Raw genomic sequence first — 56,835 nt, forward strand, 5'->3', positions numbered from 1 at the left:
AAGCCGAGCCTGCATTCGGGTGAGGGCATTGAAGCCCAGCATCGGCTGCGCCCAAGCGGGCAGCAAATCGACACCGGCGTTGAACATCAAACGCACCGCGGGTTGCAAGAGCGGACGCTCGGGCAGCGCGGTATCGCGCAAGATCCGTATCACCTCGAATGTGCGTGGCCCCGCTTCGAGCTGAGGCCGCATCGACGACAAATAGTCGGCCACTTGCGCACGCGTTTCGGGCACGTCGCTCGCGCCGAGCATTTTCGCGATCAACGCCACTTCGGCGTAGTAACGATCTTGTTCGACGATCGCCAGCGACGGATTCACATAGCGTAGATGCGCCGCCAGAAAGCTCGATACCTCGGCGACATGGACCCAGGTCAGCAACGCGGGGTCGCTGGCTCGATAGGGCCGGCCATCCGGTGCGGTGCCCGTGACCGATTGATGGATACGTTTGACGCGCTCGATGAGCGCAAGCGCATCGGCGCGCGCGCCGTAGGTCGTCCCAGCGATGAACGTCGCGGTGCGCCGCAGGCGGCCGCGTATGTCGGTGCGAAATGTCGAATGATCCCAGACGCCCGCCAGCGCCAGCGGGTGCAGCGCTTGCAGCATCAATGCGCTGACGCCGCCGATCATCATCGACGTGAAATCGGCATGCACTCGCCAGCAGAGCGCTTCGGGGCCGAACAGCCCCGGGTCGCCCGGCGGGTGGGAGTAATCGAGGGTGGGGCCGCTGCCGCTCGTCATGCTCAGCACGCCTTGCGAGATCCGTTGGCGCAGGCGCATGACGAACGCGGGATCGGCGGTGTCCGGCCCGTTACCGCGCTGATTCACCGGTTCGGACATCGCTTCCTCGCGAGAATAGGGACCGGGGCGCTTATGCGCCGCCCGCGTCGTCCCACAGATTGCGCACCGGGCTTTGCGCGTCGGGCGCGGCCAGGCCGAAGTGCCGGTAGGCGGCAAGCGTTGCTACGCGTCCGCGCGGCGTACGCTGCAAGAAGCCTTGCTGGATGAGGTACGGCTCGAGGACGTCTTCGATCGTGTCGCGCTCCTCACCGATCGCGGCGGCGAGGTTGTCGACGCCGACCGGGCCGCCGTCGAACTTGTGCAAGATGGCTTCGAGCAGTTTGCGGTCCATCAGATCGAAGCCGACCGGGTCGACATCGAGCATGGCCAGCGCGGCATCGGCGACGCGTGCGGTGATGGCGCCGTCGGCTTTGACCTCCGCATAGTCGCGGACGCGCCGCAGCAGACGGTTCGCGATCCGCGGCGTCCCGCGCGAGCGCTTGGCGATTTCCAGCGCGCCTTCCGGATGGATTTGCGCGCCGAGCAGCGCAGCCGAACGACGAACGATGCGCGAAAGCTGCTCCGCGTCGTAGAACTCGAGTCGCGCGACGATACCGAACCGATCGCGCAGCGGGTTCGTCAGCATGCCGGCTCGCGTCGTCGCGCCGACAAGCGTGAACGGTTGCAGATCGAGCTTCACGCTACGCGCGGCCGGCCCTTCGCCGATCATGATGTCGATCTGATAGTCCTCGAGCGCCGGATACAGGATTTCCTCGACGACAGGCGAGAGCCGGTGGATTTCGTCGATGAAAAGGACATCGTTCGCTTCGAGATTCGTGAGCAAGGCGGCCAGGTCGCCCGCGCGCTCGAGCACCGGCCCCGACGTTTGGCGCAGATTGACGCCCATCTCGCGCGCGATGATGTGGGCGAGCGTCGTTTTCCCAAGCCCGGGCGGCCCGAACAGCAAGACGTGGTCGAGCGCTTCGGAGCGGCGTTTGGCCGCTTCGATGAAGATTTCGAGCTGGCCGCGCACCTTTTCCTGCCCGATGTATTCATCGAGCTGGCGTGGACGCAGCGCGCGCTCGAACGCTTCCTCGTGCGACGAGGCGGGGGTGGCGGCAATGATGCGCTCGCTGGCGAGCTTGTCGGTTTCGATCATGCGTGCCATTGTACCGCGCGCATCGGCCGCTCATGCTGGGCGACCGACACCGGCCGCCGACCCGCTTAGGCCTTCGAAAGCGCCTTGAGTGCGAGCTTGATGCCTTCCGACACGCCCGTACCGGCCGGCACGTTTTTGATCGCCGCCAGCGCTTCCTTCTCCGAGTAGCCGAGCGCGAGCAGCGCGTTCAGGATGTCGGAGGCGTGATCGGACGGCGAGACGCCCGCCGCGGCCGCGCCCAGGTCGGCGCCGAGCTTGCCCTTCAGCTCGAGCAGCAGCCGCTCGGCGGTTTTCTTGCCGATGCCGGGCACGCGCGTGAGGCGCGCAGCGTCTTGCAGCGTGACCGCTTGCGCCAGTTCCTGCACGCTCATGCCGGAGAGGACGGCCAGGGCCATGCGCGCGCCAATGCCGCTAATCTTGAGCAGTTCGCGGAACGTCGCGCGTTCCTGCACGGTACCGAAGCCGTAGAGCAAGTGCGCATCCTCGCGCACGATGAGCTGCGTGAGCAGCACGACCTTTTCGCCTGCGGACGGGAGGTTGTAGAAGGTGCTCATCGGCACGTCGACTTCGTAGCCGACGCCGTTGCAATCGACGAGCAGATGGGGCGGATTCTTTTCTAGCAGGATGCCGGCAATGCGACCGATCATGGCGGGGGCTTAGCGTGACGATAGTGTTTGGGCCTATGGCGAGCACGAACTTTAGCACCCCGCGTTTCATCTGACGTCGACGGTCCCAAAATATCGGGTCTTGGTGCCGGCAATCAGCTTCGTTTCCTGCGACAGAAGAAACGTACGAAGGCGGTCGAATTGCGCGGTGGAAAGCAACGTGATGCCGCCCGCGCTCATCCCCCGGCTCGGGTGGATGAATTCTCGGACCTAGTGAAGCCTTATCCGACGAGGCGCCCGCGCCGCACCCTAAGCCCCTTTTTCGCCAATGCCGGTGCGATGCCGCCGAGCGTATCGAGCGTATTGCCGCCGTGTGCATGGCAAATTGCCATGCCGAGCGCATCGGCGGCGTCGGTGCCGGGGACGCCCGACAGATTCAGCAGCCGCACGACCATTTGCTGCATCTGTTCTTTCGTTGCCCGCCCGTAGCCGACGACCGCTTGCTTGAGTTGCAGCGCCGTGTACTCGGCGACCGGAACGCCGCCGGCGACGAGCCCGCAAATCGCGGCGCCGCGCGCTTGACCGAGCAGCAGCGTCGATTGCGGGTTCACGTTGACGAAGACTTTTTCGATCGCCGACTGATCGGGCGTGTGCTGGCGGATCAGCGCCGACACGCCTTCGAAAATCGTGCCCAAACGGGAAGGCAGATCGCCGTCGCCGGTGCGGATGACGCCGCTCGTCACGTAGGTGAGCCGCTGGCCTACTTGCTCGATGACGCCAAAACCCGTGACGCGCAAGCCGGGGTCGATGCCGAGGATTCTCATGAACAAAAAACGGACTAAGTGCCCGAGATACTACAACGAACCCTAGCGCGCGCCTACGGCGGCCCGATGCGCGGTCGCCGCCTCAGAGTTTGCCGCGCGCGTCGACCGGCCAGATGTCGACGAGCGTATCCTCGTCCACGACGTGATATCGATCGTATAGATTGACGGTGGGATCGCAATGCGGCGTCGTGAATTCGATCCGAGCGGCGAGCGCGGGACGATGTTCGGTATCGACGATGAGCTTGCCGTGCTCGTCGCCGAAAAACGCGTACTGCGACGGCCCGGATACACCACGCGCGACGATGGGGGCGACGCTGTCGGTGGCGAAGCTTTTCGTACCGGCGTCGACGGTGACCCACGACGGCGCTTGCGTGCTGACGACGGCGCTCTGCACGAACAGGGCGGTTTCATAAGGCGGGGCGCACGAATCGCCGCCGAGCACTTGGGTATATTCGGCGTCCATGAAGACGTACGATCCCGGCTGCATTTCGGTGAACACGCCTGCGCTCGCATCCGACTCATGGGTGCCGGTGCCGACGCCCGTGACGATTTCGATCGGCATGCCTGCGGCTTCCAACGTGCGCACGAGCGCGCCTACCTCGTCGCGCAACCGAGCCGCCGCGTCCTCGCGCGCTTCGCGCACGGCGATATGTTGGAGGTGCCCGCCGTACGCTTGTACGCCGCGCAGTCTCAACGAGCCCGTCTGCACGATCGTCCGAGCCAGTGCGAGCGCGGCGTCCGCGTCCTTGACGCCCGTGCGGTGATAGCCGCATTGGTAATCGATGAGGACGTCGAGCGGATAGGCTAGCCGAGCGGCGAGCACGGCCAGCTCGGCGACGTTGCACGCGTCGTCCACGACGAGCATCAATTGACGCGGGCCTGCTTTCTCGGCGAGCGCAACAAGCCGGCGCAGCTTGTTCGTCGAGACGACCGGGGAGGTCACGAGTACGCCGGGAATGCCGGCGTGGACCATCGCCTCGGCTTCGCCGAGCGTGGCGCAACTCACGCCCACGGCGCCGGCGTCGATTTGCATCTGTGCGATCCGTGCCGATTTATGTGTCTTCACATGCGGGCGCAGCCCGATGCCGTGGCGTTCGGCGGTCGCTGCCATTTTGGCGATGTTGCGCTCGAGCGCGGCACGATCGAGCAAGAGCGCCGGCGTATCCAACGTATGTCGACTACCTGCCACGCCGACTAGATAGGCGTTAGGGCCAAGAGTGGGGGAGGGGCGCAAGGGCGGCTCCTAAGTGGGCGAATAGAACACGTTATCGAAATATGAAATGGGCGTGCGCGAGTGACGCCGGTCCCAATCGGGCGATCGTGAGCGATTGCTATAGCATTTCAAAAATGGAAACGTGACACGAACAACTCCTATATCGGCACGCCGACGACCTTAGCGAAAAACGATTTGGGCATGCGCTCGTGAACGCGCGCTTCGATGAGGCATTCACGCAGATCCGCGACGGCCACACCTGCTGCGACGGCTTTATCTGCGAGACCGAACAGCGCGGCATCGATATCGATACCGGGCCCGGGACGAAGGCGAGGAAGGAAGTGAGCGATCGCTTCGACGTCGAGCCCGAGTGCGAGCAGAAACGCGACCTCGTGCTCGAGCAGCGAAAGCCGCCCCAACCCGTCGATGGCGGGATGGTCGACGCGTTCGATGCTGCACCCGAAGCCGAAATGCGTCCAATAGGTTGGAAAAAGCCCGGTGAATCGCTTCAGGTTTGTCTCATAGGCGCTATAGACGATGCCGAGAATCGAGGTGCTCGGATGATGTTTCAGTAAGGACTTATCGAATACGAGCGCTTTGAGTCCGGTTGCGTATCGATGGATATTCAGCACGGTTTGCGTCGCACCGATATGGGTTCGATCGAGCAACCGGCGATCCGCTCGGATATAGCACTCTGCAAATTGTGCAACGTCTTCGCACGGAAGATCGTTGTCCAAGCGGCCTGCCAAATCCGCGCCGGAAGATAGGCCGACGATACGCGCGTACCTATCGCTGGCCGCTAGATTCCGTGAGCGAATGTCTTTCGCGCCCACGAGTGCGCCGCTACACGTCGAGACGAGTTCGATCGTGCGAACGAATTGCGTGATGAAGATACGATGTGCTTCGCTGAGCCGTTCCGGCTCGACGAGTGAGTAATGCATCGGTCTGCTCCGTTCGCGGAGGAAACGCTGAAAATGAACAGCGCACGAGTTGCAGCCCGCGCTAGGCGCAAAAATCGGACCGATTGAAGTCCGAGTAATGCATTATGCATATGTATAAAAGCATAAAAAAACCCGGCCGTAGCCGGGTTTCATATTGGCGATGCGAGTCGCCGAATGGCGGATTCGACGCGTGCTTAATGGCGGAAATGTCGCACACCCGTGACGACCATGGCGATGTTATGCTCGTCGGCCGCCGCGATGACTTCGTCGTCGCGTACCGAACCGCCCGGCTGAATCACGCAGGTAGCGCCCGCGGCGACGACGACATCGAGACCGTCGCGGAACGGGAAGAACGCATCGGATGCCACCGTCGAGCCTTGCAACGACAGCCCGGCGTTTTGCGCCTTGATGCTCGCGATGCGCGCCGAATCGACGCGGCTCATTTGGCCCGCGCCGACGCCGAGCGTCATGCCCTTACCGCAGAACACGATCGCGTTCGACTTCACGAACTTCGCCACGCGCCATGCGAACATCAGGTCGTCCATCTCTTGCGGCGTGGGGTGACGCTTCGTGACCACGCGCAGATCGCGCGGCAGTACGTTCTTCGCATCGGGCGATTGCACGAGCAGACCGCCGCCGACACGCTTGAAATCGAATGCGTTTTGGCCTGCGCCCAGCGCGATTTCGAGCACGCGCACGTTTTGCTTCGCGGCGAGCACCTGCTTGGCGGACTCGGTCAGCGACGGCGCGATCAAGACTTCGACGAACTGCTTCGTCACGGCCTGGGCCGCGGCTTCGTCCACTTCGCGGTTAAACGCGATGATGCCGCCGAAGGCCGAGGTCGGATCGGTCTGGAATGCCTTCGCATACGCGTCGGCCGGCGTGTCCGCCACCGCGACGCCGCATGGGTTCGCATGCTTGACGATGACGCACGCGGGCACGTCGAACGTTTTGACGCATTCCCATGCCGCGTCGGCATCGGCGATGTTGTTGTACGAGAGTTCTTTGCCCTGCAATTGGCGATAGCCGGCGAGCGCGCCTGCCGGCACGGCGATGTCGCGGTAGAACGCCGCGCTTTGGTGCGGGTTTTCGCCGTAGCGCAAATCCTGCACTTTCTCGAACGCGAGGTTCAGCGTCTCCGGGTACGTGTTGCGCGACGAGTGCGAGAGCGATTCGGTGAGGCTCGTCAGATAGTTCGTGATCGCGCCGTCGTATTGCGCGGTATGCGCGAACACTTTCGTTGCGAGCCGGAAATTCGTCTTGTAGCCGACCGTGTTGCCGTTCGCACGCATTTCATCGAGCACGGCGGCGTAGTCGGCCGGATCGACGACGACGGTCACGTCACGATGGTTCTTCGCGGCGGAACGCAACATCGTCGGACCGCCGATATCGATGTTCTCGATCGCGTCCTCGAGCGTGCACTCTTCCTTCGCGACCGTCGAGACGAACGGGTACAGATTCACGACGAGCAGGTCGATCGTCGGAATGTCGTGCGCTTGCAGCGCGGCCATGTGTTCCGGCAGATCGCGGCGCGCGAGGATGCCGCCGTGCACTTTCGGATGCAGCGTTTTCACGCGCCCGTCGAGCATCTCGGGAAAGCCGGTGTAGTCGGCCACTTCGGTAACCGGAAGACCCGCGTCGGCGAGCAGCTTCGCGGTGCCCCCCGTCGACAGAATCTTGACGCCGAGCGTCGACAGCGAACGAGCGAATTCGACGATGCCGGACTTGTCGGAAACGGAAATGAGCGCTTGCTTGATCATGATGAGAACGATGGCCGGAAAGGAACTTAAGGTGGCGCGTTACAGCAAGCCGTGCTGCTGTAGCTTCTTGCGCAACGTGTTGCGGTTGATGCCGAGATAATCGGCGGCCAGCGACTGGTTGCCGCCGGCCCGCTCGAGCACCACCTCGAGCATCGGTTTCTCGACGCACGACATCACCATGTCATAGACGTCGTGTGGATTGGCGCCGTCGAGGTCCTGGAAGTACATCCCCAGGCTGTCGCGGACGCATTGTTCGATATTGTGCTTGCTCATGCTGCTAAAGGTTCGTTGCGATTCGGTCGAGCCGGGTCAGGCTCAGCCGTGTTCTCGTCGACATAGACGAGGCGGTCCGACAGCGCCTGCTGCTCGTCGAAAAACGCGTTGACGGCGAGAAGTTGCTCGCGTGTGGTATCGAGCGTGTTCATCCGATGCCGGAACGCATTGGCGCCGGAAAGGCCGCGAGTGTACCAGCCGATGTGCTTGCGTGCCGTACGCACGCCCGTGAATTCGCCGTAAAAGGCGTAGTGATCCTCGAGGTGCTCGTTCATCACTTGCCTGATTTCGGCGATGCGCGGCGGCGGCAGAAGCTCCCCCGTCGCGAGGAAATGCTCGATTTCGCGAAAGAGCCAAGGACGTCCTTGGGCCGCCCGCCCGATCATGATTGCGTCGGCGCCCGTGGCGGCCAGCACCGCGCGCGCTTTCGCGGGCGAATCGATGTCGCCGTTGGCGACCACCGGGATGCGCACCGCCGCTTTGACCGCTGCGATCGTGTCGTACTCGGCTTGGCCGTGGTACAGATCGGCGCGCGTGCGGCCATGGACGGTCAGCATCGAAATACCGGCATCCTCGGCCAGCCGCGCGACGCGTATCGCATTGCGATTCTCGCGGTTCCAGCCGGTTCTGATTTTCAACGTAACGGGCACCGCGTCCGGTCCGGTCCCGACCGCGTCCACGACTGCCTCGACGATCCGCACGACGAGCGGTTCGTTTTGCAGCAGGGCGGAGCCGGCCGCGACGTTGCAGACCTTTTTGGCCGGGCAGCCCATGTTGATATCGATGATCTGCGCGCCGTTCTCGACGTTGTAGCGCGCCGCTTCGGCCATCATCGCCGGATCCGCACCCGCGATCTGGACCGCGATCGGTTCGACCTCGCCGGCGTGATTCGCGCGGCGCATCGTCTTCTCGCTCTTCCAAAGCTGCGCGTTCGACGCGACCATCTCCGAGACGGCATAGCCGGCCCCGAGCCGCTTGCAGAGCTGGCGAAACGGCCGATCCGTGACGCCCGCCATCGGGGCGACGAATAGGTTATTGCGCAGTGTGTGCGAGCCGAGCGTTGGCATCATGGAATGGGGCGACTGCCCGCGCCGATAGGGCGCGGGCGCAGGAAGGCGACCAGGGAAACGCGTATTTTACCGTTAACCGCCGCCCCACAGCATTTGGGATCGGTACGAACGCTATATTAGGTGCCCGAGCGCTCGGCGAACGGCGCTGCGCGAGCGTCAGCGCCGCTGGCCGAACATCATTTGGCGCGTGAGCGCCGTTTTGGCCGGCGGCACGCATTCGAGCGCCGTCAGCGCGAGTCCGCGCAGCACCGCCAGCGGGCCGAAATCGATCGTGAACAGCCGCGCGAGCGTATCGGTCGCACCGATCGTCATGCGACGATCGAAGCCGCGACGGCGCGCGAATTGGGCAAGCGCGTCGGGCGTGGCCCCGGCACGCGCCAGTGCGTCGGCGAGCGCATGCGCGTCGCGCAGACCCAGGTTCAATCCCTGTCCGGCGACGGGATGCAGCGTCTGCGCCGCATTGCCGATCGAGGCGATGCGGCCGTCGACGAGCGTTTGCGCCGCAACGAGCCCGAGCGGAAACGCCGCGCGGCCTTTGATCGATTCGAAGCGGCCCATTCGTTCGCCGAACGCCTTACCCAATTCGGCGAGGAGCGCGGAGTCGGGCAGGCACGCGCGGCGCGCAGCCTCGTCCGGCGTCATGCACCAGACGAGCGCGTAATCGGCGTGGCGCACGCCGCCCATCGGCAATAAAGCGATCGGGCCCTCGCCGGTGAAGCGCTCCCACGCGACGTGAGGTTGGGGTGCCGAGACCGTCACGGTGCCGACGATCGCCGTTTGACCGTAGTCGCGCGTGTCGCGCTGCACGGCAAGCCGAGCGGGCGCCGCCTCGATTAAGCCGCCGTCCGCGCGCTTCGTTTGCGTTTCGCCGTAAAGTCCGCCTTCGGCATTGATCAGCACGCGCGTGCTCAGTTTGCGCTGAAGATGCGCGCTTTCGATCGGCAGCGTGACGAACTCGGCGCTCGGTTCCACTTGCGGCGGCAGTGCGCGGCACGAGGTGAACCAGTGCGTGCCGGTTCGGCGTACGACGCCTGCCAGCGCATGGACGATCGAACCATAGCGTGCGACATACCCGAGTGCCGGCAGACCGTGTTCGTCGCGTTCGATCAGCGTGCGCCCGAAGCGGCCGCGCTGGGACACGTGTATTCGCTCGATCGCCGTGGCGTCGGCCGGCCAGGCGCCGAACGGTTCGAGCAGCATTCGGCTGCCCTCGGAAATCGCGATCGCGCGCGGGTCGCCGGCCGCCGCTTCGGGATCGCGCGCATCGACGAGCGCGACCGACAGCGCGGCGCTGGCGCTGCGCCGGGCGAGCCACGCCGCGAGCGCCAGACCGACGGGGCCCGCGCCGACGATCGTCACGTCGAATTCATGCGGGCCGTGCAAAGGACGAATCTCGCTCATAGCCTCAAGCTGCCGCCGACGGTTGCCGGCCTTCTCGCATCAGCGCTTCGATCGCATCGGCTTCGACCGGCACGTCGCGCGTGATGAGGACGCATCCGTCCTCGGTGACGATCGCGTCGTCCTCGATGCGGATGCCGATGTTCCAATATTGCTCGGGCACGTCCGGCGCGGCCCGCACGTATAGGCCCGGTTCGATCGTCAGCGCCATCGACGGGCGCAGCGTCCGCCACGGCAACGCACCCGACGCATCGGGCAGGGCGGTGCGCTCGCGGTAATCGCCGCAATCGTGTACGTCCATGCCGATCCAGTGGCCCGTGCGGTGCATGTAAAAGCGCGAATAGGCGCGCTCGGCGACGACATCCTCGACCGACCCGAACTTGGTGCGATCGACGATGCCCGTATCGAGCAACCCCTGCGCCAGCACACGGACGGCCGCGTCGTGCGGCGCCTCGAAACTCACGCCCGCGCGCGTCGCGTCGATGGCCGCCTGTTGCGCGGCCAGCACGATGTCGTACAGCTCGCGCTGCGCCGGCGAGAACCGGCCGTTCGCCGGGAACGTGCGCGTAATGTCGGATGCATAGCCGTCGAGCTCGCAAGCCGCATCGATAAGGATCAGATCGCCGTCGCGGGCAATGGCGTTGCCGGCCGGGTAGTGCAATACGCAGGCATTCGCGCCGGCGGCGACGATGGAGCCGTACGCGGGCGCTTGCGCGCCGTTGCGGCGGAACGTATAGAGCAGCTCCGCCTCGAGCTCGTACTCGCGCATGCCCGGACGGCATATCTGCATCGCGCGCCGGTGCGCCTGCGCGGAGATGCGCGCGGCTTGGCGCATGACGGCGAGCTCGTGCTCGTCTTTGACGAGCCGCATGTCGTCCAAGATCGGCTGGATGTCCACAAGCCGCGCCGGCGCGGCGACGCCGCTGCGGCTTTGCGCACGCACCGCGTCGAGCCAGCGCCGCACCTGGCCGTCGAACTCGCTCGAGCGGCCGAACGCGTAGAACAACGCCGGCGCGTCGGCGATGAGGCGCGGCATTTGCGCGTCGATCTCCTCGATCGGGAACGCCGCGTCGAATCCGAACGCCTCGCGGGCAGCTTCGGGGCCGTAGTGGAAACCTTCCCACGTCTCGCGCTCGGCGTTTTTCGTCCGGCAAAAGAGAATCGACGCGGGCTCGCCTGCCTGCGCGGTCGCATCGAGGACGATGAACGACTGCGGCTCGGCGAATCCGCTCAAATGGTAAAAATAGCTGTCGTGCCGATACGGATACTCGGTATCGCGGTTACGCAGCGCTTCGGGTGCCGTCGGCACGAGCGCGACGCCGCCCCCGGCGGCGCGCATGGCGGCGAGCAGGCGCTCGCGGCGGTCTTGATAGACGGAGACGGCGATGGGGGATTCGGTCGGCGTATTCATCGTGCGATTGTACTGCTCAATGGGGCGCATTTCGCACCGGCTCGGCTTGTCCGACCGATATCATGGCGGGGCCGATACGCCGTTTCCGGCTCCGGCGACGTTATACTCTTTCTCGCACTTCACAAAGGCCCCCCGAATCGACCCGCACGCGAAGCCGTTGCCGGCGTCGCGTGGGCGTGCCGCGCGCACGACGCGGTGGACGCGAAATCCGTTTCCGGGTGGCCTGGCGTTTTCTTGAGAGAAAGGCAGATGATGAAATTAATCGGTTCGCTCGCGAGCCCCTACGTCCGCAAGGCGCGGATCGTGCTCGCCGAAAAGAAGATCGACTATCAATTCGTGCTCGAAGATGTCTGGTCGCCAGAGACGACCATTCATACGTTCAATCCGATCGGCAAGGTACCGTGCCTTGTCATGGAGGACGGGGAGGCCGTATTCGATTCGCGTGTCATTTGCGAGTACGTCGATACGCTTTCGCCCGTCGGCAAGCTGATCCCGCAGTCGGGCCGGGAGCGCGTGGAAGTGCGCTGCTGGGAAGCGCTCGCCGACGGCATGCTCGACGCCGCCGTGCTCATTCGTTTGGAAGGCACGCAGCGCGAGGCGTCGCAACGCAACGACGATTGGCTCGCGCGTCAGCGGCGCAAGATCGAAGAGGGTCTCGTGGCGATGTCGCAGGGGCTAGCCGGCAAGCCGTGGTGCGCCAACAATCACTATTCGCTAGCCGACGTGGCCGTCGGCTGCGCGCTCGGGTATCTGGACTTCCGAATGCCCGAGCTGAACTGGCGCGAGAAATATCCGAATCTCGACAAGCATTTCGGCAAGCTTTCGCAACGCCAGTCGTTTATCGACACCCTTCCCAACGTCCAACCGACCTAACGGCGTTGCCGCTTGGGTTCTAGCCTTTCGTCCGTGCTCACGCCGTCGTAAGCGGCGCGAGCGCTTTGGGCGAAAACGAATCGCTATCCGCGAGCGGCCACCATTTTTCGTAGAGCGAGTACCGGTAGTTGCCGTTCACGAGGTCGTTCGGCTCGAGATACTTGAGCAATTCCGACATCAATTGCACTTCGTGGGACGAGACGCGTCGCACGATGTGGTGAGCGCGCAACTGCGACGGATGCGCGAGGCCGGCGGCTTGCACGATTTCTTGTAGTGCGTGCAGCGTATTGCGATGGAAGTTGAATACGCGTTCCGACTTGTCGGGCACGACGAGCGCGCGTTGGCGAACGGCATCTTGCGTCGCGACGCCCGTCGGGCAGCGTCCCGTATGGCACGTTTGCGCTTGGATGCAGCCGACGGCGAACATGAAGCCGCGGGCGGAGTTGATCCAGTCGGCGCCGATCGCGAGCGTACGCGCGATGTCGAATGCGGTGATCATCTTGCCGCTTGCGCCGATACGGATCTTATCGCGCAGGCCGACGCCTACGAGCGTGTTGTGCACGAGCAAGAGGCCCTCTTGCAGCGGCACGCCGATGTGGTCCGTAAATTCCAGCGGCGCCGCGCCCGTGCCGCCTTCCGCGCCATCGACGACGATGAAGTCGGGCACGATGCCCGTCTCGAGCATGGCCTTCGCGATCGCGAAAAACTCCCACGGATGACCGATGCATAGCTTAAAGCCGGTCGGCTTGCCGCCCGAGAGCGTGCGCAGCCGGTCGACGAATTCGAGCAGGCCGCGCGGCGTCGAAAATGCGCTGTGCGAGGCCGGTGAGATGCAGTCTTGGCCCATCGGCACGCCGCGCGCCTCGGAGATTTCGGGCGTGACCTTCGCGGCCGGCAGCACGCCGCCGTGGCCCGGCTTCGCGCCTTGCGAGAGCTTCACCTCGATCATCTTCACCTGAGGATCGCGCGCTTGGTGCGCGAATTTTTCGGCGCTGAAGGTGCCGTCGTCGTTGCGGCAGCCGAAGTAACCGGAGGCGATTTCCCAAATAATGTCGCCGCCGTGCTCGCGGTGGTATTTCGAGAGGGAGCCTTCGCCCGTGTCGTGTGCGAAGCCGCCTTTTTTCGCGCCGAGGTTCAGCGCCCGGATCGCGTTCGCCGAGAGCGAGCCGAAGCTCATCGCCGAGACGTTGAAAATCGACATCGAGTACGGCTGCGCGCGGTCGGGGCCTACGACGATGCGAAAGTCGTGCGAGGGAAGCTTGGTGGGGGCGAGCGAATGGCTAATCCATTCGTGCGCGACCGCTTTGACGTCGAGTTCGGTGCCGTACGGGCGGCTATCGGGTTCGTTCTTCGCGCGCTGATAGACGATGCTACGTTGCGCGCGCGAGAACGGCTTCTCCTCGGTATCGTCCTCGACGAAATATTGGCGAATTTCGGGGCGAACGAATTCGAAGAAAAAGCGCAGATGGCCCGCGATCGGATAGTTGCGCAAGATGCTGTGACGCTCTTGACGCAAATCGAATAGGCCTAGCGCGATCAATGCAGCCGGCACGAGCAGCCAAAGCCAGGAAATCGTGTTGTGCGCGGCGAGCGCCGCGCAGACGAGCGCGAGCAGCAAGGCGCACCAGATCGCGAAATAGCGACGGGAAAACATGGGCAAACTCCTGAACGGCGAACGCCGCTGGCGCGGAGGTTGCCGGAATCGAAAAGATGCGCCAGTTTAATCGGGAACGATCGGCTATGGCGCCGATTCGATGATGCCGCCGCCGAGACAAATGTCGCCGTCATAGAGCACGGCCGATTGCCCCGGCGTGACCGCCCACTGCGGCTCATCGAACGAGAGCGTGAAGCGTTCGCCTTCGTCGCCGGGCTCGAGCGTGCCGAATATACAAGCGGCGTCGGCTTGCCGGTATCGCGTCTTCGCCCCGAAGCGGGTACCCGGCTCGGGTGCGCCGCCCGCTACCCAACTCGTGTTCCCCGCGACCAGCGTGCGCGAGAGCAGCCAATCGTGATCGTGGCCTTGCACCACGTAGAGGGTATTGCTCGCCATGTCCTTGCTCGCGACGAACCACGGCTCGCCGCTGCCCGATTTGCTGCCGCCGATGCCGATGCCCTTGCGCTGGCCGAGCGTATAGAACGCAAGGCCTACATGCTCGCCGACGATCTTGCCGTCAGGCGTTTTCATCGGTCCGGGCTTGGTCGGCAAATAGCGATTGAGAAATTCGCGGAACGGCCGCTCGCCGATGAAGCAAATGCCGGTCGAATCCTTCTTCTTGGCATTCGGCAGGCCGATCGACGCGGCGATCTCGCGTACTTGGGTTTTCGGAATCTCGCCGAGCGGAAACAGCGTTTTCGACAATTGCGCTTGATTGAGCCGGTGCAAGAAGTACGACTGATCTTTCGTCGAATCTTTTGCTTTGAGCAATTCGAAGCGGCCGTCGATCTCGCGCACGCGTGCGTAGTGGCCCGTTGCGATCGTTTCGGCGCCGAGCGCCATCGCGTGATCGAGGAACGCCTTGAACTTGATCTCGGCGTTGCAAAGGACGTCGGGATTCGGCGTGCGACCGGCGGAGTACTCGCGCAAGAATTCGGCGAACACGCGCTCCTTGTATTCGGCCGCGAAATTCACCGCTTCGACGTCGATGCCGATCAGATCCGCAACCGATACGACGTCGATCCAATCCTGCCGGGTCGAGCAGTATTCGCTATCGTCGTCGTCCTCCCAGTTCTTCATGAACAGGCCGACGACGTCATATCCCGATTGTTTGAGGAGCCACGCCGTCACCGACGAATCGACGCCGCCCGACATCCCCACCACGACTCTTTGCTTACTCATTGAACGAATGACCGACTGCGCTTACTTGCTATTGGGAGGCGCGACCGAGTGCGTATGCACGAAGTCGAGCGGAAAACGCCGGCCCGCGAGGTAATCCTCGACGGAGCGCATGACGAGCGGCGTGCGATGGCGTGCTTGCGAAGCGTGCAACTCCTCGGGCGTCAGCCACAGCGTGCGCACGATGCCGGCATCGAGCGCTTGGGGGGAAGCCGGCGCCGCGTGCCGCCCGCAGAACGTGAAACGCAGATAAGTGGCGCCGCTGCCGTCCGGCCGATCGATATGCGTCATGTAGACGCCGACGAGCGCCTGCGGCTCGAATACGAGCGCCGTTTCCTCGAGCGTTTCTCGCACGACGGCTTCGGTAAGCGACTCGCCCGATTCCAGATGCCCGGCCGGTTGGTTGATGCGCAAACCTTCGGACGTATGCTCCTCGACTAGCAGAAAGCGGCCCTCGTGCTCCACGACGGCGGCGACGGTGACGCGCGGCGTCCAGCGTTGTTGTTTCATGGCCGCCATTTTACCGGTTGGCGAGACCGGCTGCCCGCCGCATGGCCGCGTTCCACGTTTCCTTCCCGAGTAGAGCATTCACTTCGCTTATGGCACTCATTTTTATCGATTCGGGCGACTTCGGTTAAAGTGGCACTCGGCGCGGCGTTCGTCTCACTTAGACGTTCGGCCTGCGTTCCAAACCGTAGCACTGTTTGAATGGGCCCTTGCAGCCGGCCGCCGCCTGCCGCTTTGACGAGCGAGCGCAGCGTGCCCCCGCGGCCCAGCGTTTTCTTGCAGCCGTGTAATCGTATTCAAACGATGGAGTCGGCCCGGAAACGTCGGCCCCATCCTCGCGTCAATCACGAGCAGGTGAGGAGGATACAACGTGCACATTGGAGTGCCAGCCGAGACTCGCGCGCACGAAGCGCGCGTAGCCGCGACGCCCGAGACGGTGAAGAAGTACGTCCAAGCGGGTCATCGCGTCACCATCGAGCGCGGCGCGGGAGCGGCCGCCAGTTTCACCGACGACGCCTTTGCGTCCGTCGGCGCCGAGCTAGTCGAAGCCGACGCCGCATTTAGCGCCGATCTCGTCCTTAAGGTGCAATCGCCGAGCGAGTCCGAGCTTGCGTTCATGAAGCGCGGCACGGTGCTCGTGGGCATGCTCGAACCGTTCAATGCCGAGAACGCGGCACGCCTGGCCGGCGCCGGGATCACCGCGTTTGCGCTCGAGGCCGCACCGCGCACGACGCGGGCACAGAGCCTCGATGTGCTTTCCTCGCAAGCGAATATCGCCGGCTACAAGGCCGTGTTGCTCGCGGCCGACCTCTATCCGCGCTTCATGCCGATGCTGATGACGGCTGCGGGCACCGTGAAAGCCGCGCGGGTGCTGATTCTCGGCGCCGGCGTCGCGGGCTTGCAGGCGATCGCAACAGCCAAGCGCCTCGGGGCGGTGATCGAGGCGTCCGACGTGCGCCCGGCGGTGAAGGAGCAAATCGAGTCGCTCGGCGCCAAGTTCATCGACGTGCCTTACGAAACGCAGGAAGAACGCGACGCGGCCGAGGGCGTGGGCGGGTACGCGCGGCCGATGCCGCCGTCTTGGCTGGCCCGGCAGGCGGCGCAGGTGCACGAGCGCGCCAAGGTGGCCGACATCGTCATCACGACGGCGTTGATCCCGGGTCGCGACGCGCCGACGCTGCTCTCCAGCGAAACGGTGCAGGCGATGCGCCCAGGTTCGGTCATCGTCGATTTGGCCGCGGGGCGTGGGCCCGAATTGGCGGGTCTGCCCGGCGTGCGCGGGGGCAACTGTCCGTTGACCGAACCGGATAAGGTCGTGACCAAGCATGGCGTCATGATCGTCGGTCATACGAATCTGCCGGCGATGGTCGCGGCCGATGCGTCCTCGCTCTACTCGCGCAACGTGTTCGACTTCCTAAAGCTCATCGTCACCAAGGAAGGGCTGCTCAATATCGACCTGAACGACGACATCGTCGCGGCGACGTTGCTCGCCCGCGACGGCGCCGTCGCGCGCAAAGCGGCATAACGGACAAGGAACGATGCGATGGAAATCATCAATCACACCGTCATCAACCTGATCATCTTCGTGCTCGCCGTCTATGTCGGCTATCACGTGGTCTGGAACGTGACGCCCGCGCTGCATACGCCGCTGATGGCCGTGACCAACGCGATCTCGGCCATCGTCATCGTCGGGGCAATGCTCGCCACCGGGCTGACCGTCGGCGACCAGGCGAAATTCTTCGGCACGTTTGCGGTGCTGCTTGCGGCTGTGAACGTGTTCGGCGGCTTTCTCGTGACGCGGCGCATGCTCGAGATGTTCAAGAAGAAAGAACCGAAAAAAGCGGCGAAGAAGGAGGGTGCGTAAATGAGCATGAACGTCGTCACGCTGCTCTATCTGCTTGCGTCCGTTTGCTTCATTCAAGCGCTCAAGGGGCTGTCCAATCCGAAGAGCGCACGTGCGGGCAACGTCTTCGGCATGGCCGGGATGGCGATCGCGATCCTCACCACGATCGCGCTCATCGTCAAACAAGCGTCGCTGCTCGGTTCGAATCTCGCGCTCGGCTTAGGGTTGCTGTTCGCCGCGCTGGTAGTGGGCGGTGCGATCGGCGCTTTCGTCGCGGCGCGCGTCGAGATGACGAAGATGCCCGAACTCGTCGCGGCCATGCACTCGCTGATCGGTCTAGCGGCCGTGGCGATCGCATACGCCGTGGTGAGCGAGCCGGCCGCATTCGGCCTCGTGCCGCCCGATGCGCCCGACGTCGGTTTCCTGCCGTACGGCAATCGTATCGAGCTCTTCATCGGTACGTTCGTCGGCGCGATCACCTTTTCGGGCTCGGTCATTGCGTTCGGGAAGCTCTCGGGCAAGTACAAGTTCCGGTTGTTTCAAGGCGCGCCGGTGGTGTATCCGGGCCAGCACCTGATCAACCTGATGCTTGCGCTCGGCATGCTCGGCTTCGGCGTGATCTTCTTTCTCACGCAATCGTGGCTGCCGTTCATCATCATGACGCTCATCGCTTTTGCGCTAGGGGTGTTGATCATCATCCCGATCGGCGGGGCCGATATGCCTGTCGTCGTCTCGATGCTGAACTCGTATTCGGGTTGGGCGGCGGCCGGCATCGGCTTTTCGCTGAACAACGCGATGCTGATCATCGCGGGTTCGCTCGTCGGTTCGTCCGGGGCGATTCTGTCGTACATCATGTGTCACGCGATGAACCGCTCGTTCTTCAACGTGCTGCTCGGCGGTTTCGGCGCCGAGCCGGGCGCGCAGGCGGCCGGCGGCGCGGCGGAACAGCGGCCCGTGAAGTCCGGCTCGGCCGACGACGCATCGTTCATGCTCGGCAATGCCGAGTCGGTCGTGATCGTGCCCGGCTACGGTCTGGCGGTGGCGCGCGCGCAGCATGCGCTCAAGGAGCTCACGGACAAGCTCATCGAAAAGGGCGTGGACGTGCGCTATGCGATCCACCCGGTAGCGGGGCGTATGCCGGGGCATATGAACGTGCTGCTGGCGGAGGCCGAAGTGCCCTATGACCTCGTCTACGAGATGGACGACATCAACAACGAGTTCGGGCGGACGGACGTGGTGCTCGTGCTCGGTGCGAACGACGTGGTCAATCCGGCGGCGAAGAACGATCCGAAATCGCCGATCGCGGGCATGCCGATCATCGAGGCCTACAAAGCGCGCACGATCATCGTCAACAAGCGGTCGATGGCGGCCGGTTATGCCGGGCTCGACAACGAGCTGTTCTATATGGACAAGACGATGATGGTCTTCGGCGATGCGAAGAAGGTCATCGAGGATATGGTGAAGGCGGTGGATTGACGCTGGGCTGTCGGCCGTTGCGGGCGCAGCGGCCGATAGCAGGTTCCGAAAAAACGAGTTTGGCTCACGCGAGCGATGCCACCGTGCGCTACCGATCGGCCCGTGCGAAAGACCTGCGATCGGAGGGGGCTTCGACTTGGCGCAGGTAATCGGCGAGCCGCCGTCCTTCCATGTCGGGAAACGGCTCGTGCTCGGCGACTTGGGTCATGTTCGCGATATCGAAGTTGCGAAAGTCGCCGCGCAGCTCGCACCAGGCACCCACCGTCCACCGCCCACCCCAATAGACGAGGCTCAGCGGCCAGATGCGCCGCTCGGTATTCGCACCAAGCCGGTCTCGGTAGGCGAAACTGACGACATGGCGCGTGTCGACCGCCCGATGCAGCGTGTCCACTTTCTCCGAAAACGCCCGATCGATGTGGAACGACGGCGCAAAAACGGCGAGCCGATCGAGCGTCGCGCGCTTATCGGCCGGCATGGCCGAGGCCACTTTCGCCAGCGCGCTGCGGGCACCGCCCGCAAGCGCGGCGCCGCCCCAAGTCTCGATCATCCTCGCGCCGGCCGCGAGCGCCGCCAATTCCTCAGCCGTAAATGTCAGCGGCGGAAGACTCGCCGAGCGGCTCAGCCGATAACCGATACCCGCTTCGCCCTCGATCGGCACGCCCGACAGTTGAAGATCGCGCACGTCGCGATAGACGGTGCGCTGCGAGACATGGAGCCACTCGGCCAATTGCTGCGCCGTCGTCAGGCGCCGGCCGCGCAGCAACTCCGCAATCTGAAAGAGGCGATCGGCGCGTCGGGTCATGGCGGCAGTGTATCAACGCAGCGATCAGCTCAGCGCGCGCGAGTGCAGACCGATGCGGTTGCCTTCCGGGTCGATGAAATACGCAATGAACCCGATTTCCTTCGGCAACTCGATGATCGATCCGTCGATCTTGCCGCCGGCTTGTTTGACGCGGTCGATGGTGGCTTGTAGCGTCGGCTCGGCGACGAGATAAATCGTCACGCCGTCGCCCGTTGCCGAGGGCCGCATCTCGCCGGGGTTGCAAATGATCGCCCCGCCCGTTGCGTCCTCCTCGCTCGAGAAGACGGCCATCGGCACGCCCCCGAACAGTTCGCGACGCATCGGCTGGTCGAGCGCGGCCTCGTAAAAACGCACGGCACGCTCGAAATTGAGCGCGGGAATTTCGAACCAGGAAATGGCGCGGGTGGCAGTGGCAGTAGCAGTCATGCGAGTCTCCGTCGAGGTGCGATTACAGGCTGGTTAAGGCGCCGGACAGCGCGTAGGACAGAGTGTGCGTCAGTGCTGCTGACACCGTTCTGTCAGCAGTCTGTCGCCTTTTTCGCGGGCACTGCCTACCGCGCGAAACTCGATGGACCGCCTATGTTGCACGTATCGATGAAACCGGCCCGGCTCTCGACGAAGAACGGGACCTAACCTTGCGGCTCTTGTGCGCCCGGCCGCGACTTCACGCTGCCCGAGACCAGATCGAAGCGGAACAGCCGGCATTCGAGCGCGCCGTTGAAAAGGGGTGTTTTTGCCGATTCGCGCAATCGCATTTGCCCCGGCAGCGAGCGGTCGGCTGTGAGGACGAAGGCGCGCCAGCCCGTGAAGCGCTGCTTGAGCGCGTCGCCGAAGGCGCGGAAGAATTCGCCGTCGGCGGCATCGGGTTGCGCGCGGCTGAACGACTCGGCGCCCGGATCGCGATTCCCCTGGCGCGGCTCGCGCACCTCGCCGCGCGGGCCGCGGCCGCGCACGGCGATACGCTCGCCGTACGGCGGGTTGGCCACGAGGATGCCGGGTTCGCCGGTCGGCGGCACGATGGCCCGGGCATCGAGCTGCTTGAGCCAGAGCGAGGGCACGCCCGCGCGCGCCAGATTCGTACGCGCCTTGTCGAGCATGTCGCCCGAAATGTCGCTGCCGAAAATCGGCAATTCGATCTTGTTCGCGTGAGCCTTGCGCTTCGCATCGAGCGCCTCGACCTTCATCGTCTGCCAGGCCGATACGTCGTATTGCTTGAGCTTTTCGAAACCGAAGCGCCGTTCGACGCCCGGCGCCACGCCGAGCGAGATCTGCGCGGCTTCCGCGACGAAGGTGCCGCTGCCGCACATCGGATCGTAAAGCGGCGTGCCGGGCGTCCATCCCGACAAACGCAAAATGCCCGCGGCCAGATTCTCGCGCAGCGGCGCTGCGCCTTTGTCCAGCCGCCAGCCCCGCTTGAACAGCGGTTCGCCCGACGTATCGAGGTACAGCGTGCACTGGGTCGCGGTGAGGAATGCGAACACGCGCACGTCGGGCTGCGCCGTATCGATGCTCGGCCGGGCGCCGCTCACGCTGCGCAGCCGATCGCAAACGGCGTCCTTCACGCGCAGCGTAGCGAACTCGAGGCTGCGCAGCGGCGACTTAATTGCGGTCAAATCCACGCGCAACGTCTCGTTGGCGGAAAACCAGCGTTCCCACGGTTGTTCGGCAGCCAGGGCGTAAATATCTTGCTCGCCGCGATAGGCGCGCTCCGCGATCTTCAGCAGAACGCGGCTCGCGATGCGCGAGTGCAAATTCGCCGCCATGGCGGCCGGCCAGCCGCCGCGGAAATGTACGCCCCCGGGGACCTGAGCGCCCACCTCGAAGCGCGAGGCGCCGGCCGTATCCGGCTGGCGCCCGGCAATCTCGGCGAGCTCCGCGGCGAGCGCGGCTTCGAGCCCGCGTGGGCAAGGGGCGAAGAAATCAAACGGCGTGGGGGAGGACATGGACGAAAACCGAGCGTGCAAAGGCGTCATTGTACGCGGCTGACGAAGGCGAACCCGTCACGGCGTGCCGTGGCTCGCGGCGGTGTTCGCCGCGCCGGTCGAACAATCGAATGCACCCGACGCCGTCACTCGTGCGCCGGACGCGAGCGCGCGCACGACCGACGCAATCGCATCCGAGAGTTCGCCGAGCGCGCGGCGGTGCCCGGCAACGAGCGCGTCATAACCCGCACCCACCGTTTCGCGCTGAACGGTCCGGCACGTCACCAGCGCTTGGGTGCGCAGCGAGCGCACGCTCCAGACGGAATCGAGCACCGTATGCGAGCCCGGCCACGACTCGAATCGGCTGACGTTCACCGCAATGCGGTACACCGGCACGTTGTCGGGGTGCGGCGAACCGAAGACGTCGAAGGTGCCGAGCGTCGTCGCCAGGTCGGCCGATAGCGCGCGGCGTATTTCGTCGGCCGGCAGCGATGCCCAGCGTTCTTGTTCGAGTACGTCCACGCGCGTCGCGCTTTCGTTCACGACGAATTGATTGCGCGCGACCCCGGCTGGGACGTCGACCGTCGGAACCTCGATCAGAAACGCAGGGGATGTCGTTGCCGCTTGCGCGGCCGTGCGCTCGACCGGGCTTGCGCCGCTAAGCGTATAAAAGCGGTTCGACGGAGACGAGGCACAGCCGCTCGTGAGCGCCGTGCCGATCAACGCGGCGCACAGGGCGATCGAGGCGAGCGGGCAGCCGAAAGGTGCGAATCGTTGACGCTTCATGGTTGGGTCTGGTCCTTGGCTTTGCCGCGCAACAGCGATTCGGGGTGACGCTCGAGGTAGTCGGCGAGCGCATTGAGCGTTTGCAGCGTTTGCGTCAACTGCGTGAGCGCTTGATGCATGTCCGATTGCAATGGCGAGTCTTGCTGCAACGTGGACTGCGCCGCGCCGAAGGTGCGCTGGGCGGCGGCCAGCGTCTCGCGTGCTTGCGGCGCGAGCTGCGTATCGAGCTGCTTGAACAGGCCGTTCGCGCTTTGCAGCGTACCGTTCAAATTCTTGCTGATCTGATCGAACGGGATTTGATCGAGCTTTTTCGCGATATCCGCCACTTGTACTTGCAGTTCCTCGAGCGTGTTCGGCACCGTCGGCAACTCGACCGGGGTGCGCTCGACGTTGAAGGTGACCGGCGCGGCTTTCGGGAAGATATCGAGCGCGACGTAGAGCTGGCTCGTCAGCAAATTGCCCGTGCGTAACTGCCCGCGCAGCCCATGCTTGACGAGCGTGCTCAGGAGCTGCTTGCCGGCCGATTCGCCGCCGTGCTCGATCGATTCGCGGAAGCGGCTGCCGAGGCGGTCGGGATAGAGGTTCATCGTGACGGGCATCGTGAAATCGCGCGCCTTCGGGTCGTACTTGATGCCGATGCCTGTGACTTCGCCCAGTTCGATGCCGCGGAAATCGACGGTCGCGCCGACCGACAACCCGCGTAGCGACTGGTTGAAGTTCATGACGACGGTGAGCGGCGGGCCGTCGGGCGCACGCATCGCATCGCTTTCCGTGCCGGCCAGATTGAACACGGTGTTGTCGGGCGCCTCGGCGCCGACGGGCTCGCCGGGCGGCGATTGGAAGGCAATGCCACCGACGATGACGGTCGCGAGCGACTGCGTGTTCAGCTTCAGGCCGCTCGAATCGAGGCGTAGATCGACGCCGCTCGCGTGCCACCAGCGCGAATTGATACCGACGTATTGATCGTAGGGGGCGTCGATGAACACGTCGATCGATACGCCGGTGCCGTCGCGATCGAGCGAGAACCCGACCACTTGTCCGACCTGCACGCGGCGGTAATAGATGGGCGAGCCGATGTCGATCGAGCCGAGCGAGGAGCCGTGCAGCGAGAAGCGCCGTCCTTTTTGATCGCCTGTTACGGCCGGCGGCTTTTCGAGCCCCACGAAATCGGATTGCGATTCGTGCGAGCGGCCCGCGTCGACGCCGATGTACGAGCCCGACAGCAGCGTGCCGAGGCCCGTCACGCCGCTCGTGCCGATGCGCGGCCGTACGATCCAAAAGCGCGTGTCTTCGACGGCGAAATCCTCGGCTTCTTTCGTGAGTTGAACCGATACGAGGACGCGCGAGTGATCGCGCGAGAGCCGGATTGTCTTGACGGAGCCGATGTCGACGTCTTTGTATTTGACCTTCGTTTTGCCGGGCTCGAGGCCCTCGGCCGTCGAAAAGCTGATCGTGATCGTGGGGCCGCGATCGACGATCGATTTGGCGACGAGCGCGATTCCGACGAGCGCCGCGATCAGCGGCACGAGCCAAACGAGCGACGGCAGCCAGCCTGCACGCGGCGCGGCGACGGGCTCGGGCAGATCGGGCGGCAACTCGGGCCCCTGCGGGGGGCCGCCGGCCGAGCCGCCGTTCGGGGAAGGAGGCTGTCCTTGCGGGCTAGTCATGGTCTCGTCCAGAAGCGTGAGGAGTACGGGTGTCCGCGCAATCCCAGATCAGGCGCGGATCGAATTGAAGGGCCGCCAGCATCGTCAGTACGACGACGCTGGCAAACGCGAGCGCGCCCCAGCCCGCCGTGATGACGGCCAGCGATTTGAAGCGAACGAGCGCGACGGTCAATGTCACGACGAAGACGTCGAGCATCGACCATCGGCCGATACGCTCGACGATGCGGTAAAGCTTGGTGCGTTCGAGCGGACGCCACGTGGAGCGCCGCTGCGTTGTCCAGGCGAGCAGGGCCAGCACGGACAGCTTGAGCATCGGCACCAAGATGCTGGCGACGAACACGATCACGGCGAGCGGCCAATCGCCCGACACCCAAAAGTAGACGACGCCGCTCATGATCGTGTCGTCCTCGTTCCCGAACAGCGATCTCGTATGGAGCACGGGCAGCAGATTCGCCGGGATATAGAGAATTGCGGCGGCGATTAACAGCGCCCACGTGCGCGAGATGCTATCGGGATTGCGCAAATGGAGCGTCGAGCCGCAGCGTTCGCACTGTGCCGGCGACCCAAGTCGGCCGGCGCTCGTCGCGGCGGCTCGCACTTGAACGTGGCCGCAGGCGTGACAGCCGATCATGCCCGCACGGGCGGCGCTTAGATACTTCATCGGGCTTGCGTGCTCCCGTTCGAGGCGCGTGCGCCCGGTTGCCGCGGCCCTGCCGCGCGCGCTTGCCGTGCGAGGAGGGTGTCGGCGATGTCCCAAAGGGCTCGCGGATCGAACATGACGACGACGGCCAGCATCAGCGTCAGCGCGCCGAACGCGAATAGCGCGGCCTCGGGAATGACGCGCGCGAGGCTCGTCATTTTGACGATGGTGACCAAAATGCCGAGCATGAGGACTTCGATCATGCCCCAGGGCCGCACGAATTGAATCGCTCTCAGCACGAGATTGAAGCCGGCCGGCACGACGCCGACGCGAATCGGCACGAGCACGTAAAGTAGGGCGGTCAACTCGATCAACGGAAAGAGAAAGGTCGAACAAAACACGGCGATCGCGACGAGTTCCATCCCTTCGTTCCATAGCGCGATGAGCGCGCCGATCAGCGTCGTTTGCGACGTGACGCCGTTCAGATCGAGCTCGACGATGGGAAAGGCCTGCGCGATCAAAAAGGTGAACAGCGAGGCGAGCGTCAGGGCGGTGATGCGTTCGAGCTGCACGGCGCTCGGACGATGCAAGACCGCGCCGCAACGCGGACAACGCGCACTTCCCTTTCCCGAATGACGCGGTTTTTGCAACAGTGCGTCGCAGTCGTGACATGCAATAAGTTCGTTTCGATTCATAAGCGTTGCATTTCGACTTCACTGACCGCGGTACCGATCCGGTGTCCGAAACGATGGCCGGCACCCCGCAAACCCGCGCCCATCTTACCAAATGGGGTGCCATCCGCTCATGCGGCGCATCGGCTCGAAGGCGCAATCAGGGGCGGCTCCCGCGACGGTACGGGCAACTTTCGCGCCACCGCGTGCCGTTCTGCCGTCGGACTGCCGCGCCGCAAGAACCGGCGGCTTGCGGTAGCATGGCGACGATTCAATTTCGTAGCATGGCGATGAGACACCGCGATTCCATTTCATTTTCCGACGAGGCCTATACGTCCACGGCAATCGGCCTGCATTGGCTCATTGCCGCATTGATGGTTTGCGGGTTTTCGCTTGGCTGGGTGATGACGAGCATTCACGGGTTCACGCCGGCCAAGTTGCGCTACGTGTCGTGGCACAAATGGATCGGCGTGACCGTATTCGCGCTCGCGGCATTGCGCATTGTCTGGCGCGCCACCCATCGCGCACCTTCGCTGCCGGCCGGCATGTCGTCTTGGCAGCGCGGTGCGGCGCATCTCGTTCACGTGCTTCTGTACGTGCTGATGATTGCTATTCCGATCACCGGTTACCTCTTTAGTTCGGCCTCGAACGTGCCCGTTGTGTATCTCGGCATCGTGCCGTTGCCGCGCATTATCGCGCCCGACCCGGCGCTCAAAGCCCTGTTCAAAACCGCGCACCTCGTCCTGAATTGGAGCTTGGCAGCGCTGGTGCTGGCGCATGTCGGCGCGGCGCTCAAACATCAATGGATCGATCGCGACGGTTTGCTGGCCCGCATGATCCCTTGGTTGAAAGCGCGACAAAGGCGGATCGATTTTAGACAGCTGTAAGAGAAGTGAAAGACGTCAACTGCGAAGGATCAAAATGAAAGCTTCGTTTTACCGTTATATGCTCGCCGCGTTCACCGCTGCTTCGATGGCCGCCTCGGGGATCGCCTTCGCGCAGGTCGATACGGCGAAAAGCACCGTTACCGCCACCTCCAAGCAGATGAACGTGCCCGTCGAGGGCAAGTTCAAGAAGTTCGACGCGAAGGTGAGCTTCGATCCGGCCAAGCCCGCAGCAGGCAGTGCGCAGTTGACGATCGACGTCGGCAGCTACGACCTCGGCGACGACAGCTACAACGAACAAGTGCGCGGCAAGGAATGGTTCGATACGAAGACATTCCCGAAGGCCACGTTCGTTTCGTCGGCGATCGCGCCGGCCGGCGCCGGTAAATATACGGTGACCGGCACGCTGACGATCAAGGGCAAAGCGCAGAACGTTTCGTTTCCCATGACGGTCGGCCAGCAAGGTGCCGCGCAAACGTTCGACGGCACGTTGCCCATTAGCCGCCTCAAATTCGACGTCGGCACCGGCGAATGGAAGGACACGTCGACCGTCGCCGACGAAGTCACGATCAAATTTCACATCGTCGTACCGAAGAAGTCATAAGCCGGGCACGGGAAGTCCCGCGTTTAGGCTTGTATCCGCATCGTTTGACGACCGCTTCGCGAAGCGGCTTTTCAGCAAGGAGAATCCATTGAACATTCGCACTCTCATCGCCGCCGCCGTTGCGGCCGCATCGATCGGTTCGTTGACGCCGGCCATGGCCGCCACGTATCAACTCGATCCCACCCACACGTACCCGAGCTTCGCCGCCGACCACTTCGGCGGATTGTCGGTTTGGCGCGGCAAGTTCACGAAGACGACGGGTACCGTGACGCTTGACCGTGAAAACAAGACCGGCAGCCTGGAAGTGACGATCAGCCCGGCATCGATCGATACGGGCAACGACAAACTCAACGAACACCTGCAAACGCCGGCGTTCTTCGACGTCGCCAAGTATCCGGAAGCGGTCTATAAGGGCACGCAAATCAAGTTCGACGGCGATAAGCCCGTCGAAGTGATCGGCACCTTGACGCTGCACGGTGTGACCAAGCCGGTCGACCTGAAGATCGAATCGTTCAAGTGCATGATGCATCCGATGCTCAAGCGGGAAGTGTGCGGCGTCGAGGCGCGTGCCGATTTCCAACGCGACGAGTTCGGTCTCGATTTCGGCAAGCAATATGGCTTCAACATGGATACGAAGCTCGAGATCCAGGCCGAAGGTATCAAGCAGTAAGCATCGTGCCGTCTCCGCTTCCGGCCAGCGAGGTCTCGTAGGTTCGCCACCTCTCAGCGCCGGAATCGAGCGCAAAACCGCCCGCAAGCATTTCGCTTCGGGCGGTTTTTTTTATGCGCGTAGCATGCGCACATTGCATGTGCCAAAGTGGCGGGCGATACTGGGCGCCGGCCACTGTCCGGCCGTATTCGGTTGCATGCGCATCTAAACCCATAAAGGGCGCCCGCGATGAACCGGCGCCCTGGTCGAGGATTTTCTTCGCAAATCACGACAGGAGACTGGCATGAGTGAAACGTTGGCGAGCGCATCGGTGAGTTCCCGCGGGCAGGCCTGGCGCGCGGTCCTGGCGACCTCGATCGGCAATGCGCTGGAGTGGTTCGATCTGGTCGTCTACGGCTTTTTCGCAGTCGTCATTGCCAAATTGTTCTTCCCGGCCGGCAACGACACCGTCTCGCTATTGCTTACGCTCGGCACGTTCGGTGTCTCGTTTTTCATGCGTCCGCTGGGGGCGATCGTGATCGGCGCATACGCCGACCGCGCCGGGCGCAAGGCGGCGCTCACGCTTTCGATTCTGTTGATGATGATCGGCACCGCCATCATCGTCGTGTTGCCGACCTACGAGACGATCGGTATCGCGGCGCCGCTCGTTCTCGTTTTAGCGCGGTTGATGCAGGGGTTCTCGGCCGGCGGGGAGTTCGGCAGCGCGACGGCGTTTCTCGCCGAGCACGTGCCGCACCGGCGCGGCTTTTTCGCGAGCTGGCAGGTGGCGAGCCAAGGGCTCACGACCGTCTTGGCGGCCGTGTTCGGCAGCGTGCTTACGTCTAAGCTCTCGCCCGAACAATTGATGTCTTGGGGGTGGCGCGTGCCGTTCGTCTTCGGTTTGCTGCTCGGCCCGATCGCCTATTACATCCGGTCGAACGTGGACGAGACGCCCGAATTTCTCGCCGCCGAGCCGACGGCGTCGCCGCTGCGCGATACGCTCGCCGATCACAAGGCGCGGCTCTTGATTGCGATCGGCATCGTCGTGCTCGGTACCGTGTCGACCTATCTCGTGCTGTTCATGCCGACATACGGCGTCAAGCAGTTGGGGCTGCCCGCTTCCGTCTCGTTCTCGGCCGTCGTCCTGACCGGGATCATCCAAATGATCGGCTCGCCGATCGTCGGCCATCTCTCCGACAAAATCGGTCGCACGGGCATCATGCTCGCCTCGGCGACATTGATGCTCTTGCTGATCTATCCGGCCTTCGCCTGGCTCGTCGCCGTGCCCACGGCGAGTACCTTGATCGTCGTGCAAATCGCGATGGGCATCTTGATGACCGGCTATTTCGCGGCATTGCCGGGGCTGCTTTCCGAGATTTTTCCGGTCGTTACGCGCACGACGGGTATGTCGCTCGCATACAACATCGCCGTCACGATCTTCGGCGGTTTCGGACCGTTCATCATCGCGTGGCTCATTCGTGAGACGGGCCAGAAGGTCGCGCCGAGCTTTTACCTGATCTTCGCCTCGCTCGTCAGCTTCGTCGCATTGCTGGCGGCGCGTAGGGTGTTCGGCTTCCGGTGATATGGCGGGACCTGCCGCGATCGGCGCGCAGTGCCGCGCCGGTCGCCGCACGCCTTGTTTTATGCGTTTCGGCTTTCTCTAATCCGCCCTTCCTCTCGGTCGTCAAGTTACGGACACCTATCAACCTAGATAGGTGTGACTTCCGCGTGCACATGCATGGACTAAGCTCAATTCGGCGCCCAGTTGCATGGCACGCATCCCATGCGACTGGGCGCCGCTCTAGGCCGTTTGTTGCGTGTTTCAAGCCGATCGCCGCTTTCCCCGGAGGACGCGACCGGTGCTTCGATCAGAACTCAAAAAGCAAAACGAGATTGGTTCACGTTGGTGTCAGCCGTTTCATGGGCGAGCGCATGCCGCCCGCCACCGCGCGTTGTGCGGCGAGACGAAGGCTGAAGCACGCCGCACGTTACCAAGGAGATCAGGAGCGAACATGTCTACCCCTCTGTCAACGAACGAGTTTCAAGAAACCGATTTCTCTCGGCTGTCCGTCAGCCCGACGGCGCAATGGGCGAATCTCGGCGGGCAGTTTCGCGGGTTGCCGACGCCCGTCTATTATTCCGGTTCGCTGTTTGCCTTCACGCGCAACTTCGACAATCGGCTCGGCATGTGTCAGATCGACACGACCGGGACGAAAGGCAAGTGGTCGACCTGGGGCGGCACGCTGACCTACAGCCCCGCGGCGGCCTTATCCCAAAACGGATCGATTGCGGTGATTGCTCGCATGCAGACGGGGCAAATCCAAATCAGTTACATCAATCCGTTTCAAGGCATTTACACCCCGTGGGTAGCCATTTCGGGGGCGCCGACCAGCACGAATTTCACGGGCCCCGTTCAACTCGTGCAGAACACCAACGCGCGACTCGAAGCGTTCGCGCTCGATACGAACGGCAATCTCTGGCATGCATGGGAAACGTCCGTGGGGAGCAACCCGCAATGGTCGTCGTGGAGCCATCTCGGCAGCGGCTTCAACGCCTCGCAAATCGAATTTCCGGTGTTCCTGTTGCAGAACAGCGGACGCTTGCAGGCGGTACTGATCGGCAATCAGCCGAACATGTACCAGTCGACGCAATACGCGGGCGGCGGATACGATTCGTGGAGCCCCTTCACGGTGGTCGGCACGACGGTGGCGCCTTCGCCGGCGCCGCAGTTCGCCAACGGCCCCGCGGCGAATTTCGATAGCCGGCTGCAAAACGCGGCCTATGCCGGCTACAACGCGAATGCGGGACAAGGGCAAAATCCGCTGGTCTATTGCGCGCCGCCGAGCTTTCCGCAGTGGGGGCCGATCAACAACATCACGGTCGACCAGTACCCCATCTCGAATGCCGCTCCGGTCATGCTGTCCAATAACGGTACGGCCAACTTGATTTGGGCGACGCCGAGCGGGCAGGTGTATCTGGTCGCCGAGGCCCTAACGGCGAGCAATTTCTGGTCGAACAACATTCAGCCGGTGGGCGTCTCGGATGCCACGTTCACGGGGCAGATGTCCGGGATCGTCAACAACGGTAACGATGGGTTGTTCATGCTCGCGGCCGACGGCTCGCTCGCGTTCATCAACTACCAACCGCAATAACGCCGACGTTAGATGTCGTGGCCCGGGGCCGCATTTGCCCCGGGGGCTGGCTCAGGCGTTCGGCAGCGCCGTTTCGTTGGATGCATCGGCCGACGCCACCGTCGACGGGGTCGGCGCGACGGCTTGCAGGGCTTCGTCGATGATGAGGCCGAGCAGGTGCTGCTCCGCCTGAGTCAGTTGCACTCGCGCGGAGAATTGATCGACGGCGGCGCGAATCGCATTCGTCCGCTGCTGCCGCGTAGGCGTGGAAATCGTACGGGGCGGGAGCGGCGTCACCGTCCCTGCTTCTGTGCTCATGGCAGCATCCAATCATTCGGCATCGATGGGGCTGCACGAAGCAATCGGCATGCCTTGCCGGTGGATTCGGGGCGAGCGCGGCGTAGGCGCGGTGAAACGAGGGAAAACGGACCGAAACGTTTCGTTTTTGAAACGTTTTGGCGGCCTTTGGGGGCTAACGGTGTGCCGCATGATGCACCATAGCGAACGCGACACACCGGCGGTGTTTAAAGTTTCAGTCTCATCCGCACCCAGACAGTGCGGCCCGGCTCGACGATGGGGGAACTCGCCGAATAACCGAAGCCCGCATTGCCGGCGAGGTTCAAGTGCTCCGTGTACGCCTTGTCGAGCAGGTTGTCGACGCCGGCCGCCAATTGCAGCGACGCATTCACGTCGTATTGCGTGTGCAGCGACAGCACGCCGAAGCCGGCGCTAGGGCCGAAATCCTTGCCGACGACGTTACCCTCGTTCAATGCGTAGCGGTGCTGCGGTGCGACCACGCGCCAAAGGCCACCGGCCGACCATGCGCCACGTTTGTACTCGAGCCCCAAGCGCGCCTCAAGCGGTGGGATCTGCGGCAAGGGATCGCCGCTCGATGCGTTACGCCCCCACGCATAGGCGAGCGAGGTTTCGATGCGCACCGGCGCGAGCGGACGCCAGGTCAAGCCGGCTTCGCCGCCCATGATCTGCGCGTTGACGTTGGTTGCTTGCGTCGATTCGCCCATTGCGCCGGTCGCATAGTTGAACAGAATGAAATCGCTGACGTAGCCGGCGTACGCCGACGTCCACAAGTCGAGCTTTTCGCTTTTGTATTGCGCGCCGATATCGAGTTGCGTCGTTTTCTCGGGTTGGATCGCGGAAAACGCGTTGACCGAGCCGGCGGGGCCGCGGTTCGCCGAGAACATCTCCCAGTAGTCGGGATACCGCTGCGTATGGCCGATCCCCGCATACCAACTCAGCGGCAGCGAGGTCAAATCGCGCTCGTAGCGGACGAACCCGCTAGGCAGCACGCGCGAGCGATCTTCGTCGAAGGTCGGGTTCGGGCCGCTCATCATGCCGCTCGTCATCGATCGCTTATCGAGCGCGCTCGCATAGTCCACGCGGGCTCCGCCGATCACGCGAGAGGCATTGCTCGCGTACCACGTCAGTTCTCCGAACGCACCGGCGTTCCACATCGTTGCCTGTGGATCCCAAGGTGCTTCGCCATAATTCATCGCACCCATGCCCGAGCGCGAGTCGAGCAGATTCGATTGCGCGTCGACGCCGCCGATCAATTTGAATCGGTCGCCGAACCGGAACGTTGCCGCAGTACGGGCGCCGAACGTGCGGCGGCGCACTTCGGCGGCCATCGGCATTGGCATATCGCTCATGGGATCCGGCTGGCGCAACGTGTAGTTGTCCATCACGTGATCGGCTTCGTTGTAATAGACGCGCGCTTCGATCCGATCGAGGACCTCGCCGATATGCTTTTTGTCGAAGGACAGGCCGAACGTTTGACGCCGGAAATGCACGCCGTCCATGCCGCGTCCGGCATAGCGTGCATAGCCGTCGCCGGTGCCCGCGGTCAGCTCGATGCGCGTGTTGGCGTCGGGGGTGACGCCGAGCGCCGCATCGGCATTCCACTTATCCCACTGCGACGGCACCGTGCGGCCATTGCCGTCCTTGTAGTCCTGCTCGTGGGCGTGATTGGCTGTGACACGACCATAGAGTTCCGGTGTGCCGGCGGCGATATCGACGTTCTGGTCGTTACGGCCGAACGAGCCGCCGACGACGCTGCCGTCGAAACGCATGCCGGGCGTATCGAAACGCGGCGTGACGCGCTTGAACAGCACCGTTCCCGCGGACGCGCCCGGCCCGTACAGCACCGTTTGCGGACCCTTCACGACAGTGACCTCGTCGTAGCTTTCGGGCGCGATATAGGAGGTGGGGGCATCCATGCGGTTCGGGCATGCGCCGAGCGTCGGCATACCGCCCGCCAGAATGTTCAGCCGCGAGCCGAACATGCCGCGCAACACCGGATCCCCGTTTGTCCCGCCGCTACGGATCGACGTGAACCCCGGGATGGTTTTCAGGTAATCGGCGCCGTCGCTGGCGGGTAGCGGCTGGCGTGGCGTCTTCGGATCGGTCACGACGACGAGCGGTGTCGACCCAGGCGATGCGACGATTTCGATCGGCGGCAGCGTCACGGCGACGTCGGGCGAGGGGCTCGGCAAGACGGTGGTGGCGGTCGCGGTCGCGCTAGCGGCCGGCGCCGTTTGCGCATGCGCTTGAGCGATAACGGCTGTCATCGCCGTAGCAGCGAGTGCGGGTGCGGCGCGCTGAAGCAGGTTAGGCACGCGTTGCCCGCGGCGATGGCGTTGCTTCGATGTTTTTTGTTGCGTGCGCAACGAAGTGGAATTCATATTTAAGGCCCGAGAAACGCCCTCCACGCGATCGACGGATCGCACGGATAGCGGCGGAATTCGAAAAGGAAGAACGGACGCGTTAAGCGTTTTCGGGCGGAGCGCGCGCGTAGGCGTGCCGGTAGCGTTCGGCGCTTGCGATGGACTCGACGGGGGCCGGGCGCGAAGCCGAGGTGGGCTTAGGCAGTACGCCGAGCGTGACGGCGGAACCGCCGATGGCGAGGCTGTGCGCGAAGAAACCGCAATAGCCGCACGCATCGAGATGTAGCGCGTGGTGCGAGCCCGCCGGCATCGACGCATGGTGTGCGTGATGTTCGGCGCCGCAAACGCCGGCGACGGGGCTCGCGCTATCGGCTGCGACTCGACATTGCGACGCCAACGGCCCGACGATCGCTAGCCAGATCGCTAGCAGGCCGAGCCAGGCGGTTAGAGTGCGATGTCGATAGGGCATCCGTTGAGCCGAGTAAGCGCAATGTAAGTCGGCGACGAATATTACAGAAGATTGCCGTTTGCTGTTGCGCCACGATGTCGCGCCGGCAAATAAAAACGGCGCGCAGCGGATTGAACCGCATGCGCGCCGTGTGTCCGCACCGAGACTTGGCGCGGAATCGGGAAGCGAGTTGCTTAGACTTGAGCGCCCGCGTTCGGATCGCTCGGATCGTGGCGCGCCTTCTTGTCTTTGAGCAGGTCTTCACGCTTGACGCCGAGCCACATGGCAAGCGCCGCCGCGACGAACACCGACGAATAGATACCGAACAAGATACCGATCGTCAGCGCGAGCGCGAAGTAATGGAGCGTCGGGCCGCCGAAGATGAACATCGACAACACCATCATCTGCGTGCAGCCGTGCGTGATGATCGTGCGCGACATCGTGCTCGTGATCGCGTGGTTGATGACTTCCATCACCGACATCCTGCGTTCGCGGCGGAAGGTCTCGCGAATCCGGTCGAAGATCACGACCGATTCGTTGACCGAGTAGCCGAGCACGGCCAGCACCGCGGCGAGCACCGACAGCGAAAACTCCCATTGGAAGAATGCGAAGAAGCCGAGAATGATCACGACGTCGTGCAAGTTCGCGATGATGCCCGCGACCGCGTACTTCCATTCGAAGCGGAACGACAGATAAATAACGATGCCGATGACGACGCACGCCAGCGCGAGCAAGCCGTTGGTCGCCAACTCCTTACCCACCTGCGGGCCGACGAATTCGACGCGTTGCAGCTGCGCCGCGGCGTCTTGCGTCTTGAGCCCCGCCATCACTTGCTCGCTTTGCTGCGACGACGTGAGGCCGTGCTTCAGCGGCAACCGGATCATCACGTCGCGCGAGGTGCCGAACGTCTGCACCTGGGCATCGCCGTAGCCGAGCGTATCGAGCGTTTTACGCAGCGGGTCGAGTTGGACGGCTTGCGGGTATTGCACTTCGATGACGGTGCCGCCCGTGAATTCCACCGACAGATGCAGCCCGCGATGGATCAAGAAAAACACCGCGGCGAAGAACGTCAAGAACGAAATCGCGTTGAACAGCAACGCGCGTTGCATGAACGGGATGTCTTTGCGGATGCGGAAAAATTCCATGGTCTGGTCTCCGGGTTCTCGCGAACCGATTAGCGGGGGGCGCCCGGTTTGCGCGAGGCAGCGCCTTCGCTCGCGCGATTGCGCAGGACCGGCTTCGCACCGCCTTGTCCGCCCTTGCCCTTCGGTCGCGCGGCGACGGCCTTGGCCTCGCGCATCGTATCGGTGGCGTCGTCCGCGTCGTTGCCCACTTGCGGATAAGCCATCGCTTCGGCGCCGGCCGGACGCCAGACTTGGCCGATCGCGAGCGACTTGAGCTTCTTCTTGCCGCCGTACCATGCATTGACGAGGCCGCGCGAGAAGAACACCGCCGAGAACATCGAGGTCAAGATCCCGATACAGTGCACGATCGCAAAACCGCGCACGGGACCCGAGCCGAACGCGAGCAGCGCGAGACCGGCGATGAGCGTGGTCACGTTCGAGTCGAGAATCGTCGCCCAGGCGTGTGCATAGCCGTTTTGAATCGCAAGCTGCGGCGGCGCGCCGTGGCGCAGTTCTTCACGCACGCGCTCGTTGATCAGCACGTTCGAGTCGATCGCCATACCGAGCGCCAGTGCGATAGCCGCGATACCGGGCAGCGTCAGCGTGGCCTGCATCATCGACAGCACGGCGATCAACAGCAGCAGGTTCACGGACAGACCGATGACCGACACCATGCCGAACAGCAAGTAGTAGGCAACCATGAATACGGCGATCGCGGCGAAGCCGTAGATGACCGAATCGAAGCCCTTCTTGATGTTGTCGGCGCCGAGGCTCGGGCCGATCGTGCGCTCTTCGATGATGTCCATCGGCGCGGCCAGCGAGCCGGCGCGCAGCAGCAGTGCGAGATCGGACGCCGCTTGCGGCGTGGGCTGGCCCGTGATCTGGAAGCGATCGCCGAGTTCCGACTGGATCGTCGCAACCGTCAGCACCTGACCTTTACCCTTTTCGAACAGCACCATCGCCATCGGCTTGCCGATGTTGTCGCGCGACACGCTGGCCACGGCGCGGCCGGCTGCCGAGTTCAGGCGAATGTTCACGGAAGGGCGCTGGTGTTCGTCGAAACCGGCCGAGGCATCGATAATGCTGTCGCCCGTGAAGATCACCTGCTTGCGCAGCAGCACCGGCGCCTGAGCGCCTTCGGTGAACAGTTCGTCCCCGGGCGGCACGGCTTCGCCCGGTGCGGGGTGCGTGTTGACCGGGTCGGCCAGACGCGCTTCGAGCGTCGCGGTACGGCCGATGATTTCCTTCGCCTTGGCGGTGTCTTGCACGCCGGGCAACTCGACGACGATGCGATCGGCGCCTTGCTGCTGAATCACGGGCTCGGTCACGCCGAGTTCGTTCACGCGATTGTGCAGCGTTTGGATGTTCTGCTTGACCGCCGCTTCCTCGACCGCCGTCAGTTGCGCGGGCGCGAACGCGCCGACGACCTGAATGCCGCCCGTAGCCGACGTGCTCGTAGTCCATTGCAGCTCGGTCACGTTGCGCGTGAGTTGCGTGCGCGCGTTGTCGGCCGTGGCTTGGTCGGCGAAATCGATGACGACCGATTGGCCGACGCGATTGACGCCGCCTTCGCGGATCCCGTTGTCGCGCAAGAACGTGCGGGCATCGGATGCGTCGGAGTCGAGCCGCTTGTTCAGCGCGCCCGCCATGTCGATCTGCATCAGGAAGTGAACGCCGCCGCGCAAGTCGAGGCCGAGGTACATCGGCAGCGCGTGCAGGCTCGTGAGCCAGCGCGGCGACGCGCTTTGCAAATTCAGCGCCACGACGTATTGCGTGTCGTTCGGATCGGGGTTGAGCGTCTTTTGCAGCAGATCCTTGACGTGCAACTGCGTATCCGTGTCTTTCAAGCGGACGCGGATGTTGGCGTTGGTCGAAGCGCTATCGAACGTGACTTCGTCAGGCTTGATCTGATTCGCCGCAAGCGCGGATTCGACTTGCGCGAGCGTGGCGGTGTCGAGCTTGACCGTCGCCTTGCCGCTGAGCACCTGCACAGCGGGCGCTTCGCCGAAAAAGTTGGGCAATGTGTACAGAAGGCCGATGGCGAGCGCCACAGCCATCACGACATATTTCCAAAGGGGGTAGCGATTCATGGGGGAGCCGAACGGGTGGGTTGGCGTGGGGCGGGGCTTTTGTCCGCCGGATTGCCGGCGGGCGGCGCGGGGCGCCGCCTATGGCCGGGTCGGGCAGCGCTGGCCGCGTCAGAGCGATTTGATCGTGCCTTTCGGGAGGATCGTCGTGACGGCGCCCTTTTGCACGGTGATTTCCGTGCCTTCGGCGATTTCGATGCCGACATACGCTTCGCCGACCTTGGTGACCTTGCCGACCATGCCGCCGTTGGTTACGACTTCATCGCCCTTGGCCATCGCTGAGAGCATGTTGCGATGCTCCTTTTGACGCTTCATCTGCGGACGAATCATGATGAAATACAGCACCGCGAACATGAGGATGAGCGGCAAAAAGCTCATCAGATTCGACTCGGCGCCGCCGCCGGCTGCGCCTTGCGCGAATGCGTTGGAAATCAGCGACACGTTGGTTTCTCCGTAAATGACGATCTGAACGATCGAAGGCGATCGAAAAATAGCCGCGTATTTTACCACCGGCGCATGGCGCGCCGGCTGGGTGGTTTCCTCACCCGCCGGCCGTCATCGATCGCCGCCAGCGCGGGCGCGGCAAGGCCCGCCGTGCCGCGGCGCTCGCTAATCGATGCCGCGCGCGCGTTCGTCTCGAAAACGCCGACGAAATGCGTCGAACGTGCCCGTTTCGATGGCTTCCCGAATCTCGCTCATCAGTTCCAAGTAGTAATGCAGGTTATGGATCGTATTGAGTTGCGCGCCCAGAATTTCGCCTACTCGGTGCAAATGGTGCAAATAACCGCGTGTGAAATTCCGGCAGGTATAGCATCCGCAGGTTTCGTCGAGCGGGCGCAGCGAATTCTTATGCGTTGCGTTGCGGATCTTGATGTCGCCGAAGCGCGTGAAGAGCCAGCCGTTGCGCGCGTTGCGCGTGGGCATGACGCAGTCGAACATGTCGATGCCCGAGGCGACGCCGGCCACGAGATCCTCGGGCGTGCCGACGCCCATCAAGTAGTGCGGCTTATCGGCCGGCAGCTTAGGACCGACGTGTTCGAGCACGCGCATCATGTCCTCTTTGGGCTCGCCGACCGACAGCCCGCCCACGGCCAGGCCGTGAAAGCCGAGTTCGGAGAGACCCGCGAGCGATTCGTCGCGCAAATCCTCGAACATGCCGCCTTGAACGATGCCGAAGAGGGCGTTGGGATTGCCCAGGCGGTTGAATTCGGCGATCGATCGCTTGGCCCAGCGCATTGACATGCGCATCGAGTCGGCGGCTTCGTCGCGCGTCGTCGGTACGCCGTCGGTCGCGTAGGGCGTGCACTCGTCGAATTGCATGACGATGTCCGAGTTCAGCACTTTCTGGATCTGCATCGATACTTCGGGCGAAAGGAAGAGCTTGTCGCCGTTGACGGGCGAGGCGAACGTCACGCCGTCTTCCGTAATCTTGCGCAGATCGCCGAGCGAAAAGACTTGGAAGCCGCCCGAATCGGTCAGGATCGGCCGGCGCCAGCTCATGAAGCCGTGCAGCCCGCCATGGGCCGCGACCGTCTCGAGGCCCGGACGCAACCAGAGGTGGAACGTGTTGCCGAGAATGATCTGGGCTTGAATTTCCTCGAGCTCGCGCGGGGCGATCGCCTTGACCGTGCCGTAGGTGCCGACCGGCATGAAAATCGGTGTTTCGACGACGCCGTGATTGAGCGTTAGCCGGCCGCGGCGTGCGAGGCCGTCGGTTTTCAGAAGTTCGAATTTGAGACCGGGAAAGTCCGGTGCGGGGTGCGACGCGTGATCGTGAGGTTGACCTTCGGCCATCGATAAACTCCAAGTGCTACCGGCTGCTCTGCATGAGACCAGAGTAGGCGCTAAAGCGCCAACTCTGGATCGCAAGTCCGGCGCAAGGGGGGGGCACTTCCGGTTTCGGCCGGAAAGCGCAAAAAGGGTTCGCTTCGAGCGTGAGCCTAGCGCTCGGCTTTGGTAAGCAGCATAGCGTCGCCGTAGCTGAAGAAGCGATAGCGCGCTTCGATCGCATGCCGGTACGCCTCGCGGATCGGCTCCATGCCGGCAAACGCGCTCACGAGCATGAGCAGCGTCGATTTCGGCAGGTGAAAGTTCGTAACGAGCCGGTCGACGACACGGAAGCGGTAGCCGGGTGTGATGAAGATGTCCGTTTCGGCCGATGTGGCCGTAAGCGGCCGGCCCGCGGCCTCGGCGTCGCGTGCGGCGGCTTCGAGCGCCCGCATCGACGTCGTGCCCACGGCCACCACCCGCCCACCGCGCGCCCGCGTGGCCTCGATTTTATCCACGAGCGTTTGCGGCAATTGATACCACTCGCTGTGCATCTTGTGCTCGGCGATATTCTCGACGCGGACGGGCTGGAACGTGCCCGCGCCGACGTGCAGCGTCAGCGTGGCGCGCTCGATGCCGCGTGCCTCGAGCCGCGCGAGCACGGCTTCGTCGAAGTGCAGGCCGGCCGTGGGCGCGGCGACGGCGCCCGGATTCTGGGCGAAGACCGTTTGATAGCGCGTTTCGTCGGCCGCGTCGGCATCGTGCTCGATATACGGCGGCAGCGGCAGCCGGCCGTAGCGTTCGATCAGCGTAAGGCAATCGTCGGGAAAGTGGAGCGTGTAGAACGGCTCCACGCGCTCGCCCACGGTCACCTCGAACGCATCGGCCAGCGTAAGCGCCGTGCCGGGGCCGGGACTCTTGCTGGCGCGGATCTGCGCCAGTGCCGTGCGTGCGCCCGTGAGCCGCTCGATCAGGACCTCGATCTTCCCACCGCTCGCCTTTTGGCCGAAGAAGCGGGCTTTCAGTACTTTGGTATCGTTGAAGACGAGCAAATCGCCCGGTGCCAGGCACTCGGGCAATTCGGCGAAACGGCGGTCGATGAGCCGCGCGGGCGCGACCGTCGTATCGACTTCGAGCAGGCGGCTCGCGCTGCGTTCGGGCAGCGCGGTTTGCGCAATCAACTCGGGCGGTAGATTGAAATCGAAATCGGAAAGCGTGAACATGCTGCGTTGATCGGCGCGAGGGGGCGGCGCGGCGGCCCGTGAGCCGCTATGATCGCGAAGCGCGATACATCCATATGACCGGCCCCGCATGCCGTTCGTGGAAAATAAACCGTTATTGTACTTGCCAGCAGAGGAATGCCGTTGCCCCCATTGCGTCCGACCGATCCCGCCGACGATACCGCGCCGCTCGCGCCCGAGGCAAAGCGGCGCCCGGCCGCGTCCGCCGCGCGCTCGCTCGAGAGTGGCAAAGACGATGACGGCGTACGCGCGAAGGACGAGGAACGGCTTGACCCGGCGCCCGAAGGCGGCGCAACGAAGCGCAAGAAAGCGGCGGCCGAGAAGCCGAGCGCCAAGCCGCTGAAAGCCGCCGATAAGCTCGCCAAGCTCGGTCTCACGCGCGATATCGATCTCGTTTTGCATCTGCCGATGCGCTACGAAGACGAAACGACGCTCACCCCGATCGGTGAGCTGCTGCCCGGCGAGACGGCGCAGGCCGAAGGCGTCGTCGTCGACAACGAAATTGCCTACCGGCCGCGCCGGCAACTCGTGGTCAAGCTGCGCGATGCGGATGGGGCCGAGCTGTCGCTGCGGTTCCTCAATTTTTACGGCTCCCAGGTGAAGCAGATGGCGCTCGGCGTGCGCCTGCGTGTGCGCGGCGACGTCCGGGGCGGCTTCTTCGGGCTGGAAATGGTGCATCCGACCGTGCGCCCCGTCGATGACGACACACCGTTACCCCAAGCGTTGACCCCGGTTTATCCGAGCACGGCCGGTGTGTCGCAAGCCTATCTGCGCAAGGCGATCGACAACGCGCTGTCGCGCACGCCGCTACCGGAGATCCTGCCCGAGCGCGTGGCCGACGCGTATTGCCGGCCGCTCGATCTGCCGGCGCTCGCGCAGGCCGTGCGGGTGCTCCATCATCCGAGCGTGGGCGCCGACGAAACGGCATTGATCGACGGTACCCATCCGGCTTGGACGCGTATCAAATTCGACGAGTTGCTGGCCCAGCAGCTCTCGCTCAAGCGCGCGCACGAAGAGCGGCGCGCGCGGTCGGCGCCCTCGATGCCGCGCGGCGCGGGCGCGCAAACGCTCGTCGCCCGGCTGTCGGCGGCGCTGCCGTTTCAGCTTACGGGCGCGCAGGCGCGCGTCGTTGCCGAGATCGCCTCGGACTTGACGGCGCCCCATCCGATGCAGCGGCTGTTGCAGGGCGACGTGGGTAGCGGCAAGACCGTGGTGGCGGCGCTGGCGGCCGCGCAAGCGATCGATTGCGGCTACCAGGCGGCCATGATGGCGCCCACGGAAATTCTCGCCGAGCAGCATGCGCGCAAACTGCGCGGTTGGCTGGAGCCGCTCGGGGTCACGGTGGCCTGGCTTGCGGGCAGCTTGAAAGCGAAGGAAAAGCGCGCGGCCGTGGAGGCAGCGGCGAGCGGGGCGGCGCAACTCGTGATCGGCACGCACGCAATCATCCAAGATACGGTGCAATTCGCTCGGCTAGGTCTCGTCATCGTCGACGAGCAGCATCGGTTCGGCGTAGCGCAGCGGCTCGCGCTGCGCGCCAAGGCCGATCGCGCGGGCGAGGGCGGAGCGGCTTTCCAGCCGCATCAATTGATGATGTCGGCCACGCCGATTCCGCGCACGCTCGCCATGACGTACTACGCCGATCTGGACGTATCGACGATCGACGAACTGCCCCCAGGGCGCACGCCCATCGTCACGAAACTGATCTCCGATGCACGGCGCGACGAGGTGATTGCCCGCGTGCGGGAGGCGGCGCTGACGGGCCGGCAGGTGTATTGGGTTTGTCCGCTCATCGAAGAGAGCGAGACCTTGCAGTTGCAAACGGCGATCGAGACGTACGAGACGCTGGCGCAAGCGCTGCCCGAACTGCGGGTGGGGCTCGTGCATGGGCGGCTGCCGCCCGCCGAAAAGGCGGCCGTCATGGATGCCTTCTCGCGCAACGACGTCCAACTGCTTGTGGCTACCACCGTCATCGAAGTCGGCGTGGACGTGCCGAACGCGTCGTTGATGGTCATCGAACATGCGGAGCGCTTCGGCCTGGCGCAACTCCATCAGCTTCGAGGGCGCGTGGGGCGGGGCAGCGCCGCGTCGATTTGCGTCCTGCTCTACAGCAACCCGCTTTCGTTGACGGCGCGTGAACGCCTCAAGACGATGCGCGAGACGACGGACGGCTTCGAGATCGCCCGGCGCGACCTCGAGATTCGCGGGCCCGGCGAGTTCCTCGGTGCGCGTCAATCGGGCGCGGCGATGCTGCGCTTCGCCAACCTCGAGAACGACGCGTGGCTCATCGAACCGGCGCGCGAAGCTGCGGCGCAGTTGATCGCCGACTATCCCGACGTGGTCCTCCAGCATTTGGCGCGCTGGCTCGGCGGGCGCGAGCAATTCTTGAAGGCGTAAAAGGACAACGGTAAGAAGGCGGAGATCGGGCGTTAGGCGGCGATCTTTGCCGTCATGCGGCCAAGGACACGCAGCCCAGTTGGCGAATCGCCGTGGCGGGTGTATAAGATAAACCTATCGATTTCAATGTCTTGATTGGTCCCCAATGACGCTCACTGAACTGAAATACATCGTGGCGGTTGCGCGCGAGCGGCATTTTGGCCGCGCCGCCGAGGCGTGCTTCGTCAGCCAGCCCACTTTATCGGTTGCGATCAAGAAGCTCGAGGACGAACTGAACGTGCAGATCTTCGAGCGCGGCACGAGCGAAGTCAGCGTGACGCCGATCGGCGAACAGATCGTCACGCAAGCGCAGCGCGTGCTCGAGCAGACGCTCGCCATCAAGGAAATCGCGAAGCAGGGCAAGGATCCGCTCGTTGGGCCGCTGCGTTTGGGCGTGATCTATACGATCGGGCCGTATTTGCTGCCGACGCTCGTCAAGCAGATGATCAGGGCCGTCCCGCAGATGCCGTTGATGCTGCAAGAGAACTACACGCTCAAGCTCATCGAGTTGCTCAAGCAGGGCGAGATCGACGTGGCGATCATGGCATTGCCGTTTCCCGAAACGGGACTCATGGTGCGTCCGCTCTACGACGAACCGTTCGTCGTGGCGTTGCCGGCCGGGCATGCCTGGGAGTCGCGCAAGAAAATCGATGCGAACGACTTGAAGCAAGAAACGATGCTGTTGCTCGGCAACGGACATTGCTTCCGCGATCACGTGCTCGGCGTCTGCCCGGAGCTCATGCGTTTTTCGCAAACGGCCGACGGTATCCAGAAGACGTTCGAAGGATCCTCGCTCGAAACGATTCGTCATATGGTCGCAAGCGGCGTCGGCATCACGGTGCTGCCGCGCATGTCGGTGCCCGAGGTTCGAGCGCATGCGGGCGGGCCCGATGCGGGGCTGCTCAGCTATGTGCCGTTCGAGGAGCCCGTGCCGGACCGCCGCGTCGTGCTGGCCTGGCGCAAGAGCTTCACGCGGATGCCCGCCATCGACGCGATCAGCGAAGCGATCGGCTCGTGCGAGCTGCCCGGCGTCAGCAAACTCGATATGCCGGCGGTTCTGAACTGAATCCGCCGCCCGGCCGCGACCTCTCCGGCCGGGCCTATCGAATAGATAAAAACAATTAAATATAGTTATTCGATAGTTTTTAATATCCTCTTCTCCATGGATCGCGCCGATCGGACGATCAAGCCCACCATGGAGAAAGTCATGTCGCAACTCATCGCCCGAGTCGTTTCCTCGTCTTCGCGGCCGCGCGCCGGCGCGCGGCTGACCGTCTCGCTGCGCAACTCGCGCGCCGCCGTTTTCTCCTTGCTTGCCGATCGCGCGCTTGCCGCTTGAGCGGTTCCGGCCCAGTTACCCACAACAACCGATAAACGATTCTTCTTCGAGGAGTTCACGATGACCGACCGCAAACTGACGACCGCCGCCGGCGCCCCTGTCGCCGATAACCAAAACTCGCTGACGGCCGGCGCGCGCGGCCCGATCGCCCTTCAAGACGTCTGGCTGCTCGAAAAGCTCGCGCACTTCGATCGCGAGGTCATTCCCGAGCGGCGCGTGCACGCCAAGGGATCGGGCGCGTTCGGACGCTTCGTCGTCACGCACGACATCACGAAGTACACGAAAGCCAAGCTCTTCGGCGAACTGGGCAAGGAAACGCCGCTGTTCATCCGCTTCTCGACGGTCGCCGGCGAGCGCGGCGCGGCCGACGCCGAGCGCGACGTGCGCGGCTTTTCGATCAAGTTCTACACGGAAGAGGGCAACTGGGACGTGGTGGGTAACAACACCCCCGTATTCTTCGTGCGCGACCCGCTGAAGTTCCCCGATTTCATTCATTCGCAAAAGCGCGATCCGTACACGAACTTGCGCAGCAACATCGCGGCGTGGGACTTCTGGTCGCGTCATCCGGAGTCGCTGCATCAAGTCACGATTTTGATGAGCGATCGCGGGATTCCGCGCAACTATCGCCAACAGCACGGTTTCGGCTCGCATACGTTTTCGTTCGTCAACGCGGACGGCGAACGCTTCTGGGTCAAATTCCACTTCAAGTCGGCGCAGGGCGTGGAGAACTATACGGACGAGCAAGCCGCTCAAGTGATCGCGGGCGACCGCGAAAGCGCCCAACGCGATCTGATCGATAGCATCGACCGCGGCGAATTCCCGAAGTGGCATTTCCGTATTCAAGTGATGCCGGAGGCCGATGCGGCCAAAGTGCCGTACAACCCGTTCGACATCACGAAAGTATGGCCGCATAAAGACTATCCGCTCATCGATGTCGGCGTGATCGAGTTGAACCGAAACGCGGGCAACTATTTCTCCGACGTGGAGCAGGCCGCGTTCACGCCGGCGAACGTCGTGCCCGGCATCGGCTTCTCGCCCGATCGCTTGTTGCAGGGACGGCTCTTCTCGTACGGCGATGCGCAGCGTTACCGGCTGGGCGTCAATCACCACCAGATCCCGGTGAATGCGCCGAAATGCCCGTTCCACAACGCGTTCCATCGCGACGGCGCAATGCGCACCGACGGCAACCTCGGCGGCACGCCGAACTACGAGCCGAACCGGTTCGGCGCCTTCGCACAGGATCGCAGCGCCGCCGAGCCCGCGCTCGCGGCGGGCGCAATCGATCGCTACGACCACCGCGAGGACGACGATTACTACAGCCAGCCCGGCGCGCTCTTTCGCCTGTTCGGCGAGGGCGAACGGCAGCGCTTGTTCGAAAACATCGCGCGTCACATCGAAGGCGTGCCCGAGGACATCGTCGCGCGTCAGATCGAACATTTCAGCCGGGCCGATAAGGCCTACGGCGACGGTGTCGCGGCGGCAATCGAGCAGCGCCGGGCCGCGCGGGCCGGGTAATTGTCGGATCGTCGGGGCATAGCCGGCGGTCATTCGCGTGCCGGCCCGGTGCACAAAAGCGGGTGCGGCGCCACGTAAGTGGCGCCATTTCACTTGGCTGGGCTACACTGGCGGTCAGTTCGTTCCCTACTGAATTGCGTTGGCTGCGTTCGCTCGATTCGTCGTTCGCGATTGCCGCCGACAGGTTCGGCCGTTTCATCCTTGGAAGGAATCGCCATGGCAAAGAAAAATACCGCAGCAGTGCAAATCGACATCGGCATCAGCGACAAAGATCGCAAGAAGATCGCGGAAGGGCTGTCGCGACTGCTTGCCGATACCTACACGCTCTATCTGAAGACCCATAACTTTCATTGGAACGTCACGGGTCCGATGTTCAATACGCTGCACTTGATGTTCGAAGGTCAGTACAACGAACTCGCGCTGGCCGTCGACGCAATCGCCGAGCGCATCCGCGCACTCGGCGTGCACGCGCCCGGTAGCTATAAGGACTTCGCGAAGCTCTCCTCGATCCCCGAGGCCGACGGCGTACCCGCCGCCGAAGAGATGATTCGCCAACTCGTGCAAGGCCAAGAGGCTGTCGCCCGTACGGCGCGCGAAGTGTTCTCGGCGGCCGATGCGGCGAACGATCAGCCTACGGCCGATCTGTTGACGCAACGCCTCCAGACGCACGAAAAGACGGCGTGGATGCTGCGCTCGATGCTCGGCTGATACGTTCGACGATCGCGCGGCAAGCTTGCCGCCATCGTCGGTAGCGAGGGCCGCCCGCGCAATCGGGCGGCCCTTTGTCCTTTCGGCTCTACAATACGGCGTCCGTCTCTCGCTTTTCGCCGCACTGCCTATGTACGCGCCCATCTTTGCCCGCCTTCCGCTCTATCTGCGCTTGATCCGCATGGACAAGCCGATCGGCAGCCTGCTGCTGCTCTGGCCCACCCTCAACGCGCTATGGATTGCCTCGAACGGGCGGCCGTCGATTTCGCTGCTGGTCATCTTCACCGTCGGCACCGTGCTTATGCGCTCGGCGGGCTGTGCGATCAACGACTACGCCGATCGCGACTTCGATCGCTACGTCAAACGCACCGAATCGCGTCCGATTACCTCCGGCAAGATTCGCGCGTGGGAGGCGCTCGTCATCGCGGCCAGTTTGTCGCTCGTGTCGTTTCTCTTGATCTTGCCGCTCAACGCGCTGACCAAGGAATTGTCGGTCGCGGCTTTGTTCGTGGCGGGCACGTATCCGTTCACCAAGCGCTTCTTTGCGATCCCGCAAGCCTATCTCGGGATTGCGTTCGGCTTCGGCATTCCGATGGCGTTCGCGGCCGTACAGGACCAAGTGCCGGCGATCGCCTGGGTGATGCTCTTGGCTAACGTCTTTTGGTCGGTAGCGTACGACACCGAGTACGCGATGGTCGATCGCGACGACGACATCAAAATCGGTATTCGCACATCGGCGCTGACCTTTGGCCGTTATGACGTGGCCGCGGTGATGTTGTGCTACGCAGTCACGCTCGGTATTTATCTCGCGCTCGGCGTGACGCTGCATTTCGGCTGGCTCTATTGGGTCGGCTGGATGGGGGCGCTCGGCTGCGCGCTCTACCACTACACGTTGATCAAAGACCGCGAGCGGATGCCGTGCTTCGCGGCCTTCCGCCACAATAACTGGCTTGGCGGCGTACTCTTCGTGGGCATTGCCGTGCACTACGCATTTGCGGGGCTCTGAGGGAATCGGCGACGGTCTCGACTGTAATAGAAATTTACAGCTTCCTATTTAAGCGTGGTAAGCGCGACGGGCGCATCGAGCGTTATTTGTCGTGAAGCAACCACCCTTACCTGGGAGATTTCAATGAAGATCAAAACCGTCATCTTGCTTGCCAGCGCCCTTTTGGTCGCCAACGTCGCTTCCGCCGATGAGCTGCATAACAAGGCAATGGGTGCGACCCGCGACCTTCAGCAAGCGATCCACGAAATGCACGTCATTCAAGAAGAACACGGTGGGGAGTTTGGCGGTCACTTGGCGCGGGCCGAAGAACTGGCTCGCCAAGCCGAGCAAGAACGCGCCGCGGCTTTGGAGTACTACCGGGTGCGACACCCCGGCTGGCAATAAGCGATCCGATAGCGGCAAGTGCTTGCACGCATTTGCCGCCGGTATGGCAATGCGCCTTTGCGCGGCGCATTCATCCCTCGATGTTCGTTCGAGACTGGCGAGGCCGTATTGGCCGCGCCAGTTCGATTGATCCCGCGACCGTGACTTATTGATTGCCGAGCTCGTCGCCCATTTCCTTGGCGCGCGCATCGGCTGCGAGCACGCCGTTTACGATCGCTTCCTTGACGCCTTGCGCATCGAACGCCGCGAGCGCCGCGGCTGTCGTGCCGCCCTTGGACGTCACGCGTTCGCGCAAGACGGACGCGCTTTCCTCCGATTGCACGGCCAACTGAGCCGCGCCCGCAAAGGTGCCGAGCGCGAGCGCGCGACCTTCGTCTTCGCCCAAACCGAGACGGCGCGCTGCTTCTTGCAACGCCTCGATGAAATAGAACACATAGGCGGGGCCGCTGCCGGAGATCGCGGTGACGGCATCGATCTTCGCTTCATCATCGAACCAAACCGTGGTGCCGACCGCGCCCAGCACCTGCGAGGCGAGCGACCGGCCGGTTTCGTCGACACCCGACAGCGCGGCCAATCCGGTGACGCCTTGGCCGATCAGGGCAGGCGTATTCGGCATGGCGCGCACGATGCGCGTGTAGCCGCCGAGCCAACGCGACAAGTCGACACCGCGAATGCCGGCGGCAATGCTCACGACGAGTTGCGTCGACAGGTGAGGTGCGAGCGATGCCGATACGGCTTTCAACACCTGCGGTTTGACGGCCAGCACGATCGCGTCGTAGTCAACCAGGGCCTCGTCGGCTGAGGCTGCCGTCGCGATGCCGAACTGCTCGTGCGTACGGGTGCGCGCGTCTTCGTTGACGTCGATGGCGTAGAGGTCGGCCGGTGCGACGCCGCGCTTGATCAGGCCGCCGATCAATGCCGCGGCCATGTTGCCGCCGCCGATGAATGCGATTTTCATGTCGAGGATGGGAGTGGGCGCAGCGGCTGATTATAGATCGCCGCCGTGCGCAATTCAGTTGGGTACAACCGATTGATGGGGACGTGCTTTCATTCGCGCGGCGCAGGTGTGCACGGCGGCTCAGTGCGAGTAATCGCGTTTGCCGAAAATCGCCGTGCCGATGCGCACCATCGTCGCCCCTTCGAGGACGGCCGCTTCCAAGTCGCTCGACATGCCCATCGACATCGTATCGAGCGCCAGGCCTTCGGCGCATAGCGTCTCGAACAGCGTGCGCAAGATTCGATGGGGCTCGCGCTGCGCTTGGATGTCGTCGGCGGGTTCGGGAATCGACATCAAGCCGCGCAGACGCAGCTTGGGCAGCGCGGCGATCGCGCGCGCCAGGGCGAGCGCGTCACGTGCGGGCACGCCGCTCTTGGAGGCTTCGCCGCTGACGTTCACTTGCAGACAGACGTTCAAAGCGGGAAGGGCGTCGGGGCGCTGCTCGGACAAGCGCTGCGCAATCTTGAGACGATCGACCGAATGAACCCAATCGAACTGTTCGGCGACGGGCCGCGTTTTGTTCGATTGCAGCGGGCCGATGAAATGCCATTCGATCTGAGCGCGCAGATCGGCGAGCGCCTCGATCTTAGCTAGCGACTCCTGCACGTAGTTTTCGCCGAAGGCGCGTTGACCGGCCGCGAAGGCCGCCCGGACATCTTCGGCTGGGAACGTCTTGGAGACGGCCAGCAGCTCGATCGACTCAGGGGAGCGGTGGGCCGCCTGGGCCGCGCGTTCGATGCGGGCGTGAACGGCCCGCAGGTTCTCTGCGATATGGGACATAGGTTGTGCGTGAGCGAGGGCACGAGGTCTGTCGCGGATTATACGGCGCGGGTGGAGCAGGCTTCGGCGGTGTCGACTCCCCCATTGCGCCCTCGCGGTCGTGGTTGGGGGCTTCCTGCATCGAACAATTGTGGACGAATGTCGGCACCGTGCCTTGACAACGCTCATGCCAGCATCAGCCGGGTCGAGTTGCTATTGAGTTCGATGCCGCCGTCCTCGCCGACAAGGACGGTCCCACCGAGATTGATCAAGCGCCGACCGATTCCGCAGTTCGGTTCGAGGGCAAAGACCATTCCGGCTTCTAGCACCCGGTCGTTACCCATCGAAGGGATGGGCAACACCTTGCCGTAACGGGCCAATTCGGGCAGGTCGGCAAGGCGCTCGCCCGCGCCGATCATCGTATAGGGCGTCAGCGAATGAACGAGAGGGTGAGCGTGCCAGCATGCCCGCTCGCGCATCGGCACTCGCATCGCTTCGACGACATCGGCGAAAACGCTTCCGGCTTTGAGCGCCTTGACCCCCGCCTCATAAGACGCGCGCGCGAGAGCCGCGGCATCATGGAAGTCGGGGTGAACGTTGCCGACGGCAATCGCTGGCTGATGCTGGGTTTCAAGCATGCCGAACGACGAAAAGACCTCCGACAGAACAACGTCACCTTCCCTGATGGTGCGCGGTGTTTCGGGCCGATAGAGCCATGTAGGCGGTCCCCATCCGACGAATTCCGGACCGGAGCCAAGCAAAATCTGACCGCAGTAACCCACATTGCGGGCCGCGGTGTCGAGGGCAGCCGCATAGATTTCATGCTCGCCGGCGCCCGGACGAGTCGCATCGCGCATCGCGGCGCACATTTTTTCTCCGACGCTTGCCGACCATTTCAGAACGGCAATCTCTTCGGCGCTTTTGACCGACGTTCGGGCGAAGAAGTCGTTACCGACTGCCTCGAAGCGCGCTTCCGGCAGGTCGTCCACGATCCCCTTCCACGTGTTGTAGGGGATGACGCCATCGAAATAGTAGGGGGGATAAGGTTCCAGCCCGACGACGCCGAATTTGCACCGGTTGAGACCGCGGTCTTCGATGATTTCGACGACATTCGAACCCATCTTCCCCGTATAGATATTCTCGGGCCTGATCCAGCTCGTGTATCCGGACGCTGCCGCCTGGATGTGATCCGCTATGACGGTCACGAGGAAGACGATGACGATCGGCTCTTCGCCCTTCGGAACGATGACGATCGAACCCGGGCGTTCGTTCGTCAACCATGTGTCCGGGGCATAAAAGGCGGGAAACGCCCCCTCGCGATCCCCATAGACGAGCAAAGCATCGAGCCCGCGCTCCTCCATGAGCGTGTTGGCGATAGACCAGCGCCGGTCGCGTTCGGCGAACGAATAACTCGGGATGCTAGTAGACATGGCTCTTCCTATCTCGAGGTCAGATGGTTAGATCCGGGCGCCTTCGATTTCCGCGGTGCCGAGTGGCAACTTCGCCGTGGCGGTCAAACGATCGCCGTCGACCCTTCCTTCGACGTCGGCATGAACGCGCCCGATCGGCGTTCCGATGCGGGCCGGGAAACGGAATTCGTGGCCATTGACGGTGCCGCCGGAAAAATCGGAGCGACCCTTGGCGGTCTCGATATAGCCGGACAGCGTCGTTCCCTCGGCGCGGAGCGTCATTTGCGCGTCCTTCGGACCGAGTGGGGTTTTGACCGTGATCTTGTATGTTCCTTCGATAGACATATTGAGTGCTCCGCCGATGATTGAGTTAATGACTCCTCGGTCATTATAGAGTGGTCGTCGATGCAGTCAATGATTTAATGACTATGGAGTCATTAAATGGTAATGTTGGACGTCCCGATGGGTGCAGCGGCCATCGGCGTCGTGCAATTCGGTGGAGAAACGGAATCGATGGAAGAGCAGGCATCCGGGGCGGCGGGCAAAGAGCGGCGCCGACGCAAAGAAGCGCGACCTCAGGAAATCATCGCGGCGGGCCTGGCCGAGTTTGCCGAGCATGGTTTCGAGGCGACGCGGCTGGATGACGTTGCCGCCCGGGCCGGCATCGTCAAGGGCACGATCTACCGATATTTCGGCAGCAAGGAAGCGCTCTTCGAAGCGGCTTTGTCATCGGGCATCGCCCCCGCCTTCGAGGCTTTGCCAAGCATTGTCGAGTCCCATGAGGGCACGACCTCCGACCTCTTGACCGTGTTGATCGAGCGCCTTTATGCGACCTTGTTCACCCAAGACGTGGAGCTATTGGTACGGATCATCATATGCGAGGGGCGGCGTTTTCCGGCCATCGCGGAGCTGTATCACCGGCTTCTGATAAGCAGGGGGAGAGAAATCCTTCACCGGGCGATGGCGCGCGGCATCGCGCGCGGCGAGCTGACCCCATCCCCTCTGAGCGAGACGCCGGAAGCGCTTATCGGCCCAATGGTCATGGCGATTATCTGGCATATGGTTTTCGATCGCGTGGATCCGATTGAGCCGAGGCGTTTCTTGGACGCTCACCTTTTCATGCTGAGGCAGGTTCTGGCAGGCGATCTTCGGAAGGACTCCTTCATCGACCCATGAGGTCCGCATGCAGCACAGCTATCTCTCGTCTATCGGGCGGAGTCGGTTTTCATCAATCGCGAAACCCACTGAAGTGGGTCACCCGTACACCAAATGCTCGACCAACTCGACCCAGTGCGCGACGGGCATGGATGTCCCGCTTTGCAAATGAGCGATACACCCGACGTTGCCCGATACGACCATCTGCGGCTCGAGCGCCTCTAGGTTGCGTACTTTCCGATCGCGCAGCGTATAGGACATCGCAGGTTGCGTGACCGAATAGGTACCCGCCGAGCCGCAGCACAGATGGCTGTCGGCCGGGAGCCGCACTTCCACGCCGAGCGTGGCGAGCAGATGCTCGACCGCCCCGCGGATCTGCTGTCCATGTTGAAGCGTGCACGGCGGATGGTAGGCCACCGTGTGCACGCCGCGCCGTCGCGCAAGTCCGGCCAATTCCGTCTCGAAGCCGCCCAACACCTCGACGACGTCGCGCGAGAGCTCGGTGATTCGCTGCGCTTTGCCCGCATAGGCAGGGTCGTTGCGCAACAGATGGCCGTATTCCTTCACGGTCGCGCCGCAACCGGAGGCGTTGATCACGATTGCCTCGACGCCGGCTTCCACGTGAGGCCACCAGGCGTCGATGTTGCGCCGGACATCGTCGAGCGCCTCGTCTCGATAGCCCAAATGAAGCCGAATCGCGCCGCAGCACCCGGCTTCGGGTTCGATCAACGTCTCGATGCCGAGCGCATGCAGCACGCGCGCCGTTGCGATATTGATATTCGGCAGCATCGACGGTTGCACGCAGCCGGAGAGCAGCAACATGCGGCGCGCCGTACCCTCGGACGGGGCAAGCTCGGCGCGATTCGGCCATTCGAGCAGCCGTTGGCGCGGCGGGACTTTGTCGCGCAAGCGGCGCGGGAGGAACGGACGAACCAACTGTCCGAGCCGCATAGCCGGCGCGAACAGCGCGCTATTGGGCAGCACGCTCGCGAGCACCCTGCGCAACAGTTGCTGACGCAGCGGCCGCGGCACGCTCTTCTCCACGTGCTCGCGGCCGATCTCGACGAGCCGCCCGTACTGCACGCCCGAGGGGCATGTCGTCTCGCAGCTGCGGCAAGTGAGGCAACGGTCCAGATGCAACTGCGTGCTGCGCGTCACGCTGCCGCCTTCAAGCATTTGCTTGATCAAGTAGATGCGTCCGCGCGGCCCGTCCAATTCGTCGCCGAGCAATTGATAGGTCGGGCAGGTCGCCGTGCAAAAGCCGCAATGCACGCATTTGCGCAAGATCGCATCGGCCTCGTCGCCGTCGGCTGTGTTGCGGATGAAGTCTGCGAGTTGGGTCTGCATTGCGTCGCTGTCGCCTCTTAGCTTTTGCGCCGCCAGGCGATCGGCGAGTGCGCTAGGCGCCGTTCAAACGTCATCGTCGGCATAGGCATCAGAAATCGGGGTACATCCGTGCGCGATTGAAAATGCGCGCCGGGTCGAAGGCGGCCTTCAGGCCGCGATGGATCTTCTGGAGCGGCATCGGCAGCAAGGTAAAGACGCCGACGCTGCGGTCGAAACTTCGGCCTGCCCGAAAGATCGTCGCGTGGCCGCCCGCCTGCTTGGCGCTGATGCGCACCGTCTGCGCATCGGTATCGGTGATCCACCAGCGCTGCGCGCCGCCCCATTCCATCAACTGCGCCCCCGGCAGTTGCAGCGGTTCCGTGATCGAGGGCAGGGCAAGACGCCATAGCGCCGAATCGGGGGGAATCGAGGCGAAGAAGGGATCGGTTTGCTCGCGCAGCCCTTCCCAAAACCGCTCGGCTTCGACGGCGTCGACAACCTCTCCGCCGATCGTGTTGCGGGCCGACTTCACCGCGGTCTCCGCGCCCGACAAACGCACGGCCAGTGTGCCGTTGCGCCAGGCGCTCGCCGTGATCGGCAGCGGCCGCCCGCCCCATTCGTTGAGCTTGCGAACGGCATCGGTCCCATTCATATCGAATTTGAGCGTGGCTTCCATCGCGGGGCGCGGCATGACCTTGACCGACAGATCGAGCATCAAACCCAGCGTGCCGAGCGAGCCGGCCATGAGCCGCGCGACATCGTAGCCGGCGACGTTCTTGACCACCTGGCCGCCGAAGCGCAGCACGTCACCGGCGCCGTTCATCAGCGTGACGCCTAGCACGAAATCCCGGGCCGCGCCCGCTTGCGCCCGGCGTGGCCCGGAGATGCCGGCCGCAATGCAGCCGCCGAACGTCGAGGCGCGGCCGAAGTGCGGCGGCTCGAAGGCGAGCATCTGGTCGTGTTCGGCGAGCGTCGCCTCGATCTCCGCGAGCGGCGTGCCGCAGCGGGCCGTGATCACGAGTTCCGCGGGGTCGTAGGCAAGGATGCCTCGATAGGCGCGCGTATCGAGTATTTCGCCCTGAAGTTGTTGGCCGTACCAATCTTTCGTGCCCGCACCGCGCAAGCGCAGCGGGCGCGCCTCGGCCGTGGCCTGCCGGATCCGTTCGGACCAGTAGGCCACGATGTCCTCGTCCTGCATGGCTTCGCGCTTCGTCGTGTCGTTCATCCGGTGGTGCCGGCTTTTAGCAAGTCATGCCGTCATGGCGTTCGTTACAGATTGTACCGACCGAGCGCGGCGAGACAAGCCGCGGCGCGGGCGCCTAGGGGTAAGTCCGTGGGTACGCTTCACCCGGCGGCCCTTTAAAAACGCGGTATGTCCGGATGCGGCAGCAAGCCGCCGCGCACGTGCATCTTGCCGTACTCGGCGCAGCGCGCGCGAGTGGGAATCCCCTTTGTGGGGTTCAGCAATTCGGCTGGGTCGAACGCGCGCTTGACCGCGAAGAAGGCCTCACGCTCCGCATCCGAAAACTGCACGCACATCGAATTGATCTTTTCGACGCCGACCCCGTGCTCACCGGTAATCGTGCCGCCGAATTCGACGCACGCTTCAAGGATCTCGGCGCCGAACTCCTCGGCGCGGCGTAGCTCGTCCGGGTCGTTGCCGTTGAATAGGATGAGCGGGTGCATGTTGCCGTCGCCCGCATGGAAGACGTTGATGCAACGCAGCCCGTACTTGCCTTCCATCGTTTCGATCCGCGCGAGCAGCGGACCGATGCTGCGGCGAGGGACGGTGCCGTCCATGCAGTAGTAATCGGGCGAGATTCGTCCCGCTGCCGGAAACGCATTCTTGCGGCCCGACCAAAAGCGCAGTCGTTCGGCCTCGGTGCGCGAGATTTGCAGGCGTGTCGCGCCGTGTTCGCGCAGTACGGCGGTCATTCGGACGATTTCGTCCGCGACTTCCTCGGGCGTGCCATCGGATTCGCATAGCAAAATGGCCGCACAGTCGAGGTCGTAACCGGCGCCGACAAACGCCTCGACGGCGCGCGTGGCGGGCCGGTCCATCATCTCGAGGCCCGCCGGAATGATGCCGGCCGCGATGATGGCCGCGACGGCCTCGCCGCCTTTGACGACATCGTCGAAACTCGCCATGACGACTTGCGCCGTTTGCGGCTTCGGAATGAGCTTGACCGTGACTTCCGTCACGATGGCGAACATCCCCTCGCTGCCGATCATGACGGCGAGCAGATCGAGTCCGGGCGCGTCGGGCGCGAGCGAACCGAACTCGACGATGTCGCCGTCCATCGTCACGGCGCGCACGCGCAGCACGTTATGGACGGTCAAGCCGTACTTGAGACAATGCACGCCGCCCGAGTTTTCGCTGACGTTACCGCCGATCGTGCAGGCGATTTGCGACGAGGGATCGGGCGCGTAGTAAAGCCCGTACGGTGCGGCCGCCTCGGAGACGGCAAGATTGCGCACACCAGGTTGGACGGTAGCCGTGCGCGCATACGGATCGACGTCGACGATCTTCGTGAACCGCGAGAGCGAGAGCACGACGCCGTGCGCGATCGGCGTAGCGCCGCCCGACAGGCCCGTGCCTGCGCCGCGAGGTACGACGGGCACGCCGAGCCGCCGGCAAATTTGCAGCACGCGCTGCACCTGGCCCTCGGTTTCGGGCAACGCGACCGCAAGCGGCAATTGTCGATAGACGCTCAGGCCGTCGCACTCGTACGGCGCGGTGTCTTCGTCGCGATAGAGTAGGCAGTGCGCGGGCAGCGTGGCCATGAGCGCCTGCACGACTTCGCGTTGGCGCTCGGCGCGGACGTCGCTCGGCGACGAGACAACGGCTTCCATAGGCTCCCCCGTTGGCCGCTTCAGGCCGTATAAGAAAAGATCTTGCCCGGGTTCATCAGATTGCGCGGATCGAACGCATGCTTGATTGCGCGCATGGCGTCGACGGCCGCGGGGCCGTGTTCGTCGAGCAAGAAGTCCATCTTGTGCAGCCCGATGCCATGTTCGCCCGTACACGTGCCGCCCATCGCGAGCGCCCGTTGCACGACACGCCGGTTCAAGCGTTCCGCTTCCTCGAGTTCTTCTGGCTTCTCTGGGTCGATGAGCATCGCGACGTGGAAATTGCCGTCACCGACGTGGCCGACGATCGGGCAAGGCAGCGGCGACCCAAGCAAGTCTTGTTCGGTTTCGACGACGCAATCGGCCAAGCGCGAGATCGGCACGCAGACGTCGGTCGTCACGGCGCGGCAACCCGGCTTCAATTGCAGCATCGCGAAAAAGGCCGTGTGGCGCGCGTTCCATAGGCGGTTGCGCTCCTCGGGCCGCGTGGCCCAGGCAAAGCCGCTACCGCCGTGCTCGCCGGCGACGCTTTCGACGCGCTCGGCCTGCTCTTTCACGCCCGCGTCGCTGCCGTGGAATTCGAAAAAGAGCGTCGGCGATTCCGGCAAGGTGAGATTCGAATGCCGGTTGATCGCGCGAACGGCGAGCGTATCGACGAATTCGACGCGCGCAATCGGCACGCCGAGCTGAATCGTTTCGATGACGGTTCGAACGGCTTCGCCCATCGACGGGAATGCGCAGACGGCCGCCGACACGGCTTCGGGCTGCGGATAGAGCCGGACGGTGACTTCGGTGATGACGCCGAGCGTTCCTTCCGAGCCGACGAAAAGCCGCGTCAGGTCGTAGCCGGCCGACGATTTACGGGCCCGCGTGCCGGTTTTGACGAC

Annotated in this window: 54 protein-coding genes (2 of these 54 running past the window's edge); 17 read left to right on the forward strand and 37 right to left on the reverse strand. The window is 63.7% G+C overall.

Features of this window, described 5'->3' with window-relative positions; genetic code table 11:
• From AB1286_RS15420 to AB1286_RS15470, 11 genes are all read right to left on the reverse strand, one after another.
• On the reverse strand, nt 1–837 hold the 5' portion of the coding sequence (locus AB1286_RS15420; RefSeq protein ID WP_430364079.1) for an oxygenase MpaB family protein. It extends 105 nt beyond the left edge of the window; the window shows 837 of its 942 coding nt (coding positions 1–837); the start codon lies at nt 835–837; its stop codon lies beyond the left edge, outside the window.
• Between the two features lie 31 nt (nt 838–868).
• A complete protein-coding gene (gene ruvB, locus AB1286_RS15425; protein ID WP_430364080.1) occupies nt 869–1,936 on the reverse strand; it encodes a Holliday junction branch migration DNA helicase RuvB in 1,068 nt (355 codons plus the stop codon).
• Nucleotides 1,937–2,001: 65 nt separating this feature from the next.
• On the reverse strand, nt 2,002–2,583 hold the full coding sequence (gene ruvA / locus AB1286_RS15430; protein WP_430364081.1) for a Holliday junction branch migration protein RuvA: 582 nt from the start codon (nt 2,581–2,583) through the stop codon (nt 2,002–2,004).
• A gap of 239 nt (nt 2,584–2,822) precedes the next feature.
• A complete protein-coding gene (ruvC, locus tag AB1286_RS15435; RefSeq protein ID WP_430364082.1) occupies nt 2,823–3,365 on the reverse strand; it encodes a crossover junction endodeoxyribonuclease RuvC in 543 nt (180 codons plus the stop codon).
• 82 nt (nt 3,366–3,447) lie between these two features.
• Nucleotides 3,448–4,599, reverse strand: coding sequence for a DSD1 family PLP-dependent enzyme (locus tag AB1286_RS15440; RefSeq protein ID WP_430364083.1), 1,152 nt, complete (start codon nt 4,597–4,599; stop codon nt 3,448–3,450).
• Nucleotides 4,600–4,736: 137 nt separating this feature from the next.
• Nucleotides 4,737–5,519, reverse strand: coding sequence for a hypothetical protein (locus tag AB1286_RS15445; RefSeq protein ID WP_430364084.1), 783 nt, complete (start codon nt 5,517–5,519; stop codon nt 4,737–4,739).
• 194 nt (nt 5,520–5,713) lie between these two features.
• Nucleotides 5,714–7,279, reverse strand: coding sequence for a bifunctional phosphoribosylaminoimidazolecarboxamide formyltransferase/IMP cyclohydrolase (purH, locus tag AB1286_RS15450; RefSeq protein WP_430364085.1), 1,566 nt, complete (start codon nt 7,277–7,279; stop codon nt 5,714–5,716).
• Between the two features lie 39 nt (nt 7,280–7,318).
• Entirely contained in the window at nt 7,319–7,552 is a 234-nt protein-coding gene (locus AB1286_RS15455) for a Fis family transcriptional regulator (RefSeq protein ID WP_102609481.1), read from the reverse strand.
• On the reverse strand, nt 7,549–8,619 hold the full coding sequence (dusB, locus tag AB1286_RS15460) for a tRNA dihydrouridine synthase DusB (RefSeq protein ID WP_430365079.1): 1,071 nt from the start codon (nt 8,617–8,619) through the stop codon (nt 7,549–7,551). Before dusB ends, AB1286_RS15455 begins: the two co-directional genes overlap by 4 nt.
• A gap of 159 nt (nt 8,620–8,778) precedes the next feature.
• Nucleotides 8,779–10,023 carry a UbiH/UbiF/VisC/COQ6 family ubiquinone biosynthesis hydroxylase gene (locus AB1286_RS15465; protein ID WP_430364086.1) on the reverse strand — a complete coding sequence of 415 codons (1,245 nt, stop codon included), beginning with the start codon at nt 10,021–10,023 and terminating at the stop codon, nt 8,779–8,781.
• Between the two features lie 4 nt (nt 10,024–10,027).
• Nucleotides 10,028–11,461, reverse strand: coding sequence for an aminopeptidase P N-terminal domain-containing protein (locus AB1286_RS15470; protein ID WP_430364087.1), 1,434 nt, complete (start codon nt 11,459–11,461; stop codon nt 10,028–10,030).
• A gap of 219 nt (nt 11,462–11,680) precedes the next feature.
• Between AB1286_RS15470 and AB1286_RS15475 the strand changes: the two genes are divergently transcribed.
• Complete coding sequence (locus AB1286_RS15475; RefSeq protein ID WP_430364088.1) at nt 11,681–12,304, forward strand: glutathione S-transferase family protein; 624 nt, start codon at nt 11,681–11,683, stop codon at nt 12,302–12,304.
• A 37-nt stretch (nt 12,305–12,341) separates the two neighbouring features.
• On the opposite strand, the gene AB1286_RS15480 is transcribed toward AB1286_RS15475, so the two are convergent.
• The 3 genes from AB1286_RS15480 to AB1286_RS15490 all read right to left on the reverse strand — a co-directional run bounded on the left by AB1286_RS15480 (nt 12,342) and on the right by AB1286_RS15490 (nt 15,647).
• On the reverse strand, nt 12,342–13,958 hold the full coding sequence (locus tag AB1286_RS15480) for an FMN-binding glutamate synthase family protein (RefSeq protein ID WP_430364089.1): 1,617 nt from the start codon (nt 13,956–13,958) through the stop codon (nt 12,342–12,344).
• An 84-nt stretch (nt 13,959–14,042) separates the two neighbouring features.
• Nucleotides 14,043–15,140 carry a tRNA 2-thiouridine(34) synthase MnmA gene (gene mnmA, locus AB1286_RS15485; protein WP_430364090.1) on the reverse strand — a complete coding sequence of 366 codons (1,098 nt, stop codon included), beginning with the start codon at nt 15,138–15,140 and terminating at the stop codon, nt 14,043–14,045.
• A 21-nt stretch (nt 15,141–15,161) separates the two neighbouring features.
• Nucleotides 15,162–15,647 carry an NUDIX hydrolase gene (locus AB1286_RS15490; protein WP_430364091.1) on the reverse strand — a complete coding sequence of 162 codons (486 nt, stop codon included), beginning with the start codon at nt 15,645–15,647 and terminating at the stop codon, nt 15,162–15,164.
• 367 nt (nt 15,648–16,014) lie between these two features.
• Here AB1286_RS15490 and AB1286_RS15495 point away from each other — a divergent pair, with 367 nt between their 5' ends.
• From AB1286_RS15495 to AB1286_RS15505, 3 genes are read left to right on the forward strand one after another with little or no spacing between them, the layout of a single operon-like run.
• Nucleotides 16,015–17,169, forward strand: a complete 1,155-nt coding sequence (locus AB1286_RS15495; protein ID WP_430364092.1) for a Re/Si-specific NAD(P)(+) transhydrogenase subunit alpha — start codon at nt 16,015–16,017, stop codon at nt 17,167–17,169.
• 18 nt (nt 17,170–17,187) lie between these two features.
• Nucleotides 17,188–17,508, forward strand: coding sequence for a proton-translocating transhydrogenase family protein (locus AB1286_RS15500; protein ID WP_430364093.1), 321 nt, complete (start codon nt 17,188–17,190; stop codon nt 17,506–17,508).
• Nucleotides 17,509–18,963, forward strand: a complete 1,455-nt coding sequence (locus AB1286_RS15505; RefSeq protein WP_430364094.1) for an NAD(P)(+) transhydrogenase (Re/Si-specific) subunit beta — start codon at nt 17,509–17,511, stop codon at nt 18,961–18,963. It abuts the gene before it with no gap.
• A gap of 88 nt (nt 18,964–19,051) precedes the next feature.
• Here AB1286_RS15505 and AB1286_RS15510 read toward each other — a convergent pair whose 3' ends face one another.
• The 7 genes from AB1286_RS15510 to AB1286_RS15540 form a co-directional block, all read right to left on the reverse strand.
• Complete coding sequence (locus AB1286_RS15510) at nt 19,052–19,765, reverse strand: helix-turn-helix transcriptional regulator (protein ID WP_430364095.1); 714 nt, start codon at nt 19,763–19,765, stop codon at nt 19,052–19,054.
• Between the two features lie 24 nt (nt 19,766–19,789).
• A complete protein-coding gene (locus tag AB1286_RS15515; RefSeq protein ID WP_430364096.1) occupies nt 19,790–20,191 on the reverse strand; it encodes a VOC family protein in 402 nt (133 codons plus the stop codon).
• Between the two features lie 203 nt (nt 20,192–20,394).
• On the reverse strand, nt 20,395–21,708 hold the full coding sequence (locus AB1286_RS15520) for a THUMP domain-containing class I SAM-dependent RNA methyltransferase (protein WP_430364097.1): 1,314 nt from the start codon (nt 21,706–21,708) through the stop codon (nt 20,395–20,397).
• Between the two features lie 57 nt (nt 21,709–21,765).
• A complete protein-coding gene (locus AB1286_RS15525; RefSeq protein ID WP_430364098.1) occupies nt 21,766–22,473 on the reverse strand; it encodes a PqiC family protein in 708 nt (235 codons plus the stop codon).
• On the reverse strand, nt 22,470–24,140 hold the full coding sequence (locus AB1286_RS15530) for an intermembrane transport protein PqiB (protein WP_430364099.1): 1,671 nt from the start codon (nt 24,138–24,140) through the stop codon (nt 22,470–22,472). Before AB1286_RS15530 ends, AB1286_RS15525 begins: the two co-directional genes overlap by 4 nt.
• Nucleotides 24,133–24,801 carry a paraquat-inducible protein A gene (locus AB1286_RS15535; RefSeq protein ID WP_430364100.1) on the reverse strand — a complete coding sequence of 223 codons (669 nt, stop codon included), beginning with the start codon at nt 24,799–24,801 and terminating at the stop codon, nt 24,133–24,135. Before AB1286_RS15535 ends, AB1286_RS15530 begins: the two co-directional genes overlap by 8 nt.
• A complete protein-coding gene (locus AB1286_RS15540; protein WP_430364101.1) occupies nt 24,798–25,475 on the reverse strand; it encodes a paraquat-inducible protein A in 678 nt (225 codons plus the stop codon). The genes AB1286_RS15535 and AB1286_RS15540 overlap by 4 nt, the downstream gene beginning before the upstream one ends.
• A gap of 266 nt (nt 25,476–25,741) precedes the next feature.
• Between AB1286_RS15540 and AB1286_RS15545 the strand changes: the two genes are divergently transcribed.
• The 5 genes from AB1286_RS15545 to AB1286_RS15565 all read left to right on the forward strand — a co-directional run bounded on the left by AB1286_RS15545 (nt 25,742) and on the right by AB1286_RS15565 (nt 30,740).
• Entirely contained in the window at nt 25,742–26,338 is a 597-nt protein-coding gene (locus tag AB1286_RS15545; protein ID WP_430365080.1) for a cytochrome b, read from the forward strand.
• A 34-nt stretch (nt 26,339–26,372) separates the two neighbouring features.
• Nucleotides 26,373–26,939 (forward strand): YceI family protein, encoded by a 567-nt coding sequence (locus AB1286_RS15550; RefSeq protein ID WP_430364102.1) that lies wholly within the window; start codon nt 26,373–26,375, stop codon nt 26,937–26,939.
• A 154-nt stretch (nt 26,940–27,093) separates the two neighbouring features.
• The gene (locus AB1286_RS15555; RefSeq protein WP_430365081.1) at nt 27,094–27,609 is read left to right on the forward strand and encodes a YceI family protein; all 516 of its coding nucleotides are present in this window, start codon (nt 27,094–27,096) and stop codon (nt 27,607–27,609) included.
• A gap of 283 nt (nt 27,610–27,892) precedes the next feature.
• Complete coding sequence (locus AB1286_RS15560) at nt 27,893–29,170, forward strand: MFS transporter (RefSeq protein ID WP_430364103.1); 1,278 nt, start codon at nt 27,893–27,895, stop codon at nt 29,168–29,170.
• A gap of 430 nt (nt 29,171–29,600) precedes the next feature.
• A complete protein-coding gene (locus tag AB1286_RS15565; RefSeq protein WP_430364104.1) occupies nt 29,601–30,740 on the forward strand; it encodes a hypothetical protein in 1,140 nt (379 codons plus the stop codon).
• A gap of 51 nt (nt 30,741–30,791) precedes the next feature.
• On the opposite strand, the gene AB1286_RS15570 is transcribed toward AB1286_RS15565, so the two are convergent.
• From AB1286_RS15570 to queA, 8 genes are all read right to left on the reverse strand, one after another.
• On the reverse strand, nt 30,792–31,037 hold the full coding sequence (locus AB1286_RS15570) for a hypothetical protein (protein WP_430364105.1): 246 nt from the start codon (nt 31,035–31,037) through the stop codon (nt 30,792–30,794).
• Nucleotides 31,038–31,243: 206 nt separating this feature from the next.
• A complete protein-coding gene (locus tag AB1286_RS15575; RefSeq protein ID WP_430364106.1) occupies nt 31,244–33,418 on the reverse strand; it encodes a TonB-dependent copper receptor in 2,175 nt (724 codons plus the stop codon).
• 82 nt (nt 33,419–33,500) lie between these two features.
• Nucleotides 33,501–33,869: a DUF2946 domain-containing protein gene (locus AB1286_RS15580; RefSeq protein WP_430364107.1), complete on the reverse strand. Its 369-nt coding sequence runs from the start codon at nt 33,867–33,869 to the stop codon at nt 33,501–33,503.
• Nucleotides 33,870–34,042: 173 nt separating this feature from the next.
• A complete protein-coding gene (gene secF, locus AB1286_RS15585; protein ID WP_430364108.1) occupies nt 34,043–34,993 on the reverse strand; it encodes a protein translocase subunit SecF in 951 nt (316 codons plus the stop codon).
• A 29-nt stretch (nt 34,994–35,022) separates the two neighbouring features.
• Nucleotides 35,023–37,062, reverse strand: a complete 2,040-nt coding sequence (gene secD, locus AB1286_RS15590; RefSeq protein ID WP_430364109.1) for a protein translocase subunit SecD — start codon at nt 37,060–37,062, stop codon at nt 35,023–35,025.
• A 108-nt stretch (nt 37,063–37,170) separates the two neighbouring features.
• Nucleotides 37,171–37,500, reverse strand: a complete 330-nt coding sequence (gene yajC, locus AB1286_RS15595; protein ID WP_430364110.1) for a preprotein translocase subunit YajC — start codon at nt 37,498–37,500, stop codon at nt 37,171–37,173.
• Nucleotides 37,501–37,668: 168 nt separating this feature from the next.
• Entirely contained in the window at nt 37,669–38,853 is a 1,185-nt protein-coding gene (gene tgt / locus AB1286_RS15600; protein WP_430364111.1) for a tRNA guanosine(34) transglycosylase Tgt, read from the reverse strand.
• Between the two features lie 146 nt (nt 38,854–38,999).
• A complete protein-coding gene (queA, locus tag AB1286_RS15605) occupies nt 39,000–40,049 on the reverse strand; it encodes a tRNA preQ1(34) S-adenosylmethionine ribosyltransferase-isomerase QueA (protein WP_430364112.1) in 1,050 nt (349 codons plus the stop codon).
• A gap of 135 nt (nt 40,050–40,184) precedes the next feature.
• On the opposite strand from queA, the gene recG reads away from it, so the two are divergent.
• From recG to AB1286_RS15640, 7 genes are all read left to right on the forward strand, one after another.
• Nucleotides 40,185–42,461, forward strand: coding sequence for an ATP-dependent DNA helicase RecG (gene recG, locus AB1286_RS15610; RefSeq protein WP_430364113.1), 2,277 nt, complete (start codon nt 40,185–40,187; stop codon nt 42,459–42,461).
• Between the two features lie 145 nt (nt 42,462–42,606).
• Complete coding sequence (locus tag AB1286_RS15615) at nt 42,607–43,566, forward strand: LysR substrate-binding domain-containing protein (RefSeq protein WP_430364114.1); 960 nt, start codon at nt 42,607–42,609, stop codon at nt 43,564–43,566.
• Nucleotides 43,567–43,707: 141 nt separating this feature from the next.
• Nucleotides 43,708–43,839 carry a hypothetical protein gene (locus AB1286_RS15620; RefSeq protein ID WP_430364115.1) on the forward strand — a complete coding sequence of 44 codons (132 nt, stop codon included), beginning with the start codon at nt 43,708–43,710 and terminating at the stop codon, nt 43,837–43,839.
• 60 nt (nt 43,840–43,899) lie between these two features.
• The gene (locus AB1286_RS15625) at nt 43,900–45,354 is read left to right on the forward strand and encodes a catalase (protein WP_430364116.1); all 1,455 of its coding nucleotides are present in this window, start codon (nt 43,900–43,902) and stop codon (nt 45,352–45,354) included.
• A gap of 216 nt (nt 45,355–45,570) precedes the next feature.
• Nucleotides 45,571–46,062: a Dps family protein gene (locus tag AB1286_RS15630; protein ID WP_430364117.1), complete on the forward strand. Its 492-nt coding sequence runs from the start codon at nt 45,571–45,573 to the stop codon at nt 46,060–46,062.
• 142 nt (nt 46,063–46,204) lie between these two features.
• On the forward strand, nt 46,205–47,068 hold the full coding sequence (gene ubiA, locus AB1286_RS15635) for a 4-hydroxybenzoate octaprenyltransferase (RefSeq protein WP_430365082.1): 864 nt from the start codon (nt 46,205–46,207) through the stop codon (nt 47,066–47,068).
• Nucleotides 47,069–47,191: 123 nt separating this feature from the next.
• Complete coding sequence (locus AB1286_RS15640; protein WP_430364118.1) at nt 47,192–47,452, forward strand: hypothetical protein; 261 nt, start codon at nt 47,192–47,194, stop codon at nt 47,450–47,452.
• Between the two features lie 145 nt (nt 47,453–47,597).
• On the opposite strand, the gene proC is transcribed toward AB1286_RS15640, so the two are convergent.
• From proC to AB1286_RS15660, 4 genes are all read right to left on the reverse strand, one after another.
• Nucleotides 47,598–48,410, reverse strand: coding sequence for a pyrroline-5-carboxylate reductase (proC, locus tag AB1286_RS15645; RefSeq protein WP_430364119.1), 813 nt, complete (start codon nt 48,408–48,410; stop codon nt 47,598–47,600).
• A 120-nt stretch (nt 48,411–48,530) separates the two neighbouring features.
• Entirely contained in the window at nt 48,531–49,229 is a 699-nt protein-coding gene (locus tag AB1286_RS15650; protein WP_430364120.1) for a YggS family pyridoxal phosphate-dependent enzyme, read from the reverse strand.
• Between the two features lie 164 nt (nt 49,230–49,393).
• Entirely contained in the window at nt 49,394–50,638 is a 1,245-nt protein-coding gene (locus AB1286_RS15655; RefSeq protein ID WP_430364121.1) for a M24 family metallopeptidase, read from the reverse strand.
• A gap of 27 nt (nt 50,639–50,665) precedes the next feature.
• Complete coding sequence (locus tag AB1286_RS15660) at nt 50,666–50,899, reverse strand: hypothetical protein (RefSeq protein ID WP_430364122.1); 234 nt, start codon at nt 50,897–50,899, stop codon at nt 50,666–50,668.
• Between the two features lie 159 nt (nt 50,900–51,058).
• On the opposite strand from AB1286_RS15660, the gene AB1286_RS15665 reads away from it, so the two are divergent.
• Nucleotides 51,059–51,793 carry a TetR/AcrR family transcriptional regulator gene (locus tag AB1286_RS15665; protein WP_430364123.1) on the forward strand — a complete coding sequence of 245 codons (735 nt, stop codon included), beginning with the start codon at nt 51,059–51,061 and terminating at the stop codon, nt 51,791–51,793.
• A gap of 78 nt (nt 51,794–51,871) precedes the next feature.
• Here the strand turns inward: AB1286_RS15665 and glcF are convergent, their stop codons facing one another.
• The 4 genes from glcF to AB1286_RS15685 form a co-directional block, all read right to left on the reverse strand.
• Nucleotides 51,872–53,119 (reverse strand): glycolate oxidase subunit GlcF, encoded by a 1,248-nt coding sequence (gene glcF / locus AB1286_RS15670; RefSeq protein WP_430364124.1) that lies wholly within the window; start codon nt 53,117–53,119, stop codon nt 51,872–51,874.
• Nucleotides 53,120–53,207: 88 nt separating this feature from the next.
• Entirely contained in the window at nt 53,208–54,296 is a 1,089-nt protein-coding gene (gene glcE / locus AB1286_RS15675) for a glycolate oxidase subunit GlcE (protein WP_430365083.1), read from the reverse strand.
• Nucleotides 54,297–54,457: 161 nt separating this feature from the next.
• On the reverse strand, nt 54,458–55,951 hold the full coding sequence (locus AB1286_RS15680) for an FAD-linked oxidase C-terminal domain-containing protein (protein ID WP_430364125.1): 1,494 nt from the start codon (nt 55,949–55,951) through the stop codon (nt 54,458–54,460).
• A gap of 20 nt (nt 55,952–55,971) precedes the next feature.
• On the reverse strand, nt 55,972–56,835 hold the 3' portion of the coding sequence (locus tag AB1286_RS15685) for an FAD-binding oxidoreductase (RefSeq protein WP_430365084.1). Its footprint extends 558 nt past the window's final position; 864 of the gene's 1,422 nt are visible here — the last part of the coding sequence; its start codon lies beyond the right edge, outside the window; it ends in the stop codon at nt 55,972–55,974.

The organism is Trinickia sp. NRRL B-1857 (assembly GCF_050470685.1).
In the GTDB taxonomy this organism is placed as follows: Bacteria; Pseudomonadota; Gammaproteobacteria; order Burkholderiales; family Burkholderiaceae; genus Trinickia.

Bases quoted from the DNA above. Each gene is read 5' to 3' on its own strand.
- ruvB (WP_430364080.1), bottom strand. From the start codon at position 1,936: ATGATCGAAACCGACAAGCTCGCCAGCGAGCGCATCATTGCCGCCACC.
- ruvA (WP_430364081.1), bottom strand. From the start codon at position 2,583: ATGATCGGTCGCATTGCCGGCATCCTGCTAGAAAAGAATCCGCCCCAT.
- ruvC (WP_430364082.1), bottom strand. From the start codon at position 3,365: ATGAGAATCCTCGGCATCGACCCCGGCTTGCGCGTCACGGGTTTTGGC.
- AB1286_RS15445 (WP_430364084.1), bottom strand. From the start codon at position 5,519: ATGCATTACTCACTCGTCGAGCCGGAACGGCTCAGCGAAGCACATCGT.
- purH (WP_430364085.1), bottom strand. From the start codon at position 7,279: ATGATCAAGCAAGCGCTCATTTCCGTTTCCGACAAGTCCGGCATCGTC.
- AB1286_RS15455 (WP_102609481.1), bottom strand. From the start codon at position 7,552: ATGAGCAAGCACAATATCGAACAATGCGTCCGCGACAGCCTGGGGATG.
- dusB (WP_430365079.1), bottom strand. From the start codon at position 8,619: ATGCCAACGCTCGGCTCGCACACACTGCGCAATAACCTATTCGTCGCC.
- AB1286_RS15465 (WP_430364086.1), bottom strand. From the start codon at position 10,023: ATGAGCGAGATTCGTCCTTTGCACGGCCCGCATGAATTCGACGTGACG.
- AB1286_RS15470 (WP_430364087.1), bottom strand. From the start codon at position 11,461: ATGCGCCCCATTGAGCAGTACAATCGCACGATGAATACGCCGACCGAA.
- AB1286_RS15475 (WP_430364088.1), top strand. From the start codon at position 11,681: ATGATGAAATTAATCGGTTCGCTCGCGAGCCCCTACGTCCGCAAGGCG.
- AB1286_RS15480 (WP_430364089.1), bottom strand. From the start codon at position 13,958: ATGTTTTCCCGTCGCTATTTCGCGATCTGGTGCGCCTTGCTGCTCGCG.
- mnmA (WP_430364090.1), bottom strand. From the start codon at position 15,140: ATGAGTAAGCAAAGAGTCGTGGTGGGGATGTCGGGCGGCGTCGATTCG.
- AB1286_RS15490 (WP_430364091.1), bottom strand. From the start codon at position 15,647: ATGAAACAACAACGCTGGACGCCGCGCGTCACCGTCGCCGCCGTCGTG.
- AB1286_RS15500 (WP_430364093.1), top strand. From the start codon at position 17,188: ATGGAAATCATCAATCACACCGTCATCAACCTGATCATCTTCGTGCTC.
- AB1286_RS15505 (WP_430364094.1), top strand. From the start codon at position 17,509: ATGAGCATGAACGTCGTCACGCTGCTCTATCTGCTTGCGTCCGTTTGC.
- AB1286_RS15510 (WP_430364095.1), bottom strand. From the start codon at position 19,765: ATGACCCGACGCGCCGATCGCCTCTTTCAGATTGCGGAGTTGCTGCGC.
- AB1286_RS15515 (WP_430364096.1), bottom strand. From the start codon at position 20,191: ATGACTGCTACTGCCACTGCCACCCGCGCCATTTCCTGGTTCGAAATT.
- AB1286_RS15520 (WP_430364097.1), bottom strand. From the start codon at position 21,708: ATGTCCTCCCCCACGCCGTTTGATTTCTTCGCCCCTTGCCCACGCGGG.
- AB1286_RS15525 (WP_430364098.1), bottom strand. From the start codon at position 22,473: ATGAAGCGTCAACGATTCGCACCTTTCGGCTGCCCGCTCGCCTCGATC.
- AB1286_RS15530 (WP_430364099.1), bottom strand. From the start codon at position 24,140: ATGACTAGCCCGCAAGGACAGCCTCCTTCCCCGAACGGCGGCTCGGCC.
- AB1286_RS15535 (WP_430364100.1), bottom strand. From the start codon at position 24,801: ATGAAGTATCTAAGCGCCGCCCGTGCGGGCATGATCGGCTGTCACGCC.
- AB1286_RS15540 (WP_430364101.1), bottom strand. From the start codon at position 25,475: ATGAATCGAAACGAACTTATTGCATGTCACGACTGCGACGCACTGTTG.
- AB1286_RS15545 (WP_430365080.1), top strand. From the start codon at position 25,742: ATGAGACACCGCGATTCCATTTCATTTTCCGACGAGGCCTATACGTCC.
- AB1286_RS15550 (WP_430364102.1), top strand. From the start codon at position 26,373: ATGAAAGCTTCGTTTTACCGTTATATGCTCGCCGCGTTCACCGCTGCT.
- AB1286_RS15555 (WP_430365081.1), top strand. From the start codon at position 27,094: ATGGCCGCCACGTATCAACTCGATCCCACCCACACGTACCCGAGCTTC.
- AB1286_RS15560 (WP_430364103.1), top strand. From the start codon at position 27,893: ATGAGTGAAACGTTGGCGAGCGCATCGGTGAGTTCCCGCGGGCAGGCC.
- AB1286_RS15565 (WP_430364104.1), top strand. From the start codon at position 29,601: ATGTCTACCCCTCTGTCAACGAACGAGTTTCAAGAAACCGATTTCTCT.
- AB1286_RS15570 (WP_430364105.1), bottom strand. From the start codon at position 31,037: ATGAGCACAGAAGCAGGGACGGTGACGCCGCTCCCGCCCCGTACGATT.
- AB1286_RS15575 (WP_430364106.1), bottom strand. From the start codon at position 33,418: ATGAATTCCACTTCGTTGCGCACGCAACAAAAAACATCGAAGCAACGC.
- AB1286_RS15580 (WP_430364107.1), bottom strand. From the start codon at position 33,869: ATGCCCTATCGACATCGCACTCTAACCGCCTGGCTCGGCCTGCTAGCG.
- secF (WP_430364108.1), bottom strand. From the start codon at position 34,993: ATGGAATTTTTCCGCATCCGCAAAGACATCCCGTTCATGCAACGCGCG.
- secD (WP_430364109.1), bottom strand. From the start codon at position 37,062: ATGAATCGCTACCCCCTTTGGAAATATGTCGTGATGGCTGTGGCGCTC.
- tgt (WP_430364111.1), bottom strand. From the start codon at position 38,853: ATGGCCGAAGGTCAACCTCACGATCACGCGTCGCACCCCGCACCGGAC.
- queA (WP_430364112.1), bottom strand. From the start codon at position 40,049: ATGTTCACGCTTTCCGATTTCGATTTCAATCTACCGCCCGAGTTGATT.
- recG (WP_430364113.1), top strand. From the start codon at position 40,185: ATGCCGTTGCCCCCATTGCGTCCGACCGATCCCGCCGACGATACCGCG.
- AB1286_RS15615 (WP_430364114.1), top strand. From the start codon at position 42,607: ATGACGCTCACTGAACTGAAATACATCGTGGCGGTTGCGCGCGAGCGG.
- AB1286_RS15620 (WP_430364115.1), top strand. From the start codon at position 43,708: ATGTCGCAACTCATCGCCCGAGTCGTTTCCTCGTCTTCGCGGCCGCGC.
- AB1286_RS15625 (WP_430364116.1), top strand. From the start codon at position 43,900: ATGACCGACCGCAAACTGACGACCGCCGCCGGCGCCCCTGTCGCCGAT.
- AB1286_RS15630 (WP_430364117.1), top strand. From the start codon at position 45,571: ATGGCAAAGAAAAATACCGCAGCAGTGCAAATCGACATCGGCATCAGC.
- AB1286_RS15640 (WP_430364118.1), top strand. From the start codon at position 47,192: ATGAAGATCAAAACCGTCATCTTGCTTGCCAGCGCCCTTTTGGTCGCC.
- proC (WP_430364119.1), bottom strand. From the start codon at position 48,410: ATGAAAATCGCATTCATCGGCGGCGGCAACATGGCCGCGGCATTGATC.
- AB1286_RS15650 (WP_430364120.1), bottom strand. From the start codon at position 49,229: ATGTCCCATATCGCAGAGAACCTGCGGGCCGTTCACGCCCGCATCGAA.
- AB1286_RS15655 (WP_430364121.1), bottom strand. From the start codon at position 50,638: ATGTCTACTAGCATCCCGAGTTATTCGTTCGCCGAACGCGACCGGCGC.
- AB1286_RS15660 (WP_430364122.1), bottom strand. From the start codon at position 50,899: ATGACGCTCCGCGCCGAGGGAACGACGCTGTCCGGCTATATCGAGACC.
- AB1286_RS15665 (WP_430364123.1), top strand. From the start codon at position 51,059: ATGGTAATGTTGGACGTCCCGATGGGTGCAGCGGCCATCGGCGTCGTG.
- glcF (WP_430364124.1), bottom strand. From the start codon at position 53,119: ATGCAGACCCAACTCGCAGACTTCATCCGCAACACAGCCGACGGCGAC.
- glcE (WP_430365083.1), bottom strand. From the start codon at position 54,296: ATGCAGGACGAGGACATCGTGGCCTACTGGTCCGAACGGATCCGGCAG.
- AB1286_RS15680 (WP_430364125.1), bottom strand. From the start codon at position 55,951: ATGGAAGCCGTTGTCTCGTCGCCGAGCGACGTCCGCGCCGAGCGCCAA.